This is a genomic window from Lysinibacillus zambalensis (assembly GCF_040183165.1).
Classification (GTDB): Bacteria; Bacillota; Bacilli; order Bacillales_A; family Planococcaceae; genus Lysinibacillus; species Lysinibacillus zambalensis.
This window is the reverse complement of the sequence record NZ_JBEGDG010000003.1, coordinates 57,672-115,342: the sequence shown is the minus strand read 5'-3', so window position 1 is coordinate 115,342 and position 57,671 is coordinate 57,672. Positions and strand designations below refer to the sequence as shown.

The 57,671-nt window shown below is 37.7% G+C and carries 60 protein-coding genes and 1 other annotated feature (2 of these 61 cut by a window edge); of the genes, 52 read left to right on the top strand and 8 right to left on the bottom strand.

Features of this window, described 5'->3' with window-relative positions; genetic code table 11:
• The 4 genes from ABNX05_RS06250 to ABNX05_RS06235 all read left to right on the top strand — a co-directional run.
• Positions 1-73 carry the 3' end of a cytochrome c oxidase subunit 3 gene (locus tag ABNX05_RS06250; RefSeq protein ID WP_197141720.1) on the top strand. 554 nt of this gene lie to the left of the window's left edge, so 73 of the gene's 627 nt are visible here — the last part of the coding sequence; its start codon lies beyond the left edge, outside the window; the stop codon is at positions 71-73.
• 1 nt (position 74) lies between these two features.
• Positions 75-419, top strand: a complete 345-nt coding sequence (locus ABNX05_RS06245) for a cytochrome C oxidase subunit IV family protein (RefSeq protein ID WP_349658953.1) — start codon at positions 75-77, stop codon at positions 417-419.
• Between the two features lie 745 nt (positions 420-1,164).
• Positions 1,165-2,088, top strand: a complete 924-nt coding sequence (ctaG, locus tag ABNX05_RS06240; RefSeq protein WP_349658952.1) for a cytochrome c oxidase assembly factor CtaG — start codon at positions 1,165-1,167, stop codon at positions 2,086-2,088.
• Positions 2,089-2,462: 374 nt separating this feature from the next.
• A complete protein-coding gene (locus ABNX05_RS06235; RefSeq protein ID WP_349658951.1) occupies positions 2,463-2,924 on the top strand; it encodes a DUF420 domain-containing protein in 462 nt (153 codons plus the stop codon).
• A 59-nt stretch (positions 2,925-2,983) separates the two neighbouring features.
• Here the strand turns inward: ABNX05_RS06235 and ytvI are convergent, their stop codons facing one another.
• Together ytvI and ABNX05_RS06225 are read right to left on the bottom strand one after the other, a co-directional pair.
• Positions 2,984-4,048: a sporulation integral membrane protein YtvI gene (gene ytvI, locus ABNX05_RS06230; RefSeq protein ID WP_349658950.1), complete on the bottom strand. Its 1,065-nt coding sequence runs from the start codon at positions 4,046-4,048 to the stop codon at positions 2,984-2,986.
• Positions 4,049-4,251: 203 nt separating this feature from the next.
• The gene (locus tag ABNX05_RS06225; protein WP_349658949.1) at positions 4,252-4,617 is read right to left on the bottom strand and encodes a YugN family protein; all 366 of its coding nucleotides are present in this window, start codon (positions 4,615-4,617) and stop codon (positions 4,252-4,254) included.
• A 148-nt stretch (positions 4,618-4,765) separates the two neighbouring features.
• On the opposite strand from ABNX05_RS06225, the gene ABNX05_RS06220 reads away from it, so the two are divergent.
• A complete protein-coding gene (locus tag ABNX05_RS06220) occupies positions 4,766-5,887 on the top strand; it encodes a CAP domain-containing protein (RefSeq protein ID WP_349658948.1) in 1,122 nt (373 codons plus the stop codon).
• Positions 5,888-6,150: 263 nt separating this feature from the next.
• The gene (locus ABNX05_RS06215; RefSeq protein WP_349658947.1) at positions 6,151-7,626 is read left to right on the top strand and encodes a UDP-N-acetylmuramoyl-L-alanyl-D-glutamate--2,6-diaminopimelate ligase; all 1,476 of its coding nucleotides are present in this window, start codon (positions 6,151-6,153) and stop codon (positions 7,624-7,626) included.
• On the opposite strand, the gene ABNX05_RS06210 is transcribed toward ABNX05_RS06215, so the two are convergent.
• Positions 7,607-8,107, bottom strand: a complete 501-nt coding sequence (locus ABNX05_RS06210) for a PaaI family thioesterase (protein ID WP_349658946.1) — start codon at positions 8,105-8,107, stop codon at positions 7,607-7,609. The two genes, ABNX05_RS06215 and ABNX05_RS06210, sit on opposite strands and share 20 nt — an antisense overlap.
• A gap of 87 nt (positions 8,108-8,194) precedes the next feature.
• Here ABNX05_RS06210 and ABNX05_RS06205 point away from each other — a divergent pair, with 87 nt between their 5' ends.
• The 3 genes from ABNX05_RS06205 (at position 8,195) to ABNX05_RS06195 (ending at position 10,532) form a co-directional block, all read left to right on the top strand.
• Entirely contained in the window at positions 8,195-8,641 is a 447-nt protein-coding gene (locus ABNX05_RS06205) for a YlbF/YmcA family competence regulator (protein ID WP_349658945.1), read from the top strand.
• A 174-nt stretch (positions 8,642-8,815) separates the two neighbouring features.
• Positions 8,816-9,868, top strand: a complete 1,053-nt coding sequence (locus ABNX05_RS06200; RefSeq protein ID WP_349658944.1) for a tartrate dehydrogenase — start codon at positions 8,816-8,818, stop codon at positions 9,866-9,868.
• A gap of 208 nt (positions 9,869-10,076) precedes the next feature.
• Entirely contained in the window at positions 10,077-10,532 is a 456-nt protein-coding gene (locus tag ABNX05_RS06195) for a DinB family protein (protein ID WP_349658943.1), read from the top strand.
• Between the two features lie 76 nt (positions 10,533-10,608).
• Here ABNX05_RS06195 and ABNX05_RS06190 read toward each other — a convergent pair whose 3' ends face one another.
• Entirely contained in the window at positions 10,609-11,514 is a 906-nt protein-coding gene (locus tag ABNX05_RS06190) for a glycerophosphodiester phosphodiesterase family protein (protein WP_349658942.1), read from the bottom strand.
• 251 nt (positions 11,515-11,765) lie between these two features.
• On the opposite strand from ABNX05_RS06190, the gene ABNX05_RS06185 reads away from it, so the two are divergent.
• A complete protein-coding gene (locus tag ABNX05_RS06185) occupies positions 11,766-12,038 on the top strand; it encodes a YlbG family protein (protein ID WP_197141746.1) in 273 nt (90 codons plus the stop codon).
• A 2-nt stretch (positions 12,039-12,040) separates the two neighbouring features.
• Here ABNX05_RS06185 and ABNX05_RS06180 read toward each other — a convergent pair whose 3' ends face one another.
• Complete coding sequence (locus ABNX05_RS06180) at positions 12,041-12,430, bottom strand: DUF7147 family protein (RefSeq protein ID WP_197141747.1); 390 nt, start codon at positions 12,428-12,430, stop codon at positions 12,041-12,043.
• Positions 12,431-12,486: 56 nt separating this feature from the next.
• Between ABNX05_RS06180 and ABNX05_RS06175 the strand changes: the two genes are divergently transcribed.
• From ABNX05_RS06175 to coaD, 3 genes are all read left to right on the top strand, one after another.
• Complete coding sequence (locus ABNX05_RS06175) at positions 12,487-13,914, top strand: RNA polymerase II (protein WP_349658941.1); 1,428 nt, start codon at positions 12,487-12,489, stop codon at positions 13,912-13,914.
• 215 nt (positions 13,915-14,129) lie between these two features.
• Complete coding sequence (gene rsmD, locus ABNX05_RS06170; RefSeq protein WP_349658940.1) at positions 14,130-14,681, top strand: 16S rRNA (guanine(966)-N(2))-methyltransferase RsmD; 552 nt, start codon at positions 14,130-14,132, stop codon at positions 14,679-14,681.
• A 103-nt stretch (positions 14,682-14,784) separates the two neighbouring features.
• Positions 14,785-15,300 carry a pantetheine-phosphate adenylyltransferase gene (coaD, locus tag ABNX05_RS06165; RefSeq protein WP_349658939.1) on the top strand — a complete coding sequence of 172 codons (516 nt, stop codon included), beginning with the start codon at positions 14,785-14,787 and terminating at the stop codon, positions 15,298-15,300.
• Positions 15,301-15,398: 98 nt separating this feature from the next.
• Here the strand turns inward: coaD and ABNX05_RS06160 are convergent, their stop codons facing one another.
• Positions 15,399-16,352: a hypothetical protein gene (locus ABNX05_RS06160; protein ID WP_349658938.1), complete on the bottom strand. Its 954-nt coding sequence runs from the start codon at positions 16,350-16,352 to the stop codon at positions 15,399-15,401.
• 64 nt (positions 16,353-16,416) lie between these two features.
• On the opposite strand from ABNX05_RS06160, the gene ABNX05_RS06155 reads away from it, so the two are divergent.
• Positions 16,417-17,463 carry a SepM family pheromone-processing serine protease gene (locus tag ABNX05_RS06155; RefSeq protein ID WP_349658937.1) on the top strand — a complete coding sequence of 349 codons (1,047 nt, stop codon included), beginning with the start codon at positions 16,417-16,419 and terminating at the stop codon, positions 17,461-17,463.
• 197 nt (positions 17,464-17,660) lie between these two features.
• Here ABNX05_RS06155 and ABNX05_RS06150 read toward each other — a convergent pair whose 3' ends face one another.
• The gene (locus ABNX05_RS06150; protein WP_349658936.1) at positions 17,661-18,872 is read right to left on the bottom strand and encodes a nucleotidyltransferase; all 1,212 of its coding nucleotides are present in this window, start codon (positions 18,870-18,872) and stop codon (positions 17,661-17,663) included.
• Positions 18,873-19,068: 196 nt separating this feature from the next.
• Here ABNX05_RS06150 and ABNX05_RS06145 point away from each other — a divergent pair, with 196 nt between their 5' ends.
• The 31 genes from ABNX05_RS06145 to ileS all read left to right on the top strand — a co-directional run bounded on the left by ABNX05_RS06145 (position 19,069) and on the right by ileS (position 51,389).
• A complete protein-coding gene (locus tag ABNX05_RS06145; RefSeq protein WP_349658935.1) occupies positions 19,069-19,602 on the top strand; it encodes a YceD family protein in 534 nt (177 codons plus the stop codon).
• A 24-nt stretch (positions 19,603-19,626) separates the two neighbouring features.
• Positions 19,627-19,800, top strand: coding sequence for a 50S ribosomal protein L32 (gene rpmF / locus ABNX05_RS06140; protein WP_010858320.1), 174 nt, complete (start codon positions 19,627-19,629; stop codon positions 19,798-19,800).
• Between the two features lie 163 nt (positions 19,801-19,963).
• A complete protein-coding gene (locus tag ABNX05_RS06135) occupies positions 19,964-20,731 on the top strand; it encodes an enoyl-CoA hydratase/isomerase family protein (protein ID WP_349658934.1) in 768 nt (255 codons plus the stop codon).
• 110 nt (positions 20,732-20,841) lie between these two features.
• Positions 20,842-21,219 carry a transcriptional regulator gene (locus ABNX05_RS06130; protein WP_349658933.1) on the top strand — a complete coding sequence of 126 codons (378 nt, stop codon included), beginning with the start codon at positions 20,842-20,844 and terminating at the stop codon, positions 21,217-21,219.
• 728 nt (positions 21,220-21,947) lie between these two features.
• Positions 21,948-22,850, top strand: a complete 903-nt coding sequence (locus ABNX05_RS06125; RefSeq protein ID WP_349658932.1) for a ketopantoate reductase family protein — start codon at positions 21,948-21,950, stop codon at positions 22,848-22,850.
• Positions 22,847-23,242, top strand: coding sequence for a DUF3397 domain-containing protein (locus tag ABNX05_RS06120; RefSeq protein ID WP_349658931.1), 396 nt, complete (start codon positions 22,847-22,849; stop codon positions 23,240-23,242). Before ABNX05_RS06125 ends, ABNX05_RS06120 begins: the two co-directional genes overlap by 4 nt.
• Positions 23,243-23,463: 221 nt before the next feature.
• On the top strand, positions 23,464-25,080 hold the full coding sequence (gene bshC, locus ABNX05_RS06115) for a bacillithiol biosynthesis cysteine-adding enzyme BshC (RefSeq protein ID WP_349658930.1): 1,617 nt from the start codon (positions 23,464-23,466) through the stop codon (positions 25,078-25,080).
• Positions 25,081-25,332: 252 nt separating this feature from the next.
• Positions 25,333-25,764 (top strand): division/cell wall cluster transcriptional repressor MraZ, encoded by a 432-nt coding sequence (gene mraZ / locus ABNX05_RS06110; RefSeq protein WP_079559763.1) that lies wholly within the window; start codon positions 25,333-25,335, stop codon positions 25,762-25,764.
• A 59-nt stretch (positions 25,765-25,823) separates the two neighbouring features.
• A complete protein-coding gene (rsmH, locus tag ABNX05_RS06105; protein ID WP_349658929.1) occupies positions 25,824-26,774 on the top strand; it encodes a 16S rRNA (cytosine(1402)-N(4))-methyltransferase RsmH in 951 nt (316 codons plus the stop codon).
• Entirely contained in the window at positions 26,775-27,143 is a 369-nt protein-coding gene (gene ftsL2 / locus ABNX05_RS06100) for a cell division protein FtsL (protein WP_349658928.1), read from the top strand.
• A complete protein-coding gene (locus tag ABNX05_RS06095; protein ID WP_349658927.1) occupies positions 27,140-29,341 on the top strand; it encodes a penicillin-binding protein in 2,202 nt (733 codons plus the stop codon). The genes ftsL2 and ABNX05_RS06095 overlap by 4 nt, the downstream gene beginning before the upstream one ends.
• Positions 29,342-29,399: 58 nt before the next feature.
• Positions 29,400-31,316 (top strand): stage V sporulation protein D, encoded by a 1,917-nt coding sequence (locus tag ABNX05_RS06090; protein ID WP_349658926.1) that lies wholly within the window; start codon positions 29,400-29,402, stop codon positions 31,314-31,316.
• A gap of 124 nt (positions 31,317-31,440) precedes the next feature.
• Positions 31,441-32,412: a phospho-N-acetylmuramoyl-pentapeptide-transferase gene (mraY, locus tag ABNX05_RS06085; RefSeq protein ID WP_197141765.1), complete on the top strand. Its 972-nt coding sequence runs from the start codon at positions 31,441-31,443 to the stop codon at positions 32,410-32,412.
• Complete coding sequence (gene murD, locus ABNX05_RS06080; protein WP_349658925.1) at positions 32,409-33,758, top strand: UDP-N-acetylmuramoyl-L-alanine--D-glutamate ligase; 1,350 nt, start codon at positions 32,409-32,411, stop codon at positions 33,756-33,758. The genes mraY and murD overlap by 4 nt, the downstream gene beginning before the upstream one ends.
• Positions 33,759-33,798: 40 nt before the next feature.
• Entirely contained in the window at positions 33,799-34,878 is a 1,080-nt protein-coding gene (locus tag ABNX05_RS06075) for an FtsW/RodA/SpoVE family cell cycle protein (protein ID WP_349658924.1), read from the top strand.
• Between the two features lie 20 nt (positions 34,879-34,898).
• Complete coding sequence (locus ABNX05_RS06070) at positions 34,899-35,717, top strand: cell division protein FtsQ/DivIB (protein WP_349658923.1); 819 nt, start codon at positions 34,899-34,901, stop codon at positions 35,715-35,717.
• Positions 35,698-36,423 carry a DUF881 domain-containing protein gene (locus tag ABNX05_RS06065; protein ID WP_349658922.1) on the top strand — a complete coding sequence of 242 codons (726 nt, stop codon included), beginning with the start codon at positions 35,698-35,700 and terminating at the stop codon, positions 36,421-36,423. Before ABNX05_RS06070 ends, ABNX05_RS06065 begins: the two co-directional genes overlap by 20 nt.
• 70 nt (positions 36,424-36,493) lie before the next feature.
• Positions 36,494-37,213 carry a DUF881 domain-containing protein gene (locus ABNX05_RS06060; protein WP_349658921.1) on the top strand — a complete coding sequence of 240 codons (720 nt, stop codon included), beginning with the start codon at positions 36,494-36,496 and terminating at the stop codon, positions 37,211-37,213.
• Positions 37,214-37,216: 3 nt separating this feature from the next.
• Positions 37,217-37,588, top strand: coding sequence for a small basic family protein (locus tag ABNX05_RS06055; RefSeq protein WP_079559774.1), 372 nt, complete (start codon positions 37,217-37,219; stop codon positions 37,586-37,588).
• Positions 37,589-37,684: 96 nt separating this feature from the next.
• Positions 37,685-38,968 carry a cell division protein FtsA gene (gene ftsA / locus ABNX05_RS06050; RefSeq protein ID WP_349658920.1) on the top strand — a complete coding sequence of 428 codons (1,284 nt, stop codon included), beginning with the start codon at positions 37,685-37,687 and terminating at the stop codon, positions 38,966-38,968.
• 363 nt (positions 38,969-39,331) lie between these two features.
• Entirely contained in the window at positions 39,332-40,489 is a 1,158-nt protein-coding gene (gene ftsZ, locus ABNX05_RS06045) for a cell division protein FtsZ (RefSeq protein ID WP_349658919.1), read from the top strand.
• 434 nt (positions 40,490-40,923) lie between these two features.
• Positions 40,924-41,757 carry a sigma-E processing peptidase SpoIIGA gene (locus ABNX05_RS06040; RefSeq protein ID WP_349658918.1) on the top strand — a complete coding sequence of 278 codons (834 nt, stop codon included), beginning with the start codon at positions 40,924-40,926 and terminating at the stop codon, positions 41,755-41,757.
• 13 nt (positions 41,758-41,770) lie between these two features.
• Positions 41,771-42,478 (top strand): RNA polymerase sporulation sigma factor SigE, encoded by a 708-nt coding sequence (gene sigE, locus ABNX05_RS06035; RefSeq protein WP_049668349.1) that lies wholly within the window; start codon positions 41,771-41,773, stop codon positions 42,476-42,478.
• 116 nt (positions 42,479-42,594) lie between these two features.
• Positions 42,595-43,368, top strand: a complete 774-nt coding sequence (gene sigG, locus ABNX05_RS06030; RefSeq protein ID WP_349658917.1) for an RNA polymerase sporulation sigma factor SigG — start codon at positions 42,595-42,597, stop codon at positions 43,366-43,368.
• 841 nt (positions 43,369-44,209) lie between these two features.
• Positions 44,210-44,446, top strand: coding sequence for a PRC-barrel domain-containing protein (locus tag ABNX05_RS06025; protein WP_079559778.1), 237 nt, complete (start codon positions 44,210-44,212; stop codon positions 44,444-44,446).
• A gap of 172 nt (positions 44,447-44,618) precedes the next feature.
• Positions 44,619-45,302, top strand: coding sequence for a YggS family pyridoxal phosphate-dependent enzyme (locus ABNX05_RS06020; protein ID WP_432760126.1), 684 nt, complete (start codon positions 44,619-44,621; stop codon positions 45,300-45,302).
• The gene (locus tag ABNX05_RS06015; protein WP_349658915.1) at positions 45,286-45,783 is read left to right on the top strand and encodes a cell division protein SepF; all 498 of its coding nucleotides are present in this window, start codon (positions 45,286-45,288) and stop codon (positions 45,781-45,783) included. Before ABNX05_RS06020 ends, ABNX05_RS06015 begins: the two co-directional genes overlap by 17 nt.
• 20 nt (positions 45,784-45,803) lie before the next feature.
• Positions 45,804-46,085, top strand: a complete 282-nt coding sequence (locus ABNX05_RS06010) for a YggT family protein (RefSeq protein ID WP_197141782.1) — start codon at positions 45,804-45,806, stop codon at positions 46,083-46,085.
• 527 nt (positions 46,086-46,612) lie between these two features.
• Positions 46,613-47,401, top strand: a complete 789-nt coding sequence (locus ABNX05_RS06005) for a YlmH family RNA-binding protein (RefSeq protein WP_349658914.1) — start codon at positions 46,613-46,615, stop codon at positions 47,399-47,401.
• Between the two features lie 95 nt (positions 47,402-47,496).
• Entirely contained in the window at positions 47,497-48,021 is a 525-nt protein-coding gene (locus tag ABNX05_RS06000) for a DivIVA domain-containing protein (RefSeq protein WP_132357526.1), read from the top strand.
• A gap of 100 nt (positions 48,022-48,121) precedes the next feature.
• Positions 48,122-48,341: a binding site (T-box leader), on the top strand.
• A gap of 279 nt (positions 48,342-48,620) precedes the next feature.
• Entirely contained in the window at positions 48,621-51,389 is a 2,769-nt protein-coding gene (gene ileS, locus ABNX05_RS05995) for an isoleucine--tRNA ligase (RefSeq protein WP_349658913.1), read from the top strand.
• Positions 51,390-51,529: 140 nt separating this feature from the next.
• On the opposite strand, the gene ABNX05_RS05990 is transcribed toward ileS, so the two are convergent.
• Positions 51,530-52,708 (bottom strand): helix-turn-helix transcriptional regulator, encoded by a 1,179-nt coding sequence (locus ABNX05_RS05990; RefSeq protein WP_349658912.1) that lies wholly within the window; start codon positions 52,706-52,708, stop codon positions 51,530-51,532.
• Between the two features lie 237 nt (positions 52,709-52,945).
• Here ABNX05_RS05990 and ABNX05_RS05985 point away from each other — a divergent pair, with 237 nt between their 5' ends.
• From ABNX05_RS05985 to pyrR, 7 genes are all read left to right on the top strand, one after another.
• Positions 52,946-53,281, top strand: a complete 336-nt coding sequence (locus tag ABNX05_RS05985; protein ID WP_349658911.1) for a hypothetical protein — start codon at positions 52,946-52,948, stop codon at positions 53,279-53,281.
• Positions 53,282-53,305: 24 nt separating this feature from the next.
• Positions 53,306-54,511, top strand: coding sequence for a sodium/solute symporter (locus ABNX05_RS05980; RefSeq protein WP_349658910.1), 1,206 nt, complete (start codon positions 53,306-53,308; stop codon positions 54,509-54,511).
• Positions 54,512-54,528: 17 nt separating this feature from the next.
• On the top strand, positions 54,529-54,873 hold the full coding sequence (locus tag ABNX05_RS05975; protein ID WP_349658909.1) for a sodium:solute symporter family transporter: 345 nt from the start codon (positions 54,529-54,531) through the stop codon (positions 54,871-54,873).
• A 393-nt stretch (positions 54,874-55,266) separates the two neighbouring features.
• Positions 55,267-55,479 (top strand): hypothetical protein, encoded by a 213-nt coding sequence (locus ABNX05_RS05970; RefSeq protein WP_349658908.1) that lies wholly within the window; start codon positions 55,267-55,269, stop codon positions 55,477-55,479.
• A 30-nt stretch (positions 55,480-55,509) separates the two neighbouring features.
• Positions 55,510-55,989: a signal peptidase II gene (gene lspA / locus ABNX05_RS05965; protein WP_349658907.1), complete on the top strand. Its 480-nt coding sequence runs from the start codon at positions 55,510-55,512 to the stop codon at positions 55,987-55,989.
• Positions 55,986-56,897 (top strand): RluA family pseudouridine synthase, encoded by a 912-nt coding sequence (locus tag ABNX05_RS05960; RefSeq protein ID WP_349658906.1) that lies wholly within the window; start codon positions 55,986-55,988, stop codon positions 56,895-56,897. The genes lspA and ABNX05_RS05960 overlap by 4 nt, the downstream gene beginning before the upstream one ends.
• A 243-nt stretch (positions 56,898-57,140) precedes the next feature.
• Positions 57,141-57,671 carry the 5' portion of a bifunctional pyr operon transcriptional regulator/uracil phosphoribosyltransferase PyrR gene (pyrR, locus tag ABNX05_RS05955; RefSeq protein WP_349658905.1) on the top strand. Its footprint extends 12 nt past the window's final position, so only the first 531 of its 543 coding nucleotides appear in the window; its start codon is at positions 57,141-57,143; its stop codon lies off the right edge, out of view.

Here is a 57,671-nt window from a genome sequence, read left to right as displayed (position 1 = left end):
ATACTGGCACTTTATCGACGTAGTTTGGGTATTCATCTTTACAGTAGTTTACTTGATGGGAGTGATCGGATAATATGTCATCGCACGATACACCTATAGTTGCTAAGTCACAGGCACAATACGAGTATGATCGTCATCATAATGCCGTTCATATGCGTAAACAAGTAATCAACTTTGCGCTTATGATCTTCTTTACGTTTATCGCATTCGCAGTAGTTGCAGCTGATTTTTCTAAATACTTAATATTACCGCTTATTTTATTGCTTGCTGGAGTTCAAGTTGTTCTTCAACTTTACTCTTTCATGCACTTAGAAGACAAAAAAACACACTTCGGTGGTGTAATTGGCTTCTTCATGTGGATGGGTATTTTAATCGCATTTACATTCTTCTTAGCATTTTTAACAATTATTTGGTGGTAATCACCAAAAAAGCACGTTCTCTACTTACTGTAGGAACGTGCTTTTCTTTTTGGTTTCTATAATAGTTCCATACAATTTAATGTGGAGCTACTGCCATTAATGACATTAACTCTTCGGCAAAATGAAGGGTTGATTTCCGTTCGACTGGGCGCTTTCCTTGGGGCGTCCGATGAGCCGCTTCGCTTCGCTGCAGGGTCTCATCTGTGACGCTGATCCCCATGGAGTCGCCCAGTCTCCACTCCAATCAACTGATTCACTTAGCATGTATCCTTTGACATGTCGGGTTAATTAAGTGGTTGTGCGAAAACGAAGTGTCAGCGGTAAATGTTTTCTGTGCGAAAGCGAAGTGTTAACGTAGCGGCAGCAACAACAAATGTATAATTACATTACTGTTATATCTGTTCAAATATGGTGCGTTGCCATAGAGCCCACTTTTGAAATGAATAAAATTTATTAAAGTTCAGTTCTATGCTATTGTTGATTGGAGTGGAAGGCTACTCGACTCCCGCCCACAGGAAAGCGAGTAGCCTGGAACGGAAATCAACCTCACGTTATGATGATAAGCTGGAAAGAATTAATATAATTCATGTTGATTTTTTTAACTTTGATTATTTTTTCTATATGTACGATCATCCTGTAAGAAAGGTAAACTATAGATAGTAAATTTGTTCACCTTTCGTTCATTGCAGAATGTTTGTAAGCGTTCTATAATAGGGGTACTGAAGTTTAAAGGAGTGCGTTTTGTATGCCACTTAGTATATTTGGTTTCCAAGCTTTATGGAGCCCATACTTAATAGGGGTTCTTGTTTTTATAACAGTCATCTATTTTCTAGTCACAACAAAGTGGCGCAAGGATTTTAAAGTAAGTGAGCCTTTGAAAAAAGGAGAGGCTATTTATTTTGTACTGGCGATGGTAACGATATATATTATTAAAGGATCTCCAATAGATTTAATGGCGCACATTATGTTTACAATGCATATGGTGCAAATGGCTATTTTATTGTTACTTGTACCGATTTTCTTAATTAAGGGAATTCCTTGGTGGGTATGGAAAGTTGCGATTGAAGCACCAGTTGTTAGATCTTTATTTAAAGTACTTACATTTCCCGTCGCTGCAGTATTTGTGTTTATTGGTCTATTTTCTTTCTATCACTTACCTGCAGTACTAGACTACATTAAATTAAACGAAACTCTACATGGTACATATACATTTGTATTATTTGTTTCTGCTGTCTTAATGTACTGGCCTTTGATTCAAAAGATGCCAAATCAACCACAAATGAAGCCTTTGCATAAATTAGCCTATATCATTGCTAATGCGGTATTAATTACACCTGCGTGTGCGTTAATTATTTTTGCACCAAACGCTATGTATGAAACATATACAAATGGTGAAGCATGGCTAAAAGCAATGGAACTTTGTGTGCCAGTTGCCACACTATCTAGTTTATCTCTTTCAGGACCAGAGCTCTTTACAAATATGACATCTGTTGCTGATCAGCAATTAGGCGGCGTTTTAATGAAGATTTTACAAGAGATTATTTTTGGTGTATTACTAGGGGCGATTTTCCTTAATTGGTATCGTGCAGAACAAAAGGATCCGGATAAAATTACTGCCGATGCTTTAAAAGAGCATCAAAAGAAATGGGAAAGCCAGCAGCAACATTAATTGTAAAAAAGAATTTTTAACTTCTTTCAACAGGTGTCCAAATACCTGTCGCTACGCTTTCGGTATAAAAGAGGAACTCAGTCTAAGAGCGCCACGTCCTGTGGCAACGACTGAGTAACCAACATCGTGTTGGCCTAGAGCCTCCGGCGGATGTCACGGAATCGGAAAGGGGTTCTTAGGGGATATTAGCCTAAAAAACATCGCGTCCATGCGATAACGGCTAACTGACCTACATCGGTAAAAACGCCACCTCCTGTGGCATTACCGAAATGACCGACATCGTGTCGGCCCTTGTGCAGGCCTAAGCACAAAGCCGATTCGGGACGCAATTATGCCGAGGCAGAATTGATTTTAAAGTATAAGGGGTTTTGTCAATGGAATTACAAATTTTGCCTACTATAAGTACATCATTCATTGTTATTAGTGCTGTACTTGTAGCTATTGGTTGGGGCTTAATTATAAAAAGAAAAGTGGAGGCACATAAAAAAGTAATGCTTGCAGCAGGTGTCGCAGCACTTATCTTCTTTATTATTTATGCTTCACGTACAATCTTTATTGGTAACACAGCGTTTGGTGGCGGAGAAGATTTAAAACCATATTATACGTTCTTCTTAATTTTCCATATTACGCTTGCAACAACCGGAGCAGTATTTGGTATTGTTAGTATCATCTCTGGTTTGAAAACGAACCTTAAGCTTCACCGTCGTATTGGACCGATTACAAGTATTATTTGGTTCTTCGTAGCTATTACCGGAGTTCTTGTTTACTTGTTACTTTATGTTTTATTTGAGCCAGGTGAAACAACATCTGTCATTAAAGCAATTTTAGGCTTTTAACTTCTTTCAGCTGGTGTCATTGTGCAGAAGCATAATTGATCAAAAAGATCTCCCTCCTTTTATTTTTGAGAAGGAGGGAGATTTTTTATAGATGTTTGATTAAATAGGGACAGCACAACAACAAAGAGTAAAGGACCGATTAAAATACCAACAAATCCAAACACTTCAAAACCGATAAACATTGCAATAAAGGTTGTGAGTGAGGAGAGTCCAACTTTATTTCCAATTACTCTAGGTTCAATCATACGTCGAACTAAAAATAGTGCGATTGTTAATGCGACTAGCATAACAGCAAAAATATAATCACCTGTAAAGGCTTTGTATAGTGCCCAAGGAAGAAGCAAAATGAATGAGTCTAAAAAAGGAACGAAGTCTAAAATGACTAGCAAGAGTGATAAAACAAGTGGGAATGGAGTTTTAAGAAAATAAAAAGTCCCAAAAGATATAGCTAAAATACAAATACCAACAAAAAATTGTGCTTTCATAAAACCAAATAAAGCCAGTTTCACACGCTGTCCAATAAATAGTATTTTTTGTTGATAGTGAAACGAAATAGGTGCTAACATTTTCCGGTTAATATTCGGTAGTTCTAAAAGAAACATATATAACACAATCCAATAAACAAAAATATCAAACAAACGAGAAGTAATATACGTAAGTAAAGATGACCAAACATTCACATTTGTTAAAGAAAGAGCATATTTCTCAATTGAAGAAAGAGCTTGTGCTATCATAAGTTGAATTTGTATAACAAGATCTAAGGGCAAACGATGCGTGTAGTTGGAGAGCTTGGATTGCATTTGAATCCATATTGCTGAGAGTTGATTGAGGTACTCTGGAATATCAATGATAAATATTGAAAATTGTTTCCAGCTTATAAATATGATGAGAATACATAATAATAATGTCACAATTGAAAAGATCATAAAAAAAATGGATGCGACTATTTTTCGTTTTTTTCGGAACCGTTTACTAATTCGTATGATGACAGGTTCCAATAATAATGCAGTTACGTAGGCAAGCAGTATCGGTAATGACAGGGATATAAACCAGAGAATTGCAATTCCAATCGCTATAACGATTATCGGATGGCGAAAAAAAGGACTTTTTAAAAATTGTAACATTTATCTCACCTACATCATGTAAAAGATATAGTTAGTATGAGAAGAAATAAAATTTTTACTCAAAATAAAAAAGACTGGACCACCAGTCTTTTCAGTTTAGCTATTGCACTGCATGCTATTGCCGTTACTGTTACCTGATAAAAAAATAAAAATGATTTCGATGTTTAATCGACATATATGCACCGTGAAATAACTATCTAAAATTAAGCGCGAATTTCAAAATCTTGTAAGTCTAATTTAACCTTTTTTAAGATTTCTTCACATTTTTTTACAAGATGAGCTGGATAAACTTCATCATCACCATACTCAACACCGTGTGGATAGTAGTACTTACCAAGTGCTGGTTTCATTAATGTTAGGATTGCATCGTGTGCACCAACATCACCTGATTTAGCATATGAGAATACACGTAGGTAATAACGTCCCTCACGAGTATCGAAACGCTTATCAAATGTCATACGTTCGTAGTCCCAGCCGCCATCACATTCTAAACCGTTTTTTTTCATGACGCTTACAATAAGTTCTTGATCAGCTGTTAAATTTTCAAGGTTAGTATTTTCAAAATACATCTCTAATCCTCCTTTAGGTTCTCGTACAAAGTATACGCTCATTTTTATAATAGAGCATATTCGACATTGTTGCAATGACAACATTGTGTCAACCCAACTACAATTGATATAATAGTTTTAGAATAATCGTGATAAGAAGGAGTCATATATGAAAGCTTTATTTCGCATTTTTATGGCATGTGCTGCAATTGCGTTGATTGGCTTTATGTTTTTTAATACACCACGTGAAAATGAGCCGCTAAAAGGCCCGAATGCCAATTCAAATATCATTCCCAAAACCGAGCTAACGCAACCTGAAATGGGGGCAATGCCACGTCCGAAAAGCGGGATGTCGACATTAATCGGTAAAGAAATAAAGGTAGTTTCAGATAAATATGGTGAACCAGTGCGAAAGGAACCATCGTCCTTTGGCTATGATTGGTGGATCTACAATGCAAGTCCTTCCAAATTTTTTATGGTAGGCGTTGAAAATAATGTGGTGACACAAGTTTATCTAGCTGGTGAAGATTTAGATGCTTCTCCTTTTAAGGTTGGTCAGAAGCGTGATGATATATACCGAATGACTATCATTGATTACGAAGTAACGGCGAATGTTGGTGAAAATATTTTCTCTTTCTCGATGAGTGAAGAAGATATGCAGACACGGTTGCTTGTAAAATTCGATGGGCTGTTTGCACAACTCTATCTCGATAGAGAAACGAGTGAGCTACAAGGCATACGCTTTACTAATAGTAAAACGCTTGTTCTTCATCAACCTTATGAAATGACTTATCAAGGCGAGTTAGTTATACCAACACCACCTTCTTCCTTTTTACAGAAGGAAATTAATGAAGCAAGTGCTGCGCAACTTGACGATTTAATCAATGTAGCAAGAGTTCAACATGATTTATCTCCATTAAATATTGATGAATCAATAGAAAAAGTTGCAAATATGCATAGTGAAGATATGAAGGTTCAAAATTTCGTTGGTCATGAATCACCAACAAATGGAGATTTAAAAAAGAGATTAGAAACACAGGAAATCGAATATAGTGAGGCGAATGAAAATCTTGCGACTGATTATTTTGATGCTATCGAAGCAATGCATGGTTGGCTAAATTCATCTGAGCATCGAAAAATCATATTAAATGATTTATATACTACAGTGGGATCTGGAGTCTTTTTAAACTATTATACGCAAATATTGTTAGAGTCTTCTTCACAGGAGCTGGATAGTGAGAATAAAGACTCTGAGGAACCAGTAGAAAATATTGATGAATCATCACCTTAATCTAAGGAGTTCTTCTTCACCTCACTGATTATTAGTTTTCAATAGTCAAGCGTTTACGAGACAGTGAATCTCGTTCCGCTTTCGGTACATCTAAAATGCTGGAATATATAGAAATCAAAGACTGAAGATATACTTGGTAAAATCAAGTGTATCTTCAGTCTTTTCAGTTAGACGAAAAAGAAATGCACAATGACCAACTACAATATTCGTCACACCATTATATACGCCGTCATATGCTAGAGAACCGAAAGGGGGAATGAAGCTTGCAATTAGCTGAGCTATTAAAAGACTGGCCGTGTAGTGTAACTGGAGGATCTATTCGTACAAATATTACAGGCGTTGAGGACTATGCTCAGGCAGTAAAACCTGGGGATATTTTCATTGTACGTAAAGGTAAGAAAACATCGGGAAGTCGTTTTGTAAAAGAAGCATTAGCTCGGGGAGCTGCCGCTATAGTATCAGAGGAAAGTATTTCAATACCTATTACTGATCAAAGTATTCCTTTTGTTTGGGTTCCGAATACATCCTTATTTTTATCGTATGCGAGTGCAAAGCTTTCGGCCTTTCCAGCGGAAGCATTAACAGTCATTGCGGTTACGGGTACAAATGGTAAAACAACAGTGAGTCATTTTGTGAGCCAATTGCTAAGAGCTCTACATAAAAACGTCGCGGTTATTGGAACTGTAGGATTTTTCATCAATGAACAGAAACAGCAAACAGTGCATGAGCAATTAACTACATTACAGGCAAAAGAGTTGCATCCTATTTTAAAGCAATGTGTACGAAATGGTGTTACACATGTTGTTTTAGAAGCTTCGTCAATGGGGTTACAGCAACATAGGCTTGATCATTGTGATATCGATTGTGGTGTTTTTTTAAATTTAACGGAGGACCATTTAGAAGATCATGGAGGACTTGAAGCTTATAAGCGTGCGAAAAAAAGGTTGGCAGATTTGTCAAAAAAGCTTGTGCTAAATGGGGATGATAATTTTTGCCGTTCCGTTGGTATTTATGATAAGAAAAAATCCTGCTCATTCGGCTTTGATAATCATAATGATTTACATATCCAAATTGTTAGTGAATCAATTGGAAAAACGGTGCTTTGTTTACAAACGTCCTCGAGTGAACATATCGTGGAAATTCCTTTTAACGGAAAATATCATGTACAAAATGCTGTAGCTGCGTTAATGACTTTATGGCGACTAGGTTTTTCAATTGAGGATCTAGCGGAGCATGTGTGGTTGTTAAGGCTACCAGAAGGAAGGCTTGAGAAAATAGACAATCCATTTGGGGTTGACGTGTATGTAGATTATGCTCATACGGCCGAGGCATTACAGGCTGTTTTGCAAACTTTGGATCGTTCTAAAAACCTTTACCTTGTATTTAGCTGTGGGGGGAATCGAGATAAGGCGAAACGTTTTGCGATGGGAGCGGTAGCTAGTAAGTATGCGGATGTCATCTTTTTAACAACGGATAATCCACGTGATGAGGATCCTATTTTAATTAATGAAAGTATTATTGCTGGTTTTACTGAGCAGCAATATTATGAAATCTATTTAGATCGAAAAGTTGCTATTCATCAAGCACTAGCAAAGGCAGAAAAAGGCGATATTGTACTTGTTGCCGGAAAAGGGCATGAACAAACCCAACAAATAAAAAATCAAAAATTCCCTTTTTCCGATCAACAATGTATTCGAGATTACTTTTTAAATCTTATGTCTAAGGACGGCGTTGAATAACAAAGAAAGATCCAGTCGCAATAGCAAGTCTTCGTCCAGTCTCATCCTCGATATCACATTCCATCACAAGTGTCTGGCGCCCTTTATGGACGAAACGCCCACGAGCGATTAGTTCCTTGTTCGTTGTTGTAGCAATATAAGAGATATTCATATTTGTTGTGACAACATTAAAGCCTTCTGGCACTGAACGCGAAGCAAGTCCGCCCATTGCTGCATCTGCAATTGTTGCAATAATCCCACCGTGTGGTACCTTAATAGTATTATGGATAACAGGTGTAATGGGAATGCGAACTTCACTAACTTCGGGTTCAAATTTGCCTACCATATGTAAGGCAGCATTAATATAACGTCGATGAATACCTTGTTGTTTATCGCGAAGTCCAGACAATAAATGTAGTAAGACTTCCTCATCTTCAGCTGTGCTATGTTGTAAAATCTCTGCAAGTAATTGTTCTATTTGTTCTTTAGATGATGGTACCAATTTAAAAACTCCTTCATTTAAAAGTATCAATAATGTAAAATTACCATAAAATCTGTTATGATGGAAAAGAGATTGGGGGAATTAAAAATGATGATGACCTCTGACTGGGCAATCATTTTGGATGAGGCCGATGAGCTTTGTGAGATGATTCTTTCCTCTGAGCCTGCGAAAGCGCTGCAACAAGCTTATGATGATGTGTATAGCGACGTCCAAATAGTGGAAGCTATTTACGCTTTCAATCGCATGAAAGAGCAGTACGAAGATGTACAACGTTTCGGAAAATATCATCCGGACTATCATACAATTATGAAATCGATTCGTCAGCAAAAGCGCGCACTCGATTTAAATGAAAAGGTTTCGGCATTGAAACTTGCTGAGAACGATTTTCAAGATTTGCTTGACCAAATAAGCTTACTTATAGGGAAAACTGTTTCTGAAGCGGTAAAAGTTCCTGTAAGTAATCCGTTCTTTGCATCAGGTTCTTCATGTGGTGGAGGATGTGGCTCAGGTGGTTCTTGCTCATGCTCTGCTTAACACAAGGTAATGCTTTTTAATAGACTATATACAAAACTCGATTGAGTTTGTATATAGTTTTTTTTATTACTATATTATGTTGTAGCGAAAGCAACATACATCAGGATGAAATTGCTGAATAAAAATTGTATAGTAATTGAATAGGCTATATAGAAATTAAAGGAGGATAAATAGATGAAGACTTATCGAATTGCCGTTATACCAGGAGATGGGATTGGTAAAGAGGTAGTGCCTGCGGCGATAGAAGTGCTTAATAAAGCTGCTCAACTAGATGGCAGCTTTCAATTTGAATGGACAACATTTCCATGGGGCTGTGATTATTATTTAGAGACAGGTAAAATGATGCCTGATAATGGTATTGAAATTTTAAAAGGTTATGATCAAATCTTTTTAGGTGCTGTAGGTATGCCCGATTTAGTACCAGATCACATTTCGTTATGGGGACTACTGATTAAAATACGCCGTGAGATGAAACAATCTATTAATGTGCGTCCAGCAAAGCTACTTCAAGGTTTGCCTTCACCTTTACGTAACCCAAATGGCTTTGATTTTGTAGTTGTACGTGAAAACTCAGAAGGAGAGTATGCTGAGAGTGGTGGCAGAATACATAGTGGACAAGATGAAGTTGCTATCCAAAATGCTATTTTCACGAGGAAGGGAACAGAGCGGGCAATGCGATATGCATTTGAAATGGCGAAAAATCGACGTCAGCATGTTACAAGTGCCACAAAATCTAACGGAATTACGTATAGTATGCCTTTTTGGGATGAGGTGTTTGCTCAGGTTGGTAAAGATTATGAGGATATAGGACAAGTATCTAATCATATTGATGCTTTAGCTGCTTTTTTGGTGATGAAGCCAGAAAACTTTGATGTAATAGTTGCATCAAATTTATTTGGGGATATTTTAACCGACTTAGGTGGTGCAATTATGGGCAGCATCGGTATTGCGCCAGCTGCGAATTTAAATATAGAACGACAATATCCATCCATGTTTGAACCAGTTCATGGCTCTGCTCCTGATATTGCGGGACAAGGAATCGCAAATCCACTTGGACAAATTTGGACAGGAAAAATGATGCTTGATTTCTTAGGCTATCATGAAGTTGGTACCAAAGTGCTGAATGCGATGGAAGTAACATTAGCGCAAGGTATTAAAACAGGTGATTTAGGAGGAAAAGCAACATTACGTGATGTAACGGATGCGGTATTGCATCATTTACAATAAAGAAAAATATAAAAATTTATCATCAAAAGTTGTGCAGATCATTTGTTAAAATGTATGCATATAAGTTGATCTTCGTTACGACTGGGTGACTCCTTGGAGATCAGCGTTATGGTAATGATAGAATTTTAAACAGTGGGATTTTCATCAGCTCGACTGTTTATTGGTTTTTGCTAAAACTTACTAAAAAATCTAAGGGGTGAAGGGTCACATGATCAAGTTTTTTCAGTATAACTGGCAAGTAAGAGACGAATGGTTCGAGTGGTGTAATCAGCTAAGTATAGAGGAATTGTTGCAGAAAAGAATTGGTGGAGTAGGTAGTATTCTATATACACTATTTCATATTATTGAAGTTGAATATAGCTGGATTCGTGGCATTATGGGAGAAAAAGACAGAATGTTCGATTTTGATGAATATAGAACGCTTGAAAAAGTAAAAAATCTTTCAATTGAATTACAAGACGAAATTATCGAATTTTTGAAGCATAACGAGAATTTAAATGATGAAATCGTAAAAGTCTCTTGGGATATAAATACGTATACAAAAAATGATATTTTACACCATACTATTGCACATGAAATTCATCATATAGGGCAGCTTTCTGTATGGGCGAGAGAATTAAATCTATCCCCGGTACCTGCAAATTTTATAAGAAGAAAATATTAAAATAAAAGGTAAGGGCTATAAAAAGCAGCCCTTACCCATCAATGCGTTAACCTAATGGAAGTTAAGTTCCATTCCATTAATCTTGTTTTTGCAGTATTCCTACTGCAATATCAGGTCGATCTGTAACAATACCTTTTGCACCATTGTGAATTAATTTATTCATTGTTGGGACGTCATTGATTGTCCAATAATGAACAGGGATATTTAAATTGCTTAAAAACTGGATAAACTTTGGAGAATCTAAGTTAATTACTCCTGATTTAGGTGGTATTTGGAATACATCTACCTTTGGATGATATAAATGTCCGAACTGGCTTGAGAAAGAAGCGAATGCTTTACGAACATCTGATTCGCCTGCACCTAGTGCTACTTGATTTTGAGCATATAAATTAAAGCGATCAATCTGTTCGCCGTAGAAGCTTGTGACAACTACTCGATTCTCAGCACCAAGCTCTTCAATTAAACGCCATAGTTTAGACGGCATTAAACTTCCTTCATACGTATCTGGCGCATCTTTAATATCAATATTTACTAACATGTTTGGATAAGATTGTAGAAGTTCGCGTAAAGTTACAACGTCTATTTTTTCATCTCGATAAGGAAATTCTCCATCCAAATCTTCAAATTGATAACCGTGGTTTAATGCATTTATTTCTGCTATAGTCATATCTGCAACAAGTCCATAGCCATCTGTCGTACGATCAACAGTATCATCGTGGAAAACGATAATTTCCTCATCTTTAGTTAAGCGAATATCTATTTCAAAGCCCTGAACACCTAACTGCATGGCTTTTTCAAAAGCAGGCATTGTATGCTCAGGTGCTAAATGAGCACCGCCACGATGTGCAAGAATAATTGGGTGATCAAATTGTAATGCTTGTTTACCTTCTCGTTGTTGAGGTTTAGAAATAGCTTTACTACCTGCCCAAGCCGCTGCACTTGCTGCTGCGATTGCAAGCGCAATCTTTGTTTTCTTACCCATATTCGTCCTCCTTAACAATTAAAATAATATAAATAGTACTGACAATTTCACTTTTAAATTTTCAGTGAGCAAACAAAAAATTATAACTTAAACTAGTGCTCTATTAACTTGCATAAGTGAATGTAAAAATCTTAGTCAACGTTGTATGCTTTTCCATTATAACGGAAAATCAAGCGTTCTGTCAGCTAAACTCTGTTGCTATCATTTTCCGGTCTATGGTATTCTTTTATGTAAGAAATGAGGGGAATACTATGAACGAACGCCAAGGACTAATCGTTTACGTCCATCAATTAAAACATGCGAAGTCTCTTCGAAAATATGGTCATGTTCTTTATATTTCTCGGAGGCAAAAATATGTAGTTCTTTATTGCGAGCGAGAGGAAATTGAATCAATGACAACAAAACTACAACGCCTTCCATTTGTGAAAGACGTTGTAAAGTCTTATCGTCCATTTGTTAAAACTGAATTTGAAAATGCGAAACCAGATAAAGCGAAAGAATATGACTATAAAGCAGGTCTATAATACTATGTTAAAGCTGGTATATAGTGATGAAGTCTCATTATTCCGATTAAGTATTGATAAAATAGTTTTGATTCCGAAAATATAGAAGAGTGCTTTATTTCTACAACAACCGCTTTTCTATCTAGTCGTTTAATACTTTCTTCAAACATTTTTTGTCGCTGTGAAGGCTGCTCTTCATTATAAGGGATGCCTTCTCGACAAATATAAATCGGCATGAATTTACTTTCACCGACTGGTTTTAAAGCGATTGCTAAAGAGGCAAACTTTTTTTCTTCTTTAGTGGATGTTAGTATAAAAGCTTGGTGGAAGCGATCTTGATTGGTTTTCACTATTTCAAGTAGCTCATAAACATCACCATAGCCTTCACCTAATTCTATAAATTGTTGTGGCATAAAAATTGCACATCCTTTCCAATACACATAGTATCATGCTGCGGGAGGTCAAGCACATGAAATTTGCAATGAGTTTTTTTTCCATTCTAGTACTAATCATTTCCGGAACATTATTTTTTCAGTACCATGCCTATTCATCTGATTTAGAAGCAGGCAATGGCGAATTCCGTTATTCACAGGAGATAGAAATTGTCTATCGAGAAAATAGCTTGGATATTCGTCAACATTTTAAAAACTTACCAAACCAAAAAGTGAAAATAAAGTGGCCGGAAAATGCAGTGAACCCTAGTTGCTTTATCGATAACGAAAAAAGCTGTGAGCGTTTATCAGAAGAAGTCTCTTATTTTAAAAAAGGAGAGACTAAATCACAATCTGTTTCATACATAATTCCGATTGAGGGTGGCTTAAAAGATAAAATGCTCATCCAAAATGCTTTCGCCACATTAACGAATGGTGAAGCATCTTATTCCGTAGTACATATTTCAACCGATAGTAAAATTGTTGGTCAGTGGATCACGGGATTGCCTTTAGTAGGTCAGCAAAAACTATCACTTGTTAACTATACAATGTTTAGTGGAGATGGTACAGTTCGCGATATTTATTGGCAAAAGGGTAATTTAAAAGCGCAAGAGCAAACCCCTGTGTTATCTATTTATGCACGAGGAGCTATTTCGAAGGATTTATTGAAGTCATTGGAAAACATCAAATTTTTGAATGATCAACACATTGCTATTATTCAAGAAAAGAATCCAGTGAAAGAACATGATGACCGACTTTTATTTATGCCTGAGCTAACTGAACAAGCAGTTGTACAGGAAGTTATACTGTCACAAATAAAGTCACAATATAAGTTTAAAGATTCGCCAACATGGTTGCCGGAAGTTGTGGCATCCTATTTAGTGAAGGATACGATTGGTTCCGATAAAGCAAAGAAAATTGTGAAGACGTTAAAAGAATATATGACAGCAGATCAAGAGTCAGCATGGCAAGAATCTTTAGATAAGCTTGGGGAAGAGCCGATTTCCCCTGCATTAATGGACGATCTTTTATCAAAGGTATTAAATGCAAAAACGTCTTATTTTAAGTTGAATGCGGCCCAAGTAAACGGGACATATCCACTTTTATTTGAGGATGATCGAAATGTTTATGTGAATGATGTTTTGAGAAAAGATGTTCATGTGATCCTTTCTGAAGGACAAGTATTGTATACTGCTGATGCATTGTTGCCGTATCTAGGATATACGGTTGGTGAAGGGAAAAATGGATATTATATTAATAGTGATAATCGCACCTTCCGATTCCCGAAAGAGCCTGGGTTTTATGTATTTAATCAACGTAGATATTCTACAATTTCAGAACCAATTATAAAAATTGCCAATCATTATTATGTTGAAGAAGCTTGGCTACAACGATTATTTTTAGTAGAATTACAAAAAAGTGATGGTCGTATCAATATTAAGATGTTAACACAAGAGGAAGAATAAATTTTTGCAGCGGAGGTTCGTCTTTCGCTGCAAAAATACTTTTAACTTCTTAAAAGTGAGTGCTAAACACCCGCTGAAATAGAGGGACTCAGTCTAAGAACGCCATGTCATGTGGCAATTTGACTGTGCAAAAGCGAAGCGACAACACAATAAATAATAACAATTACGCCAAGGTGAAATTGTTATATGGAATAAGAAAGTACGGTGATTTGCCTATGAGAGTTGTAGCAGGAGAACGTAAAGGGATGCCGTTAAAGGCGATTGTAGGGAATACGACGAGACCTACAACTGATAAAGTAAAGGAATCCATCTTTAATATTATTGGTCCATTCTTTGATGGAGGTATAGCGCTTGATTTATTTGCAGGGAGCGGTGGCTTAGGGATTGAATCTTTAAGTAGAGGAGCTGAGCACGCCGTTTTTATTGAAAAGGATGCAAAGGCGTTCCAAGTACTTCAGGAAAACATAAAGAAATGTCGTTACGAGGATTGTTCTGAGCTATTTCGTATAGATGCGAAGCGTGCTGTGAAAGCGCTATTAAAACGTGATATTTCGTTTAAATTAGTATTTTTAGACCCTCCATATCACCACAAAGAATATTATGACTTAGTGCAGATTCTTGTCGACAATGATAAAATTCAACATGATGGCGTAATTTTATGTGAGCATGCAAAAGAAGTAGAATTACCACAGAGGTTTGGGGACTTTGAATTAAAAAGACAAGAAACATATGGCGGAACGATTATATCCGTTTATCTTCATTCGTAGGGTATCCTAATACTCACTGAATAGAGGAACTCAGGCTAAGAACTTCACATCCTGTGAAAAAGCAAGAGTGGCCACGTATGCAGCCAAGGTGAAATGGATCGTTATGCAAAAGAAAGAGGGGAATAGATTGTCAGAGAAAATTGCTGTAGTTCCTGGGAGTTTTGATCCGGTGACATATGGTCACTTAGATATTATTAAACGAGCGGCAGATGTATTTGACACAGTTTATGTTGCTGTATTAAATAATTCATCCAAGCAGCCATTATTTTCGGTAGAAGAGCGTATGGCATTAATGGCTGAAGTGACTAAAACATTGCCTAATGTACGTATTGAAAGTTCATCTGGACTATTAATAGACTATGCCAAGGAAAAAAAAGCAAAAGCGATTGTCCGTGGTTTACGTGCTGTTTCGGATTTTGAATACGAAATGCAAATTACTTCGATGAACCGTTTTCTTGATAAAAACATTGAAACATTTTTCATCATGACAAAAAATCAATATTCATTCTTAAGCTCAAGCATTGTCAAAGAGGTTGCGAAATACGGTAGTGATGTTAGCGAGCTTGTTCCTGCTTGTGTCGTAGAAGCTTTGAAAGAAAAGTATAGTTTAAATAAATAAAAGAAACTAAGAGGATGTCTTATTTTTAAGACATCCTTATTTTAGTTTGAGGAGCAATTTGTTTCCTGCGTATAATGCTGAACCATGCAGATGATTATTTATTTTAAGAAAAAAAGAGCATAAATAGTAGGTACAATGATTATGCTAAGTAGGCGGAATTTTATATAGGGTCGAACAGACAGCTTGGCTGACTTTGCAATGACGAAAATTTGTAAGTGAATGCTTATACTTTGCATGGTCAACAACATAACAACTAGTAATGGCAAATACGAAAGATTTGGAAAAGCTGAGACGGTCATTTTAAGACCATTTGTAACTTCAAGAATTGCGGCTATGGAAAGTTCAGCTGCGTAGGGAAGATTAGGTAGCAGTGAATCTAAGCCTTGCTGGACAATCGTCTGGATGGTAGTGAAAAAAATTATTGTCGTTCCAACTAATAGTATTGTCGGAGCTGTTTCTTTTATGCTTTCAGAGAATGGTGCTGTATTCAAAGGTGTATTGTGTATTGAGATGCTAGGAGGGTCTGTTTTACGAAATAAAAAGTAACCAGTTAGTAAGCAGCAAATATTAAAACTATGTAGTAAACATAAAAACAACCATCCGAACGTATTACTGTGTAATAAATCAAGGCTTACAAAGCCTAGCACGAAAAGAGGGCTTGGTGCATGACATACGGCTAATAAAAAATTTGCTTCTTTAGCGTGTAATTGCCCGCTGTTTTTTAAGTAAACAATGGTTGTTGCTCCAGACGGATACCCTCCGAGTGCGCTAATAATATAGGCTTGTACGTATAAAGAAGCTCTTTTTGTTTTCGTGCGCATAGGAGCCGTTAAACGGAGAAGCCATTGCGTTAAAATAAGATAAGGTAATAAATACGGGAATAGAGCATCCATAAAAAGGTTTAAACCTAAATCAGTACCTGTATGAGCTGTTTGTGGGAATAACAAGAGTAATAGAATAAGAACTATGCAAATCGCTATTTGAATTGTCGCGTACATGTTATCATCTCGTTTCAACTTTTTGTCATTCACATAGGCAAATGCTAAAATCAATATATGTAAAAAAGGCAAAAAAATGAACGTAAGGTTTTGCAAGCGTCCTAGGAGGTTTTTTCTTATGAAGAAAAAAATTAGTATTTATGCAATGGTGTTAGTCGTGATTTGTTTTTTTATGTTATACCGATTAGACGCTTATATTATGAAGCCTGGAAGTGCTTATGATGTCAGTGAATTTGTTAACGTTGAAAATAGCCACACGAATGATAAAGGTTCCTTGAGTTTAATGACGGTGGCCATGCAGCAAGCTACGCCTTTTTCATATCTTTGGGCAAAAACTCAAAAATACCAAAAATTAATGGATATTACCCAAGTTCGAAATCCGTTAGAGGATGAAGAGGAATATAATGTTCGACAGCTTAAATTAATGACTGATTCTCAATTTAATGCAAAATATGTAGCTTTTCAGAGAGCTGGCCTTCAAACAAAAATTCTTTTTAACGGTGTTTTTGTATTAAATGTTCTAGAGGGCGGTGCTTCGGAAAATTTTTTAAAAGCTGGTGATGAGATTATTGAAGTTGATGGACAAAAAATTAGAAATCAACAAATGCTTGTAGATCTTTTAAAGCCGAAGCAGCTTGGCGAGAAAGTGACAATTCAATTTATACGTAATAAAAAAGAACAAGAGGTAACGATAACATTAAAGGAAATCCCTAGATCAGAAGAAACAAGGGCTGGTTTAGGTATTACTTATGCTGAAAGTAAATCTATTGAAACAAATCCAAATGTGTCAATGAAAACTGAGGATATTGGAGGTCCGTCTGCTGGACTAATGTTTACTTTAGAAATTTTAGACCAACTTCTCGAAGAAGATTTAACGAAGGGCTATGCTGTCGCTGGGACAGGAGAGATGCTGGTTGACGGCACTGTTGGAAGAATTGGTGGAATAGACTATAAAGTCATTGCAGCTGATCGTGATGGTATGGAAATCTTTTTCGCGCCAGATGATGAAATTACTCCAGAAATGAAAGCTAAATATCCTGAGCTAGAATCAAATTATGCAACAGCAGTAAAGGTAGCGAAAGAAATTAAAACAAAAATGAAAATAGTTCCGGTTAAAACTGTGGATGATGCAATCGAATATTTAAAACAGCTACAGCCGAAATAAGAAACAAAAAAGATGCTTGAAGAATTTCTGGCATCTTTTTATTGTGTTGAAAATTTTTGTATTATTGGGATTTACATAAAAGAAAACCGCTGCTCGCAGATAAAATATTTTATGGCTCTTGGACCATTTTGTTTTTCTACAACATAAAAGGATGCTAGAAAAATTTCTGGCATCCTTTTATTGAGATCTTCTATTACTTAAAAACGAATGGGTGGTGTTTGATAATCTTTAGGCAAACTTTGCCCTTTTGATCTTTGCTCTATACTTAAATTGTATACCTCTGCTGCATGAATATCTACAGCAAGCATAGCATCATCCATAGCTGCAACACGACTGATTAAAGGTAAAGGTATGTCTTTTTTGTGCATACCCAAATACGCTTGTCCCTGCTTACTCATACCAAGTAAACGTATACTAGAAGGCGCATCAAAGCTTTGCAATTGTTCCTTTGTAAATCCAGTATAAATGTGCGTGAGCATACGTTGAAGTCGTGTCCAAGTATAGCGTTTAGATTTAATTTTCTCCATAAAGCTACCGAAAGAATGACTTGTTTTCGCTGCTTTAATAAGTGCATTCTCAATGCCTTCTGTTACCTCAGCATAGCGCGTCAGTTCACTAGGTGTGTGCCGAATAAGTGTAAACTGTAATAATGGCCAAAAAGTTTCCCAATTTGCAAATTCACCATATTTTCCATGCCAATCCGCTAAATGAACGAATGATGCCTTAGGTAGAAACTCTTGCACATTTTGTAGAGCACTTGTTGTTGCTAGTGCTTTGCGTATTCCTGTGGCGCTAGCAATGGATGCACCTTCTTGTATAGCGTCATGATAACCTGCAACGATGCGAGGGATCGTTAAAGGTTTAATGTTACTACCTAAAGTTTTGGCAGCCTCAATGTAGTGAAAACCAAGTATATTGTTCGGTTGACCTAAATCAATGTATGCAGCAGGGAACTTTTGAGAAAGCTGTTCATAGGCGTAATGTAGACTTTTAGGATAGCTTGCACCCGTTTTAAGGCTTTCTTTAATAAGAGCGTTATATTCAGTGCGGTGATTATTAATGAGCTGAAACGTATTCATAAAGGGTTGTATGGAGCCATCTTCGCTTCCGAAAGCAAAAGAATCGCAACCAATTCCAGAAAGTAAGGAAATGGCTCCTTTTGCGAAATCAGTTGCAGGTGCGGTACTATATACGTACGGTAGTTCAATGACAATATCGACACCACCTGCGAGAGCCATTTTTGTGCGTGTCCATTTATCGACCATGGCTGGTTCACCACGTTGCAAAAAATCCCCGCTCATGACAGCGATGACAATATCTGCTTGTGCTACTTTCTTCGCCTGTTCCAAATGATAGGCATGTCCATTGTGAAAAGGATTGTATTCAACAACTATTCCGACTGCTTGCAAGTGTAAGCCCCCTTTATCTATATCATTTGCTTCTCGTTCTAAGGAGCATTTTTGCTTATATAGAACGGTTTGGAGCAAATACACATTTAATAATATATAATTATAGGTGGGTTTTATTGTGGTGACAAGAAATTATCTTGACATCTATTTTTACACATTATATAATCAACAGTGTTGTCTCGAGGTGATTAAACGAATGAAATGGTCAATTCATCAATTATCTAAATACCGCCAAAACGGGATGCCAATCGATGCCTATGTCCAGTTGGACGAGGTGATGGAGCGAAACCAGGATATTCGAGCAATTTCGCCCGTTCATGTAAAAGGGCTATGTACTTTCGGTGCATCGCAAATGACATGTCAGCTAACAGTGACAGCGACGTTAACACTTCCATGTGCACGCACGTGGGAAGATGTTGAGTTTCCTATCGAAGTTGAGACAGTTGAAATTTTCAGCTGGGTTGACGAAGAAAAACGTGGGGAAGATGGCGGAGATATTCACTACATAGTTGGTGAAGTAATCGACATGAAGCCGGTTCTCGAGGAGTTAGTGCTTCTCGAAGTACCTATGCAAGTGTTCAAGGATAATACCGAAGGGCAAGTGCATGGTGGTAAAAACTGGACTTACGCAACAGATGAAGACGTTCAGCTACACAAAAAAGCTGACGAACAAAAAGTGGATCCAAGACTGGCTGATTTAGCTAAGTATTTTGATCAAACAGACGAATAGACGATCTGTAAGGAGGTGCCATCAATGGCTGTACCATTTAGAAGAACTTCTAAAACTGCAAAAAGAAAGCGTCGTACGCATTTCAAACTATCTGTACCTGGTATGGTAGCTTGCCCAAACTGTGGTGAAGCAAAATTATCACACCGTGTTTGCAAAGCTTGCGGACAATACAAAGGTAAAGAAGTAGTAAGCAAATAATTCAGTGTTTGCTCACGTCAAAGGCTAGTAAAGAGACCATGGCTCTTTACTAGCCTTTTTGTTGACTAGAAAAGACGGAATCTTTCGGCAATAACAGAAAGATATATAGTACTATAATAATTGTATGATACAATTTATCCATCGGGACAAAGGGGGAAATAGTATGGCTTATATAATTGATAACAAAGATGGTATTATGACGTTTACGATTGATCGGGAAGAAAAAAGGAATGCGGTTAATGATGAGGTTATGGACGGGCTTCAAGAAGTTATTACATATATTCGACATCATGATGATGTCCGTTTTTTAGTCGTGACGGGCGCTGGAGATAAGTCATTTTGCTCAGGGGGCGATTTATCTGAATTTCATTCGCTTGAAACGGAGGATGAGGCGTTCGGGATGTTGAGTAAGATGGGCAAAATATTATACGACCTTGCGACTTTGCCTGTGCCGACGATTGCGTTAATTAATGGAACAGCGGTTGGTGGAGGCTGTGAGATTGCAACAGCTTGCGATTTTCGTCTAGTGGCAAGTCATGCGAAATGTGGTTTTATACAGGGGACATTAGCAATTACGAGTGGCTGGGGAGGCGGTACATACTTATTCGAACGTGGGTTACGCCATGATCGTGCAATGAAGATGCTAATCGATGCGAAGCCTTATCCAGCAGAATTGCTATATGAAATTGGCTGGGCAATGCGTGTTTTCGAAGGTTCAAAAGAAGAGGCGTTGAATGATTTTATCGAACACATGCGTAAAATTCATCCTTCTGTTCATAAGGCTTATAAAGAAATTGAGCTTCGAAAGTGGCGTGAGCGTAATATGTATGAACGTGTTATGGAGGAAGTTCGTACGTGTGCGAAATTGTGGGAAAGTGAAGCTCACCACGAGGCAGTTGCTAATTTCCTAGCAAAGAAAAACAATAAATAATGTATAACGGCAGTGATTATAACAAAACATAATCACTGTCTTTTTTATTTCGATGATTCTATTTTGCTCGCCCATGCATATAGTAGTAAAAAATGCGAGGGTGATAGATTATGGAATTGAAAAAAAGAAAAGATCAATGGACAAAGGAAGATGATGAAAGATTAGCAGAAATTGTGTTGCATAATGTGCAAAATGGCAAAACACAGCTAGAGGCTTTTGAAATGGCTGCTAATGAACTAGGTCGTACAAAACAGGCATGTGGTTTCCGTTGGAATAAAACATTACGTAGTCAATATAGTCAGTCACTACTAGCTGTACGAAATCAGCCGCAACAATCTATGCGAAGTCATTTGAAATTGGCATTAACAAGTTTCGATGAATTAACAGAGGCCTATCAAAGTCTCGAAATAAGACACCGTGAATTACAAAGTGAGCATGAAAAACTAGTGAAATGGTTACAGCAAGGATATTCTTTAATGAAAGATTAAAGTAAGGAAGCAAATGAAGGTTACAAGTGCGGTAGAGTAAGTTACTTAGAAAGAATATAAGTTAGATTAAAACATAATGCTGCGCTAAGTGAATTTATAGGCAGTGATTTATCTGTACCGAATGCGAAGCGCCAGGTGCGAAACAAACCTTGAAATGTAACGAAAGTAAAGAAGTTAGGTGTGAGAGTAACTGCCTGTAAAAGTCAGATTGTTAAGACTAATGATCAGTGGAAAAACCCGCTGATTAAAGTTTCACTTTATATATTGTCGTAAACACTTAGCCAATCTTGTATAATAAAAGAACCTGCATAGGAGGTGCCTTAGGAATCATTCTAAGGCACCTCCTTCTGTAGAGTGGGCGAAATGGACTGTGTAATGATGGACGGTAGCGGCTGTCCAAACATTCGCTTAAATAGAGGAACTCAGTCTAAAAACGCCACGTCCTGTGGCAACGACGGAGTGACCAACAACTTGTTGGGCCGAAGACTCGGCGGATGTCACGGAATCGGAATGGAGTTCTTCGGGGATGTTAGTGTCGAATCCGTGCGATAACGGCTGACTGACCTGCATCGGTAAAAACGCCACGTCCTGTAGCTTACCGAAATGACTAACATCGTGTCGGCTCTCGAGTAGGCCTAGCGAAAAGTCGATTCCGGACGCAATTATGCCGAGAGGGGCGTTCTCTTATGTTTGATCGTCCGTTGTAAATGTGGGAGGTGTGATGTATTGTGGGTGTAACGATTATTGGTGCCGGGGCTGTAGGTCAGTTAACGGCAAGTTTTATAGCTGAGTCTGGTATATCTGTAACGTTGGTTGCGAGGAGGCAGGAACAGGTAGATGAACTTCATGAAAAGTATTTAACGCGCATGAATGTTGATGGAACGAAAACTGTACAAAAAGTTACTTCAACTACGAAATTAGCGGAACTACCACGACAAGATTTAATTGTAATTGCTGTTAAATACGGTCAATTACAAGAGCTTTACAAACAATTATCTGCATTACCGAGTACGGTACCGTTGTTGTTTATGCAAAATGGTTTGGCGCACTATGACGAGGCATTACGTTTGCCACAAAAGAATATTGCTTTTTGTTCTGTATCTTTCGGTGCTCAATTGATCAATCAGACAACTGTGCAACATAGAGGTGTAGGTACTTGTAAAATTGCGATAGAGCGAGGAGGTAGTGATGCTTTTACCGATTTGTTACAACTGAAAAATTCCTTATATCCAGTTAAACTAGTTGCTAATGCGGAACAAATGTTATTTGAGAAAGCTGTATTCAACTGCTTAATTAATCCATTGACGGCTATACTGCAACTGAAGAATGGAGAGTTAGTTACGAATAAGCAAGCGTTTCTATTAATGCAAACTCTTTACCGAGAATTTACGGAAGCTTTTGAAGGCATAGAACAAACTATACCTTTTTTCAAGGTGATAGACTTATGTGAACAAACAGCAAGTAATACATCCTCTATGCTAGCGGATCGGGTGCAAGGGAGGAAAAGCGAAATTGACACGATTGTAGGAGTAATACTAGAAAAAGCTCTAGCGAATGGTCACGATTTGCCAACTTTACGTACTTTATATCACCAAGTACTTGCGATAGAGGAGAGCGGTGAAAGACGTTGAAAGATTTTTTACATATTATGATAAGTGTCATTATTATTTGTCCAATCCTCCTTTTTGTGATTGTCTATTTATTTGGTCGAAAGGTTAAAATTCGAGGCACTCATGCTTTTGGAGTAGCATCGGACGCGACAACATTGTGTTTGTATTTTTCAGTACCACTAGCAATTAGGGTGCTGTGGAATGTCGATGTTAGCGCACTTTTAGTTACATTGACGGTAGTGATGGCAATAATTTTTACATATATTGATTGGCGAACAAAAAAGGAAATTGAAGTAAAACCGCTACTTAGGAAAATTTGGCGCTTTCAATTTTTAGTCCTAAGTACGGCGTATATTATTATTTGTTTAGTAGGTGTTATTCGATCTGTTATAGAATATTTACAGGCAGTCTAAGCATTTTCTTTTCATGTTGAAGCCATAAGCGTTAAAATAATAGCATTATAAATTGTTTTTTTAGTAATAACTCTAGATGTGCAAAAATATGAAGTGAAATTCCAAAGTACTTAAGTGTTTGAGGTTTGTTGAAAATTGTTACTTAACTTTTTTCTGGGAGTTTATTTTATTTTGCTTATTAAAGAGTAAGAAGATGATTTAGGTAGAGGAGTTTGTGTTAAATGAAACTGGAGTCAATCCAAGTACCCATAAAAAATCGTTTGCTAGCAGATTATTGGTCACCGAATACTGCCATCCGTGAGTTTTTTGAATACGAATATAACGATAAATCTTTTGAGAAACGCGCACAATATCTTGATCAGCATGCGTATGATCAAAAAGAATTAACAGCCATCATACGTCAATTTATGGAGCCTCTTGGTATTTCGGAGAAAGCGAATGAACATTTGTTACAACTAGAGCAAGGAGCTATTACGGTTGTTGGTGGGCAACAAGCAGGTATCTTAACAGGCCCTCTTTACTCGGTGCATAAGGCGATTTCGGTTATTGCATTAGCGAAAGAGCAAAGTGTAAAGCTACAGCGACCGGTTGTTCCTGTTTTTTGGATAGCTGGAGAAGATCATGATTTAGAGGAAATTAACCATACGTATACAGTGCAGGGTGTAGATATTAAAAAACGTGCATACGGTGAACGCTCAAGACGTAAAACAATGGCTTCTGAAACAAGAATAAACAAAGAATCCATGACGCAATTAATAAATGCTATTGTGAAGGATATGGGTGAAACAGAATTCACTGAAATGCTTATTAAACAATTAGTAGATACACTAAATAAGAGTGACACGTTTACGGACTTCTTTGCGCAACTTATGAACCATTTGTTTAAAGATGAAGGTTTATTGATGATAGATGCAGCGGACTTTAAATTCCGTCAATATGAGAGTGGGAATTTTACCCGTATCATTCATAAAAATGAAGAAATTGCAAGAGTGGTAACGGAGAAGGAAGCGGAGCTTGAACGTGCAGGTTATGGCCAGCCTATTTTGGCAACAAACGAAGCGACCAATTTATTTTATGTAGAAGATGAAGAGCGTCATCTTTTAGAAAGAAAAAATCAGCATTTTGTCAATCTAGCTGCAAATATCAAACTATCTCGTGAAGAAGTTTTAAAAATTGCTGAAGAACATCCTGAGCAGTTAAGTAATAATGTTGTGACGCGTCCGTTAATGCAGGAAATGACATTGCCTGTGCTAGCATTTGTTGGTGGACCAGGGGAGCTTGCCTACTGGGCGACATTGAAGGATGCATTTTCGGTATTAGGCTTACAAATGCCGATTTTTGCTCCGCGTCTTCATATTACACTTGTTACACGTCACGTAGAACAACTTTTACGTGAATATCGTTTAACTGTTGCTGAAGTTTGGGATGGCAAAGTGTTGCAGCTTAAAGAGCAGTATGTTGCTGACGTACAGGACACTGAAGCGAAGCGCCAAATTCAAACGATGCAACGAGACCTTTTAGAAAAATATGATGCACTTCAACTTTATTTAGAAGAACAACAGCTATTATTAGATAAAATACTTGAGAAAAATAAAGAGAATCACCTAAAGCAATTTGAGTATTTACAGCAAAAGGTTGAACAAACTGTTCTTAACAAACACGAAACGACGATCCGAAAATTTATGACGTTACAAAATGAGCTGTATCCAAATGAGGGGTTCCAGGAAAGAACTTATAGTCCATATCAATATTTTAATGAGTTTGGACCTATGTTAATTACTGAAATGCTGAAACAAAATTATAGAGTTGGTAATCACCACTATATAATTTATTTATAATCCAATATTTGTATCTATATACCTAATTAATAATTTGATACAATGTGAATTTGATGGGTAATGTCGATATAAATAGTAAATAGAGAGCTATCCTACTAAGGATAGCTCTTTTTTTGAGTCATTTAGCACAGTTCCAATAATTTGTTAAAGGTCTAATCGTACATTAATTGTTAAAATGTCAAGTTTTTTTTAAAAAAAGTGGAGGAAAGTGGGGGGATGTGGTACATTATTTAATAAAGTGGGGTGAATAGCATGTTCATGGGAGAATATCAACACTCTGTTGATGCAAAAGGACGATTAATCGTGCCCGCAAAATTTCGTGAAGCCTTAGGTGAAACGTTTGTTGTAACACGCGGACTTGATAATTGTTTATTTGGCTATCCTATGGATGAATGGCGAAAACTCGAAGAAAAATTAAAGGGCTTACCGATGACCAAAAAAGATACACGTGCATTTGCAAGGTTTTTCTTTTCTGGAGCAACGGAAGTAGAAATAGACAAGCAGGGACGCATTAACATTCCTTCAACTCTGATGCAGCATGCACATCTTGTGAAAGAATGTGTCGTGTTAGGAGTTTCGAATCGGATTGAAGTATGGGCGAAAGATGCTTGGGAGACTTACTTTAGTGAGTCGGAGCAATCCTTTAATGAAATTGCAGAAAATATGATTGGCTTTGATTTTTAACTTTTTTAGACACTTAAGTGTCAGCTAGATGAAGTTAAGGCCTGAAGGGAGCGAGTGGTATGTTCGATCATACAACCGTGTTATTAAGAGAAACAGTTGATGGGTTGAACATCGATCCTGATGGTGTGTATGTGGACTGTACGTTAGGTGGGGCAGGACACAGTGAGTATTTAGTACAACAATTATCTGAAAAAGGTCGATTAATTTGCTTTGATCAAGATATGACAGCTATTAACAATGCAAAAATTCGATTGGCGCCATATATTGAACGTGTGACATTTGTTCATTCGAATTTCCGCTATTTAAAAGAAGAGCTATTGGCGATTGGTGTTGAGCAAGTTGATGGTGTTTTATATGATTTAGGCGTATCTTCGCCACAGCTTGATACACCAGAACGAGGCTTTAGTTATCACCATGATGCACCTTTAGATATGCGCATGGATCAAACGGCATCCCTTACAGCATTTCATGTCGTAAATGAATGGGCATATGAAGATTTAGTACGTATATTTTTCCGTTATGGGGAAGAGAAATTTTCAAAACAAGTTGCTCGTAAAATCGAAGAGGCACGTAAGGTAGCACCGATTGAAACAACTGCCCAACTTGTAGAACTTATTAAAGAGGGTATTCCAGCAGCGGCTCGCCGTAAAGGTGGACATCCAGCGAAGCGCATATTCCAGGCAATACGAATTGCTGTTAACGATGAGCTAGGCGCAGCAGAGGATTCATTAGTCGATGCGATTGATATGATAAACGTAGGTGGACGCATTAGTGTCATTACGTTCCATTCATTGGAGGACCGCCTATGCAAGACTATTTTTAAGGAAGCGTCATCATTACCGGAATTACCACCGAATTTACCAGTAATTCCTGATGACATGAAGCCAACTTTAAAGCTTATCACGAGAAAGCCGATCGTTCCTTCTGATGAGGAACTAGCTGTAAACAATCGCGCTCGCTCAGCAAAGCTTAGAGTGGTAGAGAAAATTAACGACAAAGGGAGTGAGTAAATGGCAGCAGTTCGTGTAAGGCAGCACCAGCAACAGCAAGTGCAACAACCAATAACACCCCCTAGCCCACAACCCACTATCAAACGTCGTAAAAAATCGAACCAGAAGTTTGAAAAAACAATGCTAATTGCTTTAGTTAGCATTATCGCTGTAATGTCAGTACTAGTGTTAAATAAGCAAGCAGCCATTCAGACAACCAGCATGGACATTCAAAAAATCGAAACTGAAGCAGAAGAGATTACTAAACAGAATGTTGACTTGACAGTTCGTGTAAGTGAACTGTCTACATACGATAACATATTGAACAAAGCTAAAGAACTCGGTTTAACTCAAAATGAGAAAAATGTAAAGGTAGTGCCGGGAGAATGAAAAAAAAGAGATTTCGATTCCAATGGGGAGCCTTTCTATTATTTATTTTTTATGGAGGGCTCTTTTTTCTATTGTTCACGAGAATGGTGACGTTACAAGCGACAGGTGAAGTGGAAGGTCAAGAGCTTGCGGCAAAGGCAGCTGCAAAATATAGCAAAGAAAGTGTAATAACAGCAAATCGGGGGAAAATTTTTGATGCAAATGGACAAGTTATTGCGGAGGATACACTTAGTTATCGACTAATCGCAATTGTCAATAAAGAGGCCACGACGAATTCAAAAAAACCTCGACATGTAGTAGATCCAGAAAAAACAGCAAAAATATTAGCGGAATATATCCCTATGGACGAAAAAAAAATCTATCAACAGCTTACTAGAGTAAAAGATGATGGCGAAAAGCCTTATCAAGTTGAATTTGGCGGTGCGGGACGTGGATTAAGTCATGAAATGATGAGTAAAATCAAAGAAGAGAATTTACCAGGGATTTTATTTGTAAACGATTTAAAACGTTATTATCCAAATGGTATCTTTGCCTCACACTTAATTGGTTTCGCACTAAAAGAGGAAAATAAGGATGGTACGCTTACAACAAAAGGGAAAATGGGTCTTGAGCTTACTTACAATAAAGAACTAACTGGAAAAGACGGTAAGGTAGAATATGAGACAGATGCTTTCAGTTATTTATTACCGAATAGTGAAAAAATGGTGACACCTGCCAAAAATGGTGACGACATTTATTTAACGCTTGATAAAACAATTCAAAGCATTTTAGAGGAAAAGATGACAGAGGTTGCAAAGGAATACAACCCTGAATCGATGACAGCTATTATTGCGGATCCAAAAACCGGCAAAATCTTAGCGATGTCACAGCGGCCAACGTTTAATCCTGATACACGTGAAGGCGATAATATGAAGTGGCTGAACGAGGCTATTGAAGAGACTATAGAACCAGGTTCGACGATGAAAACATTCACGCTCGCTTCTGCGATTGATACAGGGGTTTGGGATCCAAATAAATGGTATCCGTCAGGTCAATACAGAGTCCATGATCGTGTAATTAAAGATTATAATAGAGTTGGTTGGGGGTATATTACTTATTTACAAGGTTTCCAACGTTCATCCAATACTGCGATGGCACACTTATTAAAGCTTATTGGTGAGGATGTATTTTTTGACTATTTAGATCGATTTGGTTTTGGTAAAAAAACAGGTATTGATTTACCGAATGAAGCATCAGGAAAACTTTTATCGAATTATCCAGTGGAACGAGTGACAACAACATTCGGTCAAGGTTCTACGGTAACGCCGATTCAATTAATTCAAGCATTGACAGCGATTGCGAATGACGGGAAAATGATGCAACCGTATGTGATCGATCGTATTGTTGACCCTTCAACAGGAAAAACGATTAAAAAGCATGAGCCGATTGTAAAGGGAAAACCAGTTTCAGCAGACACAGCGAAACAAGTAAAAGAAACCCTTGCATCTACGTTAACAGCTAAGGATGGTTCGGCGAGTGACTTTATTCTTGATGAATATGAAGTTGCAGGGAAAACAGGTACTGCCCAAATTCCTTTAGGAAATGGTAGGTATTCATGGGGATCAAATGAATTTCTATACTCTTTCTTAGGGATGGCTCCAGTAGATGACCCTCAGCTCATTATGTATGTCTCCATAAAAAGGCCAAAGTTAAATGGTGAAGCTGGTTCTATACCAGTTTCTAAAGTATTTAACCCTGTTATGTTAAATAGTTTAAAGTATTTAAATATTAACCCGGAAGATGTAAAGCAAGTTGACGATACAAAAATACAAGATTACACAGGTCAAAGTGCTGAAGCTATACAAGTAGAGCTTCAGAATGATGGTCTACAGCCAATTATTGTTGGTGGTGGCGGTAAAGTTATTGACCAATATCCTAAAGGTCCACAAAAACTTGTGAAAGGTAATTTTGTGTTTTTAAAGACAGCAGGCGATGTAGTACTTCCAGACTTCACTAACTGGTCGTTGCGTAATGTACTTGCATTTAAGGCATTGGCAGAGTTAGAACTTGAAGTCGTTGGGGAGGGCTTTGTAGCTAGTCAGAGCGTCTCGGCAGGTACTGTAGTCTCAGATCGTTCACCGATTGTCGTGAAGCTGAAAACGCCAGCTGAAAGCTTTATCAAAGATGTAGAAGCCCCAACTGAGGGTGAAACTGAATAAAGACTGAATAGAAGCCCACTTTATTTCATACGTTGTAAAAAACAAGGTGTGATGTCGAATGAAGTGGATTTCTATCCATTCCAAAAAGCGTTTGCGTGTTTTATATGTATTGTTTATGTTTGTGGCCGCTGCGATTATTATTAGGCTGTTCTTCTTGCAAGTATTAGATCAAAAAGAACTGACAAAGAAAGCCGAAGAGAATTGGGACCGAGAAATTCCTTTTGCCAATGAGCGAGGGCATATTACTGACCGTAAGGGGAAAAATATTGTCACAAATAAGCTTGCACCAACTTTATATTTCATGCCTTCTCAAAGTAAGGATATTGAAGGTGCAGCGGCCAAAATTGCACAAGTTTTAGGTGTAGATGAACAAAAGCTTTTGGAAAAAATGAAGAAGAAAGTGTACTTAGTAAAGCTGGCACCAGAAGGAAAAAATATTCCTTATGAAAAAGCAGTGGAGTTACAAGGTATGCAGATTGAGGGATTATATAGTGGTGTCGATTATTCAAGGGATTATCCATATGGTACCCTACTATCTCGTTTTTTAGGTTTCACAGGCTATGATGCACAAGGTTTAGCGGGAATTGAATATGAATACGATAAGCTTTTACAGGCTAATTCTTCGGCTATACGAATCTTTACAGACGCGAAAGGGAATAATTTACCGAATGTAAAGAGTGCCTGGAAGGCTGGTGAAGATGGCGCGACGATCGAGCTAACGATAGATGTAGATGTACAACAGGTCGTTGAACGTGAATTATCACAGGCGATGAAGCGTTATGATGCTGACCAAGCAATGGCCATTGCCATGAATCCAAACAATGGAGAAATTTTAGCATTAGCCTCATACCCTACTTTCAATCCAGCAGAATATCAAACGGTAGAGCAAACAATCTACAATAGAAATTTACCGGTTTGGATGACATATGAGCCCGGGTCAACGTTCAAAATTATAACCCTTAGTGCTGCTTTAGAAGAAAACGTAGTGGATTTAGAGAAGGATACTTTTTATGATCCAGGCTATTCAATGGTTGCAGGAGCAAGATTGCGTTGTTGGAAGCGTGAAGGTCATGGATCTGAAACCTTCCTTGAAGTGGTAGAAAATTCTTGTAACCCTGGCTTTATTGAATTAGGTCAGCGAATAGGTAATGAAAAACTACTACAGTATGTTAAAGATTTTGGTTTTGGTACAAAAACAGGTTCTAACATTGCTGGTGAGGCTTCAGGGATTTTATTTTCCAAGGAAGCTTTTGGACCTGTTGAGCAGGCCACAACTTCATTTGGCCAAGGGGTTGCCGTTACACCAATTCAACAAGTGCAAGCAGTAGGCGCAGCAATAAATGGGGGCAAGCTGTATACCCCATATGTTGTGAAGAAGGTTTTTAACCCCAATACCGGGGACGTTATAAAAGAGACTAAACCAGAAGTTAAAAAACAAGTTATTCGTGAGGAGACGTCTGCAAAGGTTCGAGGTGCATTAGAATCTGTTGTCGCAAAGGGCTCAGGACGTCAAGCTTACCGAGATGGATTACGAATCGGTGGTAAAACAGGTACGGCACAAAAAGTAGAGAATGGCCGTTATAAAGACGGTGAATATATCGTATCGTTTATTGGCTTCGCACCTGCGGATAATCCGCAAATTGTCGTTTATGTAGCAGTAGATAACCCGAAAAAGGGAACACAGTTTGGCGGTGTGATAGCAGCTCCAATCGTTGGTCAAATTATTGAAGATATTGCACCTTTTGTTGGCATTGAAAAATCGAAGGAACAGCTTGAAAAGGATTATCGATGGGGTGACCCAATCACTGTGAAGGTACCAAGTTTTATTGGTCAAACGAAGGACGATATTGCCAAGCAACATTATCCATTCCGCATTGTATGGCATGGGGAAGGGACCAAAATTGGCAATCAACTGCCTGAAGTGGATAGTGTTATCAAACAAGATGGCACCATTCATCTTTATTTAGAAAACTAATTAACTTTACCTTTAAAAAATGGGAAAGAACCACTATTATTATGAAGGGTAGTAATAAATACATGAAAGTTTGTGCTTTTTTCTTCAAGAAGAAAGTGAAACAAGATTTAAAGGAGATTTTTCAATGAAACTCGCAACAACGCTTACCATTTTAGCTCTTGCTTTTATAGTAACAGTTATCCTGGCACCAATTAGTATTCCACTTCTTCGCCGATTAAAGTTCGGTCAAAGTATTCGTGAGGAGGGGCCAAAATCCCATATGAAGAAAGCTGGTACTCCAACAATGGGGGGCATTATTTACTTAATTGCCATTATCCTCACTACTGTTGGAGTAGGAAGCTATTTAGATTTATTTACAACATATACCGTCGTACTGCTACTAGTATTAGTAGGGTTTGGGTTAATCGGCTTGTTAGATGATAGCTTAAAGGTTGTTTTTAAACGTAATTTAGGATTAACATCTCTTCAAAAGCTTATTGGTCAAATTGCCATTGCAGTCTTGGCTTATTTCTTACTACATGGATCGTTTGATACATCAATTGCAATACCATTTACAGATTGGACGATTGATCTTGGTATTTTCTATGTAGCCTTTTTAATTTTCTGGTTAGTAGGCTTCTCAAATGCTGTGAATTTAACAGATGGTTTAGATGGGCTTGTAGCAGGTACTGCATCCATTGCCTTTGCAGCATTTGGTGTTATTGCTCTATTCCAAGAACAAGCTGATATCGCCTTATTTACATTCGCAGTAACAGGTGCATTATTAGGGTTTTTACTTTTTAATGCGAATCCTGCAAAAGTATTTATGGGAGATACAGGTTCTCTAGCATTAGGTGGAGCTTTAGCTATGATCTCTGTATTAGTAAAAGCAGAACTCTTACTGTTATTAATTGGATTGGTGTTTGTTATTGAAACATTATCCGTTATTTTACAGGTAGGCAGCTTTAAACTTCGTAAAAAACGTATTTTTAAAATGAGTCCTATTCATCATCATTTTGAATTATCAGGTTGGTCAGAATGGAAGGTAGTACTTGTCTTTTGGTCAACGGCTTTAGCAGTAGCATTGATTGGAGTTTTATCGGAGGCGTTCTTATGAGAAATTTTACAGATTTACAACATAAAAAAGTCCTTGTTTTAGGTCTAGCTAAAAGTGGTGTGGCTGCAGCTGAGATTTTACATGAGCTTGGCGCCTTTGTGACGGTTAATGATTCCAAACCATTTGACGAAAGTCCAGATGCGCAAGGTCTATTGCAAAAGGGGATTACAGTTATTTGTGGGCGTCATCCAGAAGATTTACTAGATGAAGGCTTTGAAATAGTTGTGAAAAATCCAGGGATTCCTTATAGCAATAAAATAGTAGCAGATGCAATAAGCCGTGAAATACCTGTTTGGACAGAAATTGAGCTTGCTTATTTAATTAGTGAAGCGCCATTTGTCGGTATTACAGGATCAAACGGTAAAACAACTACGACAACGTTAATTTTCGACATGCTGAATAACGGAAGTTTAAAACCGTTAATTGCAGGGAATATAGGAACAGTTGCATGTGGTGTTGCAAGAGAAGCACAAAAGGATAATGTAATTGTTACAGAGTTATCATCCTTCCAATTAATGGGGATTAAAACGTTTAAGCCGAAGATTGCTATATTAACAAATCTTTATGATGCACATCTTGATTATCACGGGACATTTGATGACTATGCTGATGCAAAATTTGGTGTTACACGTAATCAAGATGAAAGCGATTATTTTATTTATAATGCTGATCAGCCTGTTGTTGTTGGCTATGCAACAAAATCAAAAGCTCAAAAAGTACCATTTAGTTCTAAGGGTCGCACGGATGAAGGAATTAGTGCGGATGACACAACAATATATTGGCAAGGTGAGCCGTATTTAGATCGAGCGAATATCGCTTTGCCTGGTAAGCATAACTTAGAAAACATTTTAGCAGCTGTCGCAGCTTGTATTTTAATTGGCTGTGACAAAGCTAAAATGGAAGAAGTGCTAGCGAAGTTTGGTGGCGTTCGTCACCGTACTCAATTTGTGCGTGAATGGAACGGGCGCAAAATTTACAACGACTCCAAAGCAACAAATTGCTTAGCTACAAAAAGTGCTTTAGATGCATTCCAAGCACCTGTTATTTTACTTGCAGGTGGATTAGATCGAGGACATTCGTTTGAAGAATTACGTCCATGTATGAGCCATGTAAAAGGTGTTGTTGCCTTTGGAGAAACAGGACTACGTTTTGTAGAATTTGCAAAATCATGTGGTGTACAGCAAACTGTCATTGCCCAAAATATTGAGGATGCAGTACACTATGCTGCGCCGATGTCAGCAGAAGGCGATGTTATTTTACTATCTCCGGCTTGCGCAAGCTGGGATCAATATGACAGCTTTGAAATAAGAGGCGATGTTTTTATTGATGCTGTAATGAAGCTGTAACGAGCCTGTAACTATTTTAGAATATACTTGACTTGGAAGGATGGCATTACTGAGAGGAAAAGAAAGCTATTTATTGCTCGTCACAACATTGATGCTTTCAATAATCGGCATTATTTTCGTCTATTCTGCAGGTACCTATTGGAGTGCCGTTCATTATAGTGGAAAAATGCCGTTTTATATGAAGCAAAGTCTATACTTTGCCGTAGCTATTGTAGTGTTTTTAATCACTGTTCGATTAAATATTTTGAAAGAGCAGTCCTTTTGGAAAATGGCCTATATATTTTCGTTAGTTTTACTAGTCCTTGTACTTATACCGGGAATTGGACTTGTACGAAATGGCTCTCAAAGCTGGATTGGCGTAGGTCCCCTAACAATTCAGCCAGCTGAATTGGCTAAAATTACCGTCATTGTATACATGAGCCATATTTTAGCGCAGCATAAAACGGGTACGTCGATTGTTAATTGGCGGCATGGATTGATCTTATTATTGCCCGTTGTACTTATTATGCTACAGCCCGATTTTGGTTCAGTTTTTATTCTCGTTGTTTCTGTGTTTTTATTGTTTTTTGTGGCAGGGTATCCTTTAAAGCTTTATGCAATGTTTATGATTGCTGGAATTGCTGGATTAGTAGGCTTGATTGTCACAGCGCCATACCGACTAAAGCGAATTGAGGCATTTATTGATCCGTGGTTAGATCCTTTAGGAAGTGGATTTCAGGCTGTGCAGTCGTTAATGGCTATAGGTCCGGCTGGGATTTTTGGGCATGGCTTTGGACAAAGTAGGCAAAAATTTTTATATTTACCCGAACCACAAAATGACTTTATTTACGCAATAATCCTTGAAGAGGTCGGATTGTTTGGTGGACTTGTTATTTTAGCACTGTTCGTACTGACGATTTATGCAGGCTATAAATTTGCAGTGCAGGCTAAAACAAGAACATCTTATTACGCGATCATCGGACTTGTAACAATGTTAGCCGTACAAGCATTTCTAAATATAGCAGTAGTGATTGGTTTAGTGCCTGTAACAGGTGTCACATTACCTTTTATCAGCTATGGAGGAACATCTTTAGTAACAATGTGGCTAATAATAGGTATTATTTATCAATTAGCGAAATAAATATAAAGGAGGAGTACTTTTTGGAGAAAGTAATTGACATAGAAGATCGCATACCTACGCTAAAAAAGCGACGAAAAAAGCGTACAAATCGGAAATTTATAGTGCTAATATTACTTTTCTTTATCGTGTTAGCAGTACTCCTTTATTTTCAATCTCCTTACAGTAAAATTAACAAAATTACAGTCAATGGCGCTCGATTAGTAGAAGAACAATATTATTTGAAGTCAAGTACTCTTGCAACTGGGAAGTCAATGTGGGGATTTAAAGAAGAAGAGGTAGAGAAATTATTACTAAAGGATAAATGGGTGAAAGAAGCACATGTTAAACGTAATTGGCCTCAAGGCGTGGCAATAGAAATTAAAGAATGGAAAAAGGTTGCGTACTTAGCTGGTGACGGTACTTATTATCCATTACTTGAAAATGGCAAGCGCTTTGATCAAGCTGGAGATGAAATCCCGATTGATGCACCTGTATTTATCGGCATATCTGGCGAAAAGACAATTAAGAAACTTGTAAAGCAGTTAGCACAATTAAATCCAGAAGTATTAACTCTCATTTCTCAAGTCAATACTAATAGCAATAACTCAAACCCTAATGCAGTCAAGCTCTATATGAACGATGGCTATGAAGTTCGAGCTGTTATTCAAACATTAGCAGAAAAGCTAAATCATTACCCTTCACTTGTGGCACAAATTTCAAATTTGGAGAAGGGAGTTATCGATTTAGAGGTAGGCTCGTATTATCGTCCTTTCAATAATGAGTACAACCAAGCAGCTATTGATATAGATACCGATGCGGCCGACCAGGAAGTGGAAAAAGATGAACAAGAAAAAGAATAGCAAAGAAAATTTCTTTTCAAGAAAACAATTTCAGTTGCTTATTGTTTGTGTAACTATGGGGTTTATCATTGGCTATTCCTACAACCAGGCAAAAGATAATCGAGATGCAGGTTCGACCAATCCAAAGCTTTTGGAGCAAGAGGATTCATATCGTGAGGAGTTAATTGCACAGCAAGAGCGCAATAAAGAATTATCAGAAGAAGCGAATGCTTTGCAGGAAAAAATTCGTAAGTATGAAAAATCATTCGTCGCTGGCAAAAAGGATTATAAAAAACTTGTTGAAGAAGCAGAGGATTTACGTTTGTTGTTAGGCGATTTAAATTCAGAAGGAAAAGGGATACGTATAACTCTTCAAGATGGTGATTACGATCCAAAATCTGCTAATCCTAATGATTATATCGTGCATGAAAGCCATATTTTTAAATTGCTCAATGAGCTTAAAATTTCTGGCGCTCAAGCAATTGCTATTAATGGTCAACGTGTTTTGGCGAATTCTTATATACGCTGTAATGGACCAGTCATTACGATTGATGGCAAGCAACATCCAGCTCCATTCGTCATCGAGGCTGTAGGAGATTCAGCAACATTCAAAGCTTCCTTAAACTTAAAAGGTGGCGTTGTGGATCAATTATTAAATGACAATATTGTTGTATCATTTGAAGAAGAGCAAAAGCTAACGATGCCAAAAGCAAAAGTAGAAAGTTAAACGATTTTTCTAATTTAAGATCTAAGGCGTAAATCTGTAAGGGGTTACGATACGTCTAGGAGGGGCTATTTTGAAAAAAAATATGTATACCCGAATAACGATCGTGCTATTTATTATCGGTTTGATGATAGCGGTACAATACAATACCATAAAGCAACCAGCTGAGCGAGATACACGAGATATTTGGGCCATAAGAGAGGAATTAGCAGAAGAAAAGCAAAGGCATTCCACATTATTAGCAGAAATTCGTTCACTTAATGAAGTAGTGGGTCGCTATGAGCAATCTGAGAAAGCAAATTTACAGTCGGCATTATATCAAACGCTGAATCGTTTAAAGCAACAGGCCGGGTTAACGGAAGTGACAGGGCCCGGAGTTGCACTTCGTGTAGAACCAGCGCCCGAATTAGTAGAAATGGGGTATGAAATCAAAGAAATTTCGCCTGATTTACTAACCCAATTACTAAATGCTCTGTTTAAAAACAATGCAGCGAGTGTCTCGATAGATGGAAATCGAGTTGTCCAGACAACAGCCATTCGAGACATAAATGGAAAGACGACAGTGAACAGTGTACCACTGTCAGCACCACCCTTTGAAATTTTTGTTGGGACAAGCTCATTTAAGGAAGCACAAAAAATGTACAATTCATTACAGGCTTCCACATTTATTGATTCCTTTTATATGGACAACTTTAACTTAATAATAGAGGAACCAACAGAGCATTTAATAATCCCAGCATTTGATCAGCCATTGACAAATGATTATTTAACAGAGGTGAAAAAAGGAGAATAATATATGTGGCTACCATTTCTAGGTTTGATATTTGGACTTGCCCTTGGCTTGTTAACAAATATGCAAATACCCTCTATTTATGAAAATTATCTGTCAATAGCTGTTTTAGCAGCCTTAGATACATTATTTGGCGGTATTCGTGCTCAATTACAGCAAGTATATGACGATAAAGTATTTGTATCTGGATTCTTTTTTAATATAATTCTGGCAGCGGGATTAGCCTTTTTAGGTGTGTATTTAGGAATAGATTTGTATTTAGCGGCCATTTTCGCTTTCGGAGTACGTTTGTTCCAGAATATAGCAATAATTAGGCGTATTTTACTAACTAAGATAGATGAGAAACGTCACAAAAGGAACAAAAATTCCATAGAATGAGAGAAAAGTTGAGCTAAATGCTCGATTTGCTTAGACATTATGCCGAATTTACAATAGAATGAGAATAAGAGCATTTTTTCGAGGAGGTGCAGCGAATTGAATCAGCAAGATTTATATATTTCTCTTGATATAGGATCTTCCTCTATCAAGGTATTAATAGGTGAAATGAGCGACGGTCAGTTACATGTAATTGGGGTCGGAAATGTAAAATCGAATGGAGTTCGAAAAGGTGCGATTGTTGATATTGATGCAACAGTTCAATCAATTCGAAAAGCAATAGATCAAGCTGAACGAATGACAGGATATCAAATTAATGAAGTCGTTTTAGGTGTTCCAGCTAACCAGACGATGTTACAGCTGGTTAAAGGTGTAGTCGCTGTAAATAGTGAAAATAGAGAAATTACAGATGATGATTTAGATAGAGTAGTAGAATCTGCACAAGTCATGTCAATACCTCCTGAACGTGAATTAGTGAATATTATTCCAAGACAGTTTATTGTGGATAATTTAGATGAGATTAAAGATCCACGAGGCATGATTGGCATCCGTTTAGAAATGGATGCCACAATGATTACTACTTCAAAAACACTTTTACACAATGTTCTACGTTGTGTAGAACGTGCAGGTCTAAGCATTCGAGAAATATATTTGCAACCATTAGCAGCAGGTTTTTTTGCATTATCGGAGGATGAAAAAAACCAAGGAACCGCGTTTGTTGATCTAGGAGGCGGTTCAACTACTATCGCAGTATTTGAAGAGGGATTATTAACACATACAGGTGTCATTCCAATTGGTGGCGATCATATTACAAAAGATATTTCAATCGTCTTAAAAACACCAACAGAACAGGCAGAGCAAATTAAACATCAATTTGGACATGCCTATTATGATGATGCATCTGATGAAGAACTCTTCGAAGTACCGGTTGTAGGGACAGATTCAACAGATCAGTACAGCCAGCGCTATATTTCAGAAATAATTGGCGCTCGTTTGGAAGAATTATTTGAATTAGTCATTGACGAGTTAGCCCGTCTAGGTGTTAGAGATTTACCAGGTGGTGTTGTTTTGACTGGAGGCGTTGCAAAGCTTGACGGTATTGCTCAACTGGCACGTCAGATTCTGCAAACTCGTGTTAGAATATATACACCTGACTATATTGGCGTTAGAGAGCCTTCATTTACGACGGCAGTTGGACTTATTCGTTACGCCTATTTAGAAGATGATTTTTATGGAAAAAGTGCTAATACGCAACCTATTGAATATGCAGTTGTAGGATCTCCTGCAGCCACACCTAAAAAGCAAGAATATGCTACACCTTCAGAACCAAAAGGAAGCGTAATCGGAAGAGCAAAAAAATTATTTGATAAGTTTTTTGATTAACTTCTTTCAGCTGAAGTCTCCCACCTCTATAGGTGGTGAAATGAATGCGGATTTAAGCTACTTTTAGCAGATGTCCAAACACCTGCTGAAAGAAGTTAATGCCTCCGGCGGATGTCACGGAATCGGAAATGAGTTCTTAGGGGATGTTAGCCTAAGATCATCGCATCCATGCGATAACGGCTAACTGACCTGCATCGGTAAAAACGCCACGTCCTGTGGCATTACCGAAATGACCGACATCGTGTCGGCCCTCGTGCAGGCCTAAGCACAAAGCCGATCCCGGACGCAATTATACCGAGGCATAATTGATCTTGAATGCGTAATGAATGATACAGAGTCGAGTTACCGTGGGAGGAAAAAGAAATGTTAGAATTTGATACAAGTGTTGATCAACTTGCAGTAATAAAAGTCATTGGTGTTGGTGGCGGCGGTAACAACGCTGTCAATCGAATGATAGAACATGGTGTACAAGGTGTTGACTTTATCGCAGTAAACACAGATGCACAGGCCTTAAATTTATCGAAGGCAGAAATTAAGCTACAAATTGGTACAAAACTTACACGTGGATTAGGTGCAGGTGCTAATCCTGAAGTAGGGAAAAAAGCTGCAGAAGAGAGCCGTGAACAATTAGAGGAAGTTCTTCGTGGTGCAGATATGGTATTCGTTACAGCTGGAATGGGCGGAGGAACTGGTACTGGTGCCGCGCCAGTAATCGCACAAATTGCTCGCGATCTAGGAGCCCTTACAGTTGGTGTTGTAACTCGTCCATTTACGTTTGAAGGTCGCAAACGACAAACACAAGCTATCGGTGGTATCGGTGGCATGAAAGAGTCTGTTGATACTTTAATCGTTATTCCGAACGACAAGTTATTACAAATTGTCGATAAATCTACACCAATGCTAGAAGCATTCCGTGAAGCAGATAATGTTTTACGACAAGGTGTACAAGGTATTTCAGATTTAATTGCAACGCCAGGTCTTATTAACTTAGACTTTGCAGACGTAAAAACAATTATGTCTAACAAAGGTTCAGCGTTAATGGGTATTGGTATTGCTACAGGTGAAAACCGTGCTGCAGAAGCGGCTAAAAAAGCAATTTCAAGTCCATTACTTGAATCATCAATTGATGGCGCTAAAGGTGTCCTTATGAACATTACTGGTGGATCAAATCTTAGCCTATTTGAAGTACAAGAGGCTGCAGATATTGTAGCATCAGCATCAGATGAAGAAGTAAATATGATTTTCGGTTCTGTTATTAACGAAAATCTAAAAGATGAAATTATTGTGACAGTAATTGCAACTGGCTTCTCTGAGGAAGCTTTACAGCAACAGCGTAATGCTCCACGACCGACGTTAAATGCAAATAGACAAGCTACGCAACAACAGCAAGCTCCGATCCGTGAGCAACGTCAAGAAGTGCATGTGCAGCAAGAACTACCACGTCAAAACCAACAAAATTATGTACAGGATGACACGCTTGAAGTACCGGCATTTTTACGCAATCGTAAAAATCGCGGATAAGTCAGCATCCAAACTTTAAAAAGCTCGTATTTTACATTATGTGAAATACGAGCTTTTTTGTGTTGTTGAAAACTATTATGTTATGAATGTTGTTGCCTCTTTATCTGTTCCAGGCTACTCGTTTTCCTCAGTGGCGAGCATCGAGCCGTTTCCTTCATTGTGTTGTCACTGTCACTCCGTTAAGAGTACACTTTCACACAAAAACAAAGTGCCCAGTCGGAACGGAAATCAACCTCTCGTTTTGCAAAAAAACATATACTTCATTTAATATGACAGCATTATTTCATAGATATTTCCAGTGACTTAAAAATTAATTATGTTCAAATGTGTAAGGAAAGGATGTATTTTGTCAAAACATTTTTATGAAATGATGCGATTGTTTGACAATATTTGTGGGTGTAACATGCTAACTTTGTAAGTAGGAGGCGGCTGTTATGTATGGAGAATGGCTGGTGCTCATTAATACACTTTTTAATCTAGCGATACTTACGTTTACAGCGAGAGTAACAGGGGTTTTTGTAAAGAACACGAGATTATTAATGAGTTCTATATGTAGTAGTTTTGTAGCTGTAATAGGTGGTCAAATGCTGTTAATGACAATACTGAGCTTTATCTTACTAATCGGCATAGCTTTTCGCTTTAAGATTCGAAGCTTTCAGAAGCAAGGACCGATTGTTTTAACAGCAACAATCATTATTGGTGGATTATTAACAGCGTTACAACCGTATTTAAAAAATCTTTCTGCTGTCCATTTTATAATTATTTGCCTACTATTAGCAGTTGGTAACCTTGCTGCTTTTTATAAGCAATGGGGATTTGTAAAGCTTGAGCGGTTAAGTGGTCAGTTTGTGTTTGATACGAATTTAAAAATTTTTGATATCACGATACCACTTTCTGCATTTGTAGATACAGGGAATCAAGCAATTGAGCCACTATCAGGAAAACCTGTTCACTTTGTCTCTTATGCAGCATTACGCTCACATTTACCTGTAGCATTCTGCAAATCATTGATAGAATGGCAAGAAACTGATCCGTATAATGTATCCATGTTTTCAGAAGATTATCAGCGTTATATTCGATTTATTCATGTCAATACAGTGCAACAGCAGTCGGTTGTACTAGGTTTCCGCTTTGATGAGTGGCATATAAAAGGGGAGCACTCACAAGTGAAAACGAATGAATATATCGTATTAACAAAAAAGGCTAAAAATTTTCCGCACAGCACAGCAGCAATTTTACATTTTTCAGCGCTTTCAAATAACTCATAGAGGGGGAGAACTATTGCTTCTTAGGCTACTTGCTAGCTTGAAAAAATTTTGGAGTAAGTTTCGGAGTCGTGAAACGTACTATATAGGGGGAAATGATTCATTGCCAGTGCCATTAAGTCGAGAAGAAGAAGTTACAGTCATTGCATCCTTTATGAATGGTGATTTAAGAGCTAGAGATACACTAATTGAACGTAATTTGCGTCTTGTTGTTTATATTGCTAGACGTTTTGATAATACGGGAACACCGATTGAGGATTTAATAAGTATTGGCTCGATCGGTTTAATTAAGGCGATTGAAACGTTCAATACTGATAAAAATATTAAGCTTGCCACATACGCATCACGTTGTATTGAAAATGAAATTTTGATGCATTTACGTAAAACAAGTCGCATGAAGGGTGAAGTTTCATTAGATGAACCATTAAACTCAGATGCTGATGGAAATGAATTGTTATTGTCTGATATTTTAGGAACGGAAGAGCATATTATTTTAGACAATGTAGAGAAGAAAATTGAGCGTCAACATATGTTTCATGCGATTAATTTACTAGGCGCGCGTGAAAGATATATTATGGAATGTCGTTTCGGCCTTAATGGAAAAATTGAAATGACTCAAAAAGAAGTTGCTGATCATTTAGGTATTTCACAATCATATATTTCCCGATTAGAGAAGAAAATTATTCAAGATCTACGTGAAAATTTGAATCAACCAATTTCTTAGAGAGGGAAATTTACCCTACCTAAAATTGGTCGTAGCTTTTGTGCATATTCTCGTTTCTCTCGGACAAACTGATGTAACGGTTTAGTCAGAGAATAACATCCGGAGGAATCGAATATATGCGAACTAAAGTAGATCTTTGCGGCTTAGATACATCGACTTTGCCAATTTTAAAGCACGAGGAAATGAAGGAACTATTTATTCGTTTACAAGCTGGAGAAACTGAGATTAGGGAAGAGCTTGTAATGTGCAATTTAAGGTTAGTGCTCAGTATTGTCGGTAGATTTGCCTATAGGGGTGAACAGGCAGATGATTTATTTCAAGTAGGCTGTATTGGCCTCATGAAAGCCATTGATCATTTTGATTTGAAGCATAATGTACGATTTTCAACATATGCTGTGCCAATGATCATAGGTGAAATTCGTCGCCATCTGCGTGATCATCATGCATTGCGTGTTTCTCGCTCTCTAAGAGATATTGCATATAAGGCAATGCAGGCAAAAGAGCAATGGATAACCGATAATTTACGAGAACCAACGATTGAAGAAATTGCTGATATGATTGACATGAAAAAGGAAGATGTTTTATTTGCTTTAGATGCCATTCAAGATCCAGTTTCCTTACAGGAGCCTATTTATTCAGACGGCGGAGACGCTGTTTATATGATGGATCAATTACGTGATGATGATGTATCAGAAGATCAATGGGTAGCCTACGTGTCGGTAAAGGAAAGTTTACAAAAGTTAGATGATCGTCAACAAATGATTGTTGCAAAGCGTTTTTATTACGGTGAGACACAAACTGAAATTGCAAAAGAATTGGGGATCTCTCAAGCGCAAATTTCACGTCTAGAAAAAAATGCAATTGAAACAATGCAGAAAGATTATAAGTAAAAACACAATGCGCACCCGAGTTCTCGGTGCGCATTTTAATTTATGTCAATGGTATAAATTAAGTAGGGCCCCTCAGCAAGACGAGGGGGCGATTTCCGTTCCGACTGGGTGCTTTGCTGCTGCCGCTACGCTTTCGCGCAGTTAAAAACATTTGCTGCTGCCGCTACGCTTTCGCACAGAGCAGAGCTTCCTAGGGGCATCCGATGAGCCACTTGGGCCAACATGATGTTTTTTGCGCGAAAGCGTAGTGCTAACGTAGCGGCTGCAACACGAGGTTGGACACGAAGGCGTTATCACAGGATGGGATGCTTTTAGCCTCCGCTCCTCTATTGCTAATCCCCAAGGAGTCGCCCAGTCGTAACGAAGATCAACAAATTCATATAGCATGTATCCCCTTCCAATCGCTATAATTTAAGTGATAAAACGTAACTTTAGCAAAAGGGTTTTGTCTATACGAAGGCGAAGTGTTAACTTAAGGTTTGTTGTTATACCGTCCACTATTGAAATTTTACGCCATCGCTGATTGGAGTGGAAGGCTACTCGACTCCAGTGGGAAAGCGAGACAGCGAGACCCTGAGGCCAACATAATGTTGGTCACGAAGGCATTGTCACAGGACGTGACGCATTTAGCCTTCGTTCCTTTAGTGGAGGAAGCGGCTCGACGCTCGCCCACAGGAAAGCGAGTAGCCTGGAACGGAAATCGCCCCTTCGTTTTGCCAAAGCGAGATTACTTGATCATTTCATTTTCATTTAACCAACAATAAACACATAAATATAAAGAGAAAACATAGTTTGTTGAGATAAAAACGATGTTGAGAGTAATTGATTTAGGAGGGATAAAATGCGTTTCTCGATGTTACAGCAAAAAGAAGTAATTGAAGCAGGGAACGGACGCTTTTTAGGATTTGTGGTAGATGCAGAGGTATCCAAAGAAACAGGCTATGTAACGGCTTTTATGATTGCAGAGCCCCGAAAATATTTAGGGCTTTTTCGCGGGGAAGAATCGGTTAGGAAAGTGTATATGAAAGATGTACTTGTAGTTGGAAAGGATGTCATTTTAGTGAAAGCAATATCCTAAAAGACAAAATTATTATGTATATTAAAAATCTAAGCATTTTAAAGCGTTGCCAGGGTAAAATGTACTTTCACATAGGTCAGGCTATTCATTGATAATTCAAGCATTGCTTGTTACAATATAAGAAACTATTGTTGTAAAGTTGGGAAAAACATTGACAAAAATCTTAACAAATTTGAAGAAAATTAATGATCTTATACAAGCAGCAAAAAAACGTGCAAATCGTGAAGCAGAGAAAGTTCAAATTATTGCAGTGACAAAAGAAGTTTCTGTAGAAAGAACACAAGAAGCAATTGATGCAGGCCTTATTCATTTAGGAGAGAACCGTCCAGAAGGCTTAAATCGTAAAACTGAAGCGATTCAAGCTGATGTACATTGGCATTATATCGGTTCTTTACAAACACGTAAGGTCAAACAGGTCATTAACAGTATCGATTATTTACATTCACTAGATCGTTTAAGTTTAGCGCAAGAAATTGAAAAAAGAGCAGACAAACCTGTTAAATGCTTTGTACAAGTTAATGTATCGGGCGAAGAGTCAAAACATGGTTTATCGATTGAAGAAGTCCTCCCTTTTATTGAATCATTAAAAAGTTTTACGAAAGTTCAAGTTGTTGGTTTAATGACGATGGCACCGAATACTGATGAGGATACAATTATTCACTCTGTTTTTAAGCAATTAAAACAATGTCAACAGCAAATAGCCGAGCAAGGATTCGCACATGCGCCTTGTACCGAGTTATCAATGGGCATGTCTAATGACTTTGAAATTGCGGTAGAAGAAGGGGCTACATTTGTACGAGTTGGAACGGCTCTTGTTGGAAATGAAAGAGGGGAACAGGATGAGCATGAAAAATAAAATTAAAAATTTCTTTTATCTTGAGGAAGAAATAGAAGAAGAAATTACTCAAGCTCCTATTCAACAGCAGCAACCCGTACAACAACAGCAACAAATCCAATCGGTAAAGCCTAAAAAAGTTATGAAGGAGCGTAAGGCACCGGTTCAGGAAATTTTTCCGCAGAGTACAACGCCTACAAACAATATTGTTAGTTTGCAGGCAGCAATGAATTCTAAAGGTGCAAAAGTTGTATTAGTTGAACCTAGAGTTTATGCCGAAGCACAGGACATTGCAGAACATTTAAAAAATAGGCGTGCAACGATCGTCAATTTACAACGAATTGAGCGAGATCAAGGCGTACGAATTATTGATTTTTTAAGTGGCACAGTATATGCACTCGGCGGCGATATTCAAAGAATCGGTAAAGACATTTTCCTATGCACACCTGAAAATGTAGAAGTATCTGGCGAAATTTCGAATTTTATTTTAGACGATAATTAATAGCGAGGATTGTAGTTTATATGACATTTTATTTAATCTTGAAGTATGTGTCTATAGCATTTTATGTATACTCACTAATGCTAGTCGCATATGTGTTAATGTCCTGGGTGCCTGCTGTTCAAAATACATCAGTTGGACGTATTTTAACAAAATTATGTGAACCCTATCTTGGAATTTTCAGAAAATTTATTCCGCCAATCGGCATGATTGATATTTCACCTATCGTAGCAATATTTCTCCTTAACTATATTCAAAAAGGGCTGTTTATTGTTATTTTAAAAATTTACGAAATGTTGATTTAAAAAAAATCCTCACGAACGGTGGGGATTTTTTATTTATGGGGAATACTACATTTAACAAAAAAGGTTGCTTTATTGTCATTATTCCTAGAATGCCTAAGTAGGAGTATAGATTAGTGTTCTGTCATTACTAAAGCAAATCTAACTGAATTTAAGGAACAATATTAAAATTAAAAAGTATTGTTGGTATGAAATGCATCCCTAATATAATTACATATATTTTTACTTATTCACTAAAAGTTGAGGTGGCATTAGTTTAAACGTAATGTTGATTTGAGTGATGGGGTCCGCTACATCTATTATTAAAATAACAATTTTTTTGTGGATATTTTGCAGAATATACCCATTTTACTGATTGTAGCGTAGGGCTACTCGACTCCCACGGGAAAGCGAGTAGCCCGTAGCGGAAATCAGAGCCCCCTAATTAATTTGTATGTTCAAAAAAGGATAACCAATATTTTTTGATATAAAACCAAAAAATACCGATAAAATTGTGCTAGTAAATGAGAGATAATAAAGGTGGAGTAAACATGGAGCATTTAATACAGCATTTTAGAAAAGATGAACAGCCTTTTATTGAACAGGTTGTGAGCTGGCAGCATGAAGTAGAGGACCGATACGCTCCAAAGCTTACTGATTTTCTAGATCCTCGTCAACGTTTTATTGTTACATCGATTATTGGACAATATGACACATTGAAAACAGCTAATGCTGGGCTTCTTGATAATGCAGAAAGACAACGCATGCTGATTTATCCTACCTATTATGAGCCTTTGGAAGAAGATTTTCAGCTTACCGTATTTACGATTCAATACCCTGTGAAATTTGTCCAACTACGACATCCGGATGTTCTTGGAGCTTTATTATCTTTAGGGCTGAATCGGGGCAAATTCGGTGATATTCGTGTGAATGAACATCTAGTACAATTTGTAGTAGCGAATGAGGTAGCGGAATTTGTACGCTTACATTTAACAGGCATCGGCAAAGTAAAGGTACATGTAGAATCGATTAAAGAGACAGAGGCACTGCTACAAAACGAGGAAGAGTGGTTAGAAGAATCTCATACTGTTTCCTCTATGCGTTTAGATGTTATTATTTCAACGGTATTAAAAACTTCTCGCCAGAAGGCACAAGCATTAATTACAGGTAAAAAGGTACGTGTCAATTGGACTGAACGGGATACAGTTGCGTTTGAATTACAAGAAGGAGACATTTTATCTGTACGTGGAAGTGGTCGAATAAAAATTATGATGACGGAAGGACGTACAAAAAAAGATAAAATTCGATTACAAATCGGTCGATTGGCCCAAAAAAGCTGAAAATCAAGTAAATTTCATTAATTTTTACTGCTAAGTTGTTGGAACAATTGTATAATAGAAAGTATGAATGTACATGTAAAGGAGAGAAGGATCGTATGCCGTTATCACCTATTGATATACATAATAAGGAGTTTACTAAATCCTTCAGAGGTTACGCTGAAGATGAAGTAAATGAATTTTTAGATCAAATTATTAAAGACTATGAGATTTTGTTACGGGAAAAGAAGGAAGTAGACAGACAACTGGAGATTTCCTTAGAACAAGCGAGACATTTTAATTCTTTAGAGGAAACGTTACAAAAGTCAATTGTTGTTGCGCAAGAGGCAGCTGACGAAGTACGAAGAAATTCTCAAAAAGAAGCTAAACTGATTGTAAAAGAAGCAGAAAAAAATGCTGATCGAATTATCAATGAGGCTTTAACAAAGGCTCGTAAAGTGACAATTGAAATTGATGAGCTGAAAAAGCAATCAAAAGTATTCCGTAATCGTTTTAAAATGCTTGTAGAGGCACAGCTTGATTTACTAAATGCAGATGACTGGGATCATTTGCTACAATATGATATTGACCTTACTGAAATTCAAGCATCTGTCGAAGAAGCACAAGAAGCCGATCAAGTTTAATCTATCTAATTGTAGACATTGGGAAGCAATAAGTGAAACTTGACGTGATTGTATGATTTTCATATACTATGGTAATAGTAATTATTTTGAACACATATGCAAACAGGCAAAGACGAAGACAGTATTTGTTAGGCGTAGTTAAGCGATTTGGGGATAGTGTGAGCCCAAACAAGCAAATAACAATGAACATCACTTCGGAGCTAAATAACTGAATGTAGTAAGTTATTTCGTAGTGCACGACGTTAATGTGCTTTAAGTGGTAGTACAATTTTGTGCTACAATTAGGGTGGTACCGCGAGTATAAGCTTCTCGTCCCTTTCAGGGATTGAGAGGCTTTTTTATGTTCAAATGACGGTTGGCTTCATCTCTATTAGTATGAAATGGCTAAATCCTATGTTTGAACTTATACATCCATTGTTAAAACGTGTTGATTTTGCCGATAACTAGAACTTGAGGGTATTTCCCGAAATGGTTCTATGTAGCGCCCAGCCGGAACGGAAATCAACACGTTATAATGATAAGCCTAATAACTGTCGTCAGTGTATGAGCGCCTATGAGCATTTGTTTGTTGTTTGTAAACATAAAGGAGGAATTGAAAAATGGTTGAGTACAAAGATACTTTATTAATGCCAAAAACAGATTTCCCAATGCGTGGAAACTTACCGGCAAATGAACCGAAGATGCAAGAAAAATGGGACGAAATGGACATTAATAAATTGCAGATGGAGCGTACAGAAGGACTTCCTGAATATGTGTTACACGATGGACCTCCATATGCAAATGGTGATATCCATATCGGTCACGCTTTAAATAAAGTGCTGAAAGATATGATTACGCGTCATCGCTCTATGAATGGTTACCATGTAAACTATATTCCAGGTTGGGATACTCATGGTTTACCAATTGAGCAAGCACTTACGAACAAAGGTGTAAAGCGTAAAGAAATGTCTGTTGCTGAATTCCGTAAATTATGTGAAGAGTATGCTTACGAGCAAATTGACAACCAACGTACACAATTCCGACGTTTAGGTGTTCGTGGTGATTGGGAAAATCCATATATTACATTAAAGCCTGAATTTGAAGCACGTCAAATCGAAGTATTCGGTAAGATGGCTGAAAAGGGCTATATTTATAAAGGTTTAAAACCAGTTTACTGGTCTCCATCATCTGAATCTGCACTGGCAGAAGCAGAGATTGAATATCAAGATGTTAAATCGCCTTCTATTTATGTAAGCTTTGCGCTTAAAGATGCTAAAGGTGTAGTTCCAGCAGATGCTAAAATGATCATTTGGACAACAACACCTTGGACAATTCCAGCGAACTTAGGGATTTCTGTAAACCCTGAATTTATTTATGTTGTTGTGGCAGTTGCAGATAAAAAATTCATCATTGCAAAAGAATTATTAGAAAAAGTTGCTAATGAACTTGAATGGGAAGCATATGAAGTTGTGCAAGAAGTTAAAGGTGAAGCGTTAGACCGAGTTGTTGCACAGCATCCATTCTATGACCGTGAATCTCTTGTAATGGTTGGAGAGCACGTAACTGCTGAAGCGGGTACTGGCTGTGTTCATACAGCACCAGGACACGGTGAAGATGACTATCATATTAGTAAACAATATGGTCTACCAATTCTTAGCCCAGTTGATAATAGCGGCTGCTATACAGATGAAGCACCTGGTTTTGAAGGTGTATTCTATAATGATGCCAACAAATTAATCACTGAAAAATTAAAAGAAGTAGGTGCTTTAGAAAAGCTTAACTTCTTTACACACTCATATCCACATGACTGGCGTACGAAAAAACCAGTTATTTACCGTGCAACACCACAATGGTTTGCGTCGGTTGATGCATTCCGTGATGAGTTACTAGGGGCTGTAAAATCAACAACATTTACACCTGCTTGGGGTGAAACTCGACTTTATAATATGATCCGTGACCGTGGAGACTGGGTAATTTCACGTCAGCGTGCATGGGGCGTGCCAATTCCAATTTTCTATGCTGAAAATGGAGAGCCAATTATTACACCAGAAACAATTGCTCATATCTCAGCTTTATTCCGTGAACATGGGTCAAATATTTGGTTCCAAAAAACAGCTAAAGAATTATTACCTGAAGGCTTCACACACTCTGGTAGCCCGAACGGTGAATTTACAAAAGAAAACGATATTATGGACGTTTGGTTTGACTCGGGTTCTTCTCACCAAGGTGTGCTAGTAGAGCGTGGTATGAAGTATCCAGCTGATTTATATTTAGAAGGTTCTGACCAACACCGTGGATGGTTTAACTCATCATTAATTACTTCTGTAGCTATTAATGGCTATGCACCATATAAGGGACTATTAACACATGGTTTCGTTCTAGATGGTGAAGGTCGTAAGATGAGTAAGTCTTTAGGAAATGTCATTATCCCTAAAAAGGTGATGGATCAATACGGAGCAGATATTCTTCGTTTATGGGTTGCATCTGTAGATTATACAGCAGACGTTCGAATCTCAATGGATATGTTGAAGCAAGTTTCTGAGGTTTATCGAAAAATCCGTAACACATTCCGTTTCTTACACGGAAATGTAGCTGATTTTGATGCGACGAAAGATCGTGTAGCATATGCAGACCTTCGTGAAATGGATCAATACGTTTATATGCGCTTACAAGATGTTTTAAAAACTGTTCGTGCTGCATATGATCGCTATGATTTCGCGGCTGTGTATCATGCAGTGAATAACTTTGTTGCTGTAGAATTATCTTCATTCTATTTAGATATTGCAAAAGATGTTGTGTACATCGAAGGTCATGACAACAAAGACCGTCGTGCAATGCAAACGGTTATTTATGACACATTAATGACGTTAGTAAAAGTAATGTCACCTATTATCCCTCATACAAGTGACGAGATGTGGTCTTACTTACATGCTCAAGGTGTTGTAGAAGAGGTATCTGTACAATTAACAGACTTCCCAGAGGTAGATGAGCATGAAAACTTCGAAAGTCTACGTGAGAAATGGGTAAAAATTATTGATGTTCGTGATGATGTTTTAAAAGCATTAGAGGAAGCTCGTAATGCAAAAACAATTGGTAAATCACTTGAAGCGAAAGTGACAGTTTATGCGAATGAAGATGTGGCAGCATTATTAAATGATGCAAGCATTAATTTTGCACAACTTTCAATCGTTTCTGCCTTTGAAGTAGCATCAATAGAAGCTGCGCCAGCAGATGCATTAGCTTTAGAACATGCTTCGATCGTTGTAGAAAAAGCAACAGGTGAAAAATGTGAGCGTTGCTGGTCAATTTCTGAAACAGTCGGTTCAAATGAAGCACATCCAACAGTGTGCGCGCGTTGTGCAGAAGTTGTAGAAACGTATTACGCTTAATTTAAAAATAAGAATCTGCATTCTATGTAATTAATAACGCAAGTCTCCTTGATGATGGGGGGCTTGCGTTTTTTATTTTGTCACCTGAGGTCTAGCAGATTCTTTTTTGTCATGGAGTGATTTCTAAGAAATTTTAAGCACTATTTAAAGAATATTTCTTGTGTATTGCGGTAGTCAGTTGGGGATATACCAACATATTTCTTAAACGTAAGGCTGAAATAATTAGGTGTGTTGAAGCCACAGATGAAGGAGATCTTTTCAATGGTATAATCGTATTTTCGCAAATACGGTAGTGACTTTATGATACGTGTAAAAGCTACATAATCAACAAAATTGCGGCCAATCTCTTTTTTAAACAATCTGCTAAAATGAGTAGCACTAAAATTGCTGTATTTGGCAACGTTACTGATCGCAAGTTGTTCATCATAGTGCTCCTCGATATATTGGATAGCTTTTTGGAGCTGTTCTTGCTTTGTTAAATCCTCATAAAACCGTACATGAATACTATGAACAGGAGGTTTCCTTCGAGCCTTTCGAGCTTGGCTATAGGATTCCTTTACTTGCATGGCGTCCTGAAAAACGCCACCAATCCCCATAAAAAGATGGATGCAATAATCTTTTTTTAACGTTTCAATAACCTTAAGTAAACAAGCTACCCCCTCCGACCAATGCTTAAATGATGTGTATTCATTAGGAATGCGCATAAGCAACAGTAAATAGCGTTCAAAATGTAAAAAAGATATAGGTACTTTATTAGCAAAGTTTTGGTGAAACACATAGGTGATCACACTGCTTGCATCATGAGGGTAAGGTCGATCTTCATTCACATCTATATAACCCTGGATTAAAAACACGATATTTGGGATACAATGCTTCGATAAAAAAGAAGAAGACTGGATTATTTCCTGCTCACTTTCAACCTCTCCACGTATAAGTCGTTTTAAAAAAGCTTCTCGGAATGGCGAAGTATGATCTTGGGAAATTTGCTGTGATAACTCAAGCATTGTAAGAGTACTTGCTTGTTTTGCTTGATAGGACGTATAAAGCTTTTTAACAATGCGTAGAAATTTTGCTTTCTGTAACGGTTTTATGAGAAGTGCAGTCAAGTTTAGTTCAATGACTATACCAGTTGAGTAGGTAAGGTGTTCTGCAACAATAGGGACAATTATACTATTAGGATAATTTCTTTTTAACCGGTTTATCTTTACCCAGTCAAATAAACGGTTAATTTCATAGACAATGATAGCGGAAATCTCTGTTTTGGGTTCTTCGCAATTAATAAAAGTATTGGGCAGGAACTCATCTAGCCAGTAGCTCATTTGTTGTTGTTCATTTGAATTTTCAATGTACCAAACAATATTTAAAATGCTAACATCACCCTTCTATTATAAATAGGGAATAATAAAAATATTTTAACTTAAAATAGCATTTTTTTGTACTAATACAGCAGTATTTTGTAACTATTTTATAGATTAAATAGAATAAAATAATTGTAGTAAATAATAATTTGAAATTTCAGACAATTATTTACTGAAACAGGAAGGGAGAGCTGAAATATGGCAGAAGTAGGGAGTCATGATTATGAATATGTGGAAGCTGGAACTATCGATGTTAAGGATCTTCCACCACTAGATGCAACTACTAACAAAATTATGAAAGATGAGTTTACTACAGGTTTTAGCTTAACGGTATTTTATTTCATTTTAATTTTTAGTATTCCGGTTATGAACTGGTTTGCTCCAGAGCTTGCTTTCAAGAAAATTTTGGGCGGTATGACAGTAACATGGTTTGTGACAACCGTCGTGATGATGGTAATGGCTTTTATTATTGCGTATGTGCATACAACATTGTACGAGAAGCGCCTTAAGAAATACGAAACACTGAATAAGTAGTTTTAGCTAAGGGGGATATGTAGAATGATGAAAGCTCTATTAGAACCGAAGATGTTAATGACTATTGCTTTAATGGGGACAATTGTATACATTACGTATTTAACGAAAAGAAATGCAACAGCATCCGATTTCTTTGTTGGGGGACGAAGTTTTGGATGGTTTACAAATGGTTCGGCAATTGGGGGAGACTATTTAAGTGCTGCTACATTTCTCGGGATAGCCGGTTTGACTTTCCAATTAGGGTATGACGGTGCTTACTATGCATTTTGCTTCTCCATCGGATTGACGTTGCTAGCTATTTTTGTGGCAGGCCCGTTAAGAAGATTTGGGGCATTTACCGTTGCCGATTTTTTAGCTTATCGTTTTCATAGTAGACGAGCTCGGCTAGTAGCAGTAGCTGTTGTTTTGGCGATTTCTGGTTTTTATGCAGCGCCACAATTATTAGGGGCGGCACAAATTTTAAGTATGTTTTTTGGGACTTCATATGAATTCGGCATTATCTTTACATGTATTGTAATGGTTTTCTATGTAGGAATAGGCGGTATGAAAGGAACAACAATCAACCAAGCTTTAGAGCTTTGGATTCGTCTTGGAGCGTTTGCTGTTATGTTGATTGCGGCAATGTATAGTGGTTTGCATTACGATAAGATTTTAGCTGCTATTAATTCATTCAGCGGTCCTATTACAGGAACATCACCATATGCCTTAGATGGAAATAATGTTAATTTTGATGGTGCTGCTTGGACGGGAACAGGTTTCTATTTCCCAACATTTTGGCAAACTATCAGTATGACAATTGGTTTAGCGCTAGGTACAATTGGTCTGCCACATATTCTACTAAGATTCTATACGAATCCAAGTGCGAAGGCGGCTCGTAAATCAGCATTGATGGCGATTGGGATTGCCAGTACGTTTTTCTTATTAGCAGTATATTTAGGAGTTGTAGGTCGTTCTATTTTTATCTCGGGTACAGCAAGTGAGGAAGTCATGCGTGATCTAGTGCTTGGTGGGAACAATATGGTGATTCCTACAACAGCACTTGCACTAGGAGGTAAATGGCTGCTTGGACTAGTCATAGCAGGTGCGTTTGCGGCCATATTCTCAAATTTATCAGGGTTATTTATTACAAGCTCAGGTGCATTAGCCCATGATTTATATGCAAGCGTTATGAAAAAGGATATTACAGAAAAACAACGAGTAGTTGCAGGGAAAGTGCCATCGTTTTATTAGGTATTTTATATGGAGCATTGGGTTTACTAGTTAAGGATGCATCCATTGGCCATTTAGTGGCACTTGCCTTTACTGTTGCGGCGAGTACATTTACACCAATATTTATTTTAGGTATTTGGTGGAGAGGAATGACAGAAAAAGGAGCAATTGCGGGTTTACTCATTGGTCTTGGTGTATCGATGTGGATGATTTTTCTTCCAGGAACATTACCAAGCTTCTTACAATTTAAAATCCCAGGCATCATCACAGTGCCTGTAGGATTCTTATCCGTTATTATTGTGTCATTATTAGATCGAAAAGTACCGGCTGATGTCAATGATTTCATGAAGCGTGTGCATTCAAAAGAGTCTGAAACAGCTTAAAACGGTATAATTTGAATAAAAATTGATAAGCTATTGCCATTACTTATGAAGTGATGGCGATAGCTTTTTTATTGAAGTGAAGTTGACGGCAGAAAAAAGAGCAGGCAACGGATAAAACAGCCAGAGTGACGGAAAGAAAACAGGTCGACGGAAAGAACAGCCAGAGTGACGGAAAGAAGAGTCGAAGCGACGGAAAGAACAGCCGAAGCGACGGAAAGAAGACAGGTCGACGGATAGAATAGCTAGAGTGACGGAAAGAAGAGTCGAAGCGACGGATAAAACAGCCGAAGTGACGGAAAGAAGACAGGTCGACGGATAGAATAGCTAGAGTGACGGAAAGAAGAGTCGAAGCGACGGATAGAACAGACAAAGCGACGGAAAGAAGAAAGGTCGATGGATAGAATAGCTAGAGTGACGGAAAGAAGAGTCGAAGCGACGGATAAAACAGCAAGAGTGACGGAAAGAACAGTCGAAACGACGGAAAGAACAGTCGAAACTACGGAAAGCACACCCAAATCCAAGCAAAAATCAACCCTACAATATGGTGATGACCTATATTTTCATGCTATATTAGTTATTCTGAGATGGGCTGTTATGGTAGAATAGGTTAGATGTTGAGCGAACGGAGGAGTGTCTGTGTATAAATATTATGGATTAGCCGCATTCGTGATTCTTTTAGATCAATGGACAAAGTGGCTGATTGTGAAAAATATGGAGTTTGGTGAACGAATTTCAGTATGGGATCCATGGTTTGGGATATTGTCTCATCGAAATAGAGGAGCAGCATGGGGAATGTTAGAAGGCCAAATGTGGTTATTTAGCATTGTCACGATAGGTGTTATTTGTGCCATTCTATACTTTTATCATAAAGAGGCTAAAGGTAAACCGATTTTTCAAGTTGGCCTAATGTTTTTATTAGGCGGAGCTATAGGGAATTTTATTGACCGTATATTTAGAGGTGAAGTGGTCGATTTTGTAAGTGTATTAATTCCAGTAATTAATTATGATTTCCCGATCTTTAATATTGCGGATGCAGCTTTAACAATGGCGGTAGTAATATTAATGATTGGCATAATAATGGAAGATAAAAAAGGAAAGAAACAGGTGAAAAAATGACGCAAGTATCATATACAATGGAAGAACAACAAAAGGGAGAGCGCATTGATAAGGCGCTTTCGAGTGTGCAATCAGAGTGGTCGCGTACACAAATTGGTAATTGGATTACTGATGGTATTATTAAAGTAAATGGAGAGACTGTAAAGGCGAAGTATAAGGTAAAAGTAGGGGATGTTGTAGAAATCGATGTACCTGAAGCGGAGCCATTAGATGTCATTGCTGAAAACTTAGATCTTGATATTGTTTATGAAGATGCGGATGTCCTTGTTGTGAATAAACCAAAGGGCATGGTTGTCCATCCAGCACCTGGACATATGACGGGTACACTCGTTAATGGTTTAATGTACCATTGTAAGGATTTATCGGGTATCAATGGCATTATGCGTCCGGGAATTGTGCATCGTATTGATAAAGATACATCAGGATTATTGATGGTGGCTAAAAATGATGCAGCTCATGAATCGTTAGTGAATCAGCTAGTCAATAAAACAGTGACACGTAAATATACTGCGCTCGTTCACGGGCATATTGCACATGATAAAGGAACAATTGATGCACCTATTGGTCGAGATCAAAAAGATCGTCAAAAACAAGCAGTTGTCGACAAAGGTAAGCATGCAGTAACCCACTTCCAAGTTATCGAACGCTTTGGCGACTATTCATTACTAGAATGTCGTTTAGAAACAGGACGCACGCACCAAATTCGTGTCCATATGAATTATATTGGATTCCCACTTGTTGGTGACCCAAAATATGGACCGAAAAAGACGATCGACTTTGGTGGACAAGTATTACATGCGGGTGTATTAGGCTTCGATCATCCTACATCAGGTGAATATTTGCAGTTCGAAGCGCAACTTCCTGCTGATTATGAACAATTATTACTAGATTTAAGAAATAAGCATTGACGTATAGGTAAAGAAGGTCTATACTAACAAAAGTGAATGAACAACTTAACTAAATATTCACCTTTAATGGCAGTCCAGAGAGGCTGAGAAGGTACATGTGAAAGTGTTGCGAAAAATTTGTGCTGCAAATTTTTTTTAACACGCTATTTAAACACGTATATAACCCTCTCAGGCTATTCGCCTCGAGAGGTTTTTTTATGGACACATGACCCAATAATAGATAGAAGAGAGGAGGAAACTTACATGGCACAAAATGAGTTATTAGATGGACCATCTATGGCAAGAGCGTTAACGCGCATAGCACACGAAATTATTGAACGCAATAAAGGGATCGACGAATGTATTTTAGTTGGTATTAAAACGCGAGGTGCCTATCTTGCAAGACGCCTAGCAGAACGGATTGAAAAAATTGAAGGCAAACCAATCCGTACGGGGGAGCTTGACATCACTCTCTATCGAGATGATTTAACGACAAAGCATGATAATGAACAGGCACATGTTGAGCAAGTCGATATCGATTATGAGGTCGTCAATCAAAAAATTATTTTAGTCGATGATGTACTCTATACGGGAAGAACAGTACGCGCAGCGCTAGATGCAGTGATGGATCTAGGGAGACCAGGTCAAATTCAACTTGCAGTACTGATCGACAGAGGGCATAGAGAGCTACCAATAAGAGCTGATTATGTTGGTAAAAATGTTCCGACATCTGGAGCTGAACGTATAGTCGTAAATTTACAAGAAGTAGACGGAGAAGATTGCGTCATTATTTAT

Coding starts and splice junctions, on each gene's coding strand:
- ABNX05_RS06245 (WP_349658953.1), top strand. CDS start 75: ATGTCATCGCACGATACACCTATAGTTGCTAAGTCACAGGCACAATAC.
- ctaG (WP_349658952.1), top strand. CDS start 1,165: ATGCCACTTAGTATATTTGGTTTCCAAGCTTTATGGAGCCCATACTTA.
- ABNX05_RS06235 (WP_349658951.1), top strand. CDS start 2,463: ATGGAATTACAAATTTTGCCTACTATAAGTACATCATTCATTGTTATT.
- ytvI (WP_349658950.1), bottom strand. CDS start 4,048: ATGTTACAATTTTTAAAAAGTCCTTTTTTTCGCCATCCGATAATCGTT.
- ABNX05_RS06225 (WP_349658949.1), bottom strand. CDS start 4,617: ATGTATTTTGAAAATACTAACCTTGAAAATTTAACAGCTGATCAAGAA.
- ABNX05_RS06220 (WP_349658948.1), top strand. CDS start 4,766: ATGAAAGCTTTATTTCGCATTTTTATGGCATGTGCTGCAATTGCGTTG.
- ABNX05_RS06205 (WP_349658945.1), top strand. CDS start 8,195: ATGATGATGACCTCTGACTGGGCAATCATTTTGGATGAGGCCGATGAG.
- ABNX05_RS06200 (WP_349658944.1), top strand. CDS start 8,816: ATGAAGACTTATCGAATTGCCGTTATACCAGGAGATGGGATTGGTAAA.
- ABNX05_RS06195 (WP_349658943.1), top strand. CDS start 10,077: ATGATCAAGTTTTTTCAGTATAACTGGCAAGTAAGAGACGAATGGTTC.
- ABNX05_RS06190 (WP_349658942.1), bottom strand. CDS start 11,514: ATGGGTAAGAAAACAAAGATTGCGCTTGCAATCGCAGCAGCAAGTGCA.
- ABNX05_RS06185 (WP_197141746.1), top strand. CDS start 11,766: ATGAACGAACGCCAAGGACTAATCGTTTACGTCCATCAATTAAAACAT.
- ABNX05_RS06180 (WP_197141747.1), bottom strand. CDS start 12,430: ATGCCACAACAATTTATAGAATTAGGTGAAGGCTATGGTGATGTTTAT.
- ABNX05_RS06175 (WP_349658941.1), top strand. CDS start 12,487: ATGAAATTTGCAATGAGTTTTTTTTCCATTCTAGTACTAATCATTTCC.
- rsmD (WP_349658940.1), top strand. CDS start 14,130: ATGAGAGTTGTAGCAGGAGAACGTAAAGGGATGCCGTTAAAGGCGATT.
- coaD (WP_349658939.1), top strand. CDS start 14,785: ATGCAAAAGAAAGAGGGGAATAGATTGTCAGAGAAAATTGCTGTAGTT.
- ABNX05_RS06155 (WP_349658937.1), top strand. CDS start 16,417: ATGAAGAAAAAAATTAGTATTTATGCAATGGTGTTAGTCGTGATTTGT.
- ABNX05_RS06145 (WP_349658935.1), top strand. CDS start 19,069: ATGAAATGGTCAATTCATCAATTATCTAAATACCGCCAAAACGGGATG.
- rpmF (WP_010858320.1), top strand. CDS start 19,627: ATGGCTGTACCATTTAGAAGAACTTCTAAAACTGCAAAAAGAAAGCGT.
- ABNX05_RS06135 (WP_349658934.1), top strand. CDS start 19,964: ATGGCTTATATAATTGATAACAAAGATGGTATTATGACGTTTACGATT.
- ABNX05_RS06130 (WP_349658933.1), top strand. CDS start 20,842: ATGGAATTGAAAAAAAGAAAAGATCAATGGACAAAGGAAGATGATGAA.
- bshC (WP_349658930.1), top strand. CDS start 23,464: ATGAAACTGGAGTCAATCCAAGTACCCATAAAAAATCGTTTGCTAGCA.
- mraZ (WP_079559763.1), top strand. CDS start 25,333: ATGTTCATGGGAGAATATCAACACTCTGTTGATGCAAAAGGACGATTA.
- rsmH (WP_349658929.1), top strand. CDS start 25,824: ATGTTCGATCATACAACCGTGTTATTAAGAGAAACAGTTGATGGGTTG.
- ftsL2 (WP_349658928.1), top strand. CDS start 26,775: ATGGCAGCAGTTCGTGTAAGGCAGCACCAGCAACAGCAAGTGCAACAA.
- ABNX05_RS06095 (WP_349658927.1), top strand. CDS start 27,140: ATGAAAAAAAAGAGATTTCGATTCCAATGGGGAGCCTTTCTATTATTT.
- ABNX05_RS06090 (WP_349658926.1), top strand. CDS start 29,400: ATGAAGTGGATTTCTATCCATTCCAAAAAGCGTTTGCGTGTTTTATAT.
- mraY (WP_197141765.1), top strand. CDS start 31,441: ATGAAACTCGCAACAACGCTTACCATTTTAGCTCTTGCTTTTATAGTA.
- murD (WP_349658925.1), top strand. CDS start 32,409: ATGAGAAATTTTACAGATTTACAACATAAAAAAGTCCTTGTTTTAGGT.
- ABNX05_RS06075 (WP_349658924.1), top strand. CDS start 33,799: ATGGCATTACTGAGAGGAAAAGAAAGCTATTTATTGCTCGTCACAACA.
- ABNX05_RS06065 (WP_349658922.1), top strand. CDS start 35,698: ATGAACAAGAAAAAGAATAGCAAAGAAAATTTCTTTTCAAGAAAACAA.
- ABNX05_RS06055 (WP_079559774.1), top strand. CDS start 37,217: ATGTGGCTACCATTTCTAGGTTTGATATTTGGACTTGCCCTTGGCTTG.
- ftsZ (WP_349658919.1), top strand. CDS start 39,332: ATGTTAGAATTTGATACAAGTGTTGATCAACTTGCAGTAATAAAAGTC.
- ABNX05_RS06040 (WP_349658918.1), top strand. CDS start 40,924: ATGTATGGAGAATGGCTGGTGCTCATTAATACACTTTTTAATCTAGCG.
- sigG (WP_349658917.1), top strand. CDS start 42,595: ATGCGAACTAAAGTAGATCTTTGCGGCTTAGATACATCGACTTTGCCA.
- ABNX05_RS06025 (WP_079559778.1), top strand. CDS start 44,210: ATGCGTTTCTCGATGTTACAGCAAAAAGAAGTAATTGAAGCAGGGAAC.
- ABNX05_RS06015 (WP_349658915.1), top strand. CDS start 45,286: ATGAGCATGAAAAATAAAATTAAAAATTTCTTTTATCTTGAGGAAGAA.
- ABNX05_RS06010 (WP_197141782.1), top strand. CDS start 45,804: ATGACATTTTATTTAATCTTGAAGTATGTGTCTATAGCATTTTATGTA.
- ABNX05_RS06005 (WP_349658914.1), top strand. CDS start 46,613: ATGGAGCATTTAATACAGCATTTTAGAAAAGATGAACAGCCTTTTATT.
- ABNX05_RS06000 (WP_132357526.1), top strand. CDS start 47,497: ATGCCGTTATCACCTATTGATATACATAATAAGGAGTTTACTAAATCC.
- ileS (WP_349658913.1), top strand. CDS start 48,621: ATGGTTGAGTACAAAGATACTTTATTAATGCCAAAAACAGATTTCCCA.
- ABNX05_RS05990 (WP_349658912.1), bottom strand. CDS start 52,708: ATGAGCTACTGGCTAGATGAGTTCCTGCCCAATACTTTTATTAATTGC.
- ABNX05_RS05985 (WP_349658911.1), top strand. CDS start 52,946: ATGGCAGAAGTAGGGAGTCATGATTATGAATATGTGGAAGCTGGAACT.
- ABNX05_RS05980 (WP_349658910.1), top strand. CDS start 53,306: ATGATGAAAGCTCTATTAGAACCGAAGATGTTAATGACTATTGCTTTA.
- ABNX05_RS05970 (WP_349658908.1), top strand. CDS start 55,267: ATGGATAGAATAGCTAGAGTGACGGAAAGAAGAGTCGAAGCGACGGAT.
- ABNX05_RS05960 (WP_349658906.1), top strand. CDS start 55,986: ATGACGCAAGTATCATATACAATGGAAGAACAACAAAAGGGAGAGCGC.